Raw genomic sequence first — 55688 nt, forward strand, 5'->3', positions numbered from 1 at the left:
CCGGGGCGCTCAGCCGGCGATGCCCGCCCGCTTGTACGTCCGCATCAGCAGCGCCGTCTCCGCCGACGTGACCCCGTCGAGCCCGGCGAACACCCCGCCCCGCGACCCGGCGCTGCTGGCGGCGTTCATCCGGCTGCGGGTGCTCAACCCCGAGCACACCCGGTGGCGGCGGGGGGCGGAGGCGGCGCGGATCTACGCGGCCGGGGCCGGGGACCTGAAGGTGCCGTTCGCGTACCGGGTTCCGGCGGACCACGAGGAGTGGCCGGCGGCGCTGGCCGGGTTCCCGCTCGGCCAGTGGATCGCGGACGCCCGGCGGACCTACCGGCGGGGGGCGCTGGGCCGGGAGCGGACGCGCGAGCTGGACGAGCTCGGGATGGTGTGGAGCCATTTCGACGTGGCCTTCGACGAGGGGCTCGCGGCGGCCCGCTCCTGGGCCGCCGAGCACGGGCACCTGCTGCCGCCGGTGGACGCCACCTGGCACGGGGTGCCGGTCGGGGTGTGGGTGAAGAACAACCGGGCCGCCGCCCGCCGGGAGGGGCCGGGCGCGCTGCCCCGGGAGCGCCGCGAGGCCCTGGAGGAGATCGACCCGTCCTGGTGCCCGGCCTGGGACATCGGCTGGCAGCGCGGCTTCCGGCTGACCCGGGCCCATCTGGACGCCGGCGGCCGGATCCCGTCCGGGCCGGGGCGGGTGGTGGTGCAGGGCGAGGACCTGGGGCTGTGGGTGCGGGCCCAGCGGCTGGGCTGGGAGCGGCTGGCCTTCGCGCAGCGGTGGCTGCTGGAGCACGCGCTGGGGCTGGACCCGGCCGGGGAGGACGAGCGGCCGCCGCCGCGGCGCAGCCACGCCGACGCCTGGGCCGGGCACCTGGAGGCGGCCCGGCGGTTCCACGCCCGCGAGGGGCACCTGAGGGTGCCGCGCACGCACGTGGAACGGGTCGGCGGGCGGGAGCTGCGGCTGGGCTCGTGGATCTCCAACCAGCGCTCCCGGGCGGCGGCGCTGACCCCGGAGCGGGCGGCCGCCCTGACGGCCCTGGGGATGCGCTGGCCGGCGGCAGGCTGAACCGTCTCCCCAGTGATGGAAGCCCGAGTCAGTGGTGGAAGCCCGAGCGGCTCGGGGTGGCCGGGGCGAGCTGGGGGACGGCGCGCAGGTGGGCCACGGCCCGGCGCAGGTCCTCGACGAGGAGGGCGATCTGGTCGCGGGTGACCCCGTGCCGGATCAGGACGCGCTGGATGACGGTCTCCTCGCGGTCGGCCGGGAGCGGGTACGAGGGCACCTGCCAGCCGCGCATCCGCAGCCGGTCGGACAGGTCGTAGAGGCTGAACCCGGCCCCGCCCGGGTCGGTGAGGGTGTAGGAGACGGCGGGCAGCGCCCCCCGGCCGTCGTAGAGCAGGGTGAAGGGGCCGAGGCCCTCGATCTCGCGGGCCAGGTACTGCGCGGTGTCGGCGCAGGCCTGCTGGACGCGGCGGTAGCCGGCCCGGCCCAGGCGCAGGAAGAGGTAGTACTGGGCGATGACCTCGCCGCCGGGGCGGGAGAAGTTGAGGGCGAAGGTGGGCATGTCCCCGCCGAGGTAGTCCACGTCGAAGACGAGTTCGGCGGGCAGCAGGTCGGCGGTGCGCCACACGATCCAGCCGACGCCGAGCGGCGCGAGCCCGTACTTGTGGCCGGAGGTGTTGACGGAGGCCACGCGCGGCAGCCGGAAGTCCCAGACCACGTCGGGGTGGAGGAAGGGGGCGACGAAGCCCCCGCTGGCGGCGTCGACGTGGACGGGGACGTCCCAGCCGTGCTCCTCCTGGATCCGGTCGAGGGCGGCGGCGAGTTCGGCGACGGGTTCGTAGTCGCAGGTGTAGGTGACGCCGAGGATCGCGACGACGCCGATGGTGTTCTCGTCCACGTGCGCGGCGAGCTGATGGGGGCGCAGGCCGGTGGCGCCGGGCTCCAGGGGGACCTGGCGCAGTTCCACGTCGAAGTAGCGGGCGAACTTCTCCCAGCAGATCTGGACGGGGCCGCAGACCAGGTTGGGGCGGTCGGCGGGCTTGCCCTCGGCCGTGCGGCGGGCCCGCCAGCGCCATTTGAGGGCGAGTCCGCCGAGCATGGCGGCCTCGCTGGAGCCGGTGGTGGAGCAGCCGGTGCCGGTGGTGCCGGGCGGGGCGTTCCAGAGGTCGGCCAGGATGTTGACGCAGCGGGCCTCGATCTCGGCGGTCTGCGGGTACTCGTCCTTGTCGATCATGTTCTTGTCGAGGCACTCGTTCATCAGCCGGTGCACGCCGTCGTCCGACCAGGTGGTGCAGAAGGTGGCGAGGTTCTGGGCGGCGTTGCCGTCGAGGAGGAGCTCGTTGTGGAGGAGCGAGTAGACCACCTCGGAGGACGAGTGGTCTTCCGGCATCCGGTACTTGGGGAGGACCTGGCCGCTCAGGGCGGACGCGAAGACGTCCGTGTCGGCGTCCTCGCCGTGGGTGTCCTTCGTCTGATGAAGAGCCATGTTCGGACTATATGGGGTAGAACGCTTGAAATCGGACTTCAGGGACCCTTGAGGACTGATCGGGAATGGCGGATTCCGGCATTGCTTCCGGCCGACTGCGGAGAGTGACCCCGTCCACATCCATACCGTCGGACCGCAAAACTTACCGTCAGGTAGTATGAACACCGCAGATCTTCCCGTCCGGCCCACTGGAGCCGGTCCGGACGGGAAGATCATTTAATTTGTTCTACATAGAACTTATCGGCCGATGTCCGGATTCCGGCCAACTCCCGTCCGGGCGCTGATAGTTCTTCGGCCATGAACAAGATCACCCGCCGGCAGGCCCTGGGCACCACCGCCGGCGCTCTCACCGTCCTCGGCATCGCAGGCGCCACCGCGCACGCCGCCGCCACCGACTCGCGTGCCGCCACCACCCCGGCCGGCACGGTCGACGAGGTGTACATGGGCCGCCGCATCCAGATAGCCCCCGCCGCGGGCGGCGGTCACCACGGCGGCCACCACGGCGGCGCCGGCCTGCCGACCGTCCGGATAGACGGCCGCGAGCTGCACGTCATGCAGAACGCCGACGGCACCTGGATCAGCGTGGTCAACCACTACGAGACGTACTCCGACCCGGCCTCGCTGGCGCGGGCCGCCGTCCGTGAACTCCAGGGCTCCCAGCTGGCCCCGATGCAGATGGGCGGCATGTGATGACCGTGCGCAAGAACCAGGCCACGCTGACCGCCGAGGAGAAGCGCGCCTTCACCAACGCGCTGCTCGAACTGAAGCGGACCGGCCGCTACGACCGCTTCGTGACGACCCACAACGCGTTCATCATGAGCGACACCGACTCGGGCGAGCGCGTCGGCCACCGCTCCCCCTCCTTCCTCCCGTGGCACCGCCGCTTTCTCCTCGAGTTCGAGGCGGCTCTTCAGGCGGTGGACAAGAGCGTTTCGCTCCCGTACTGGGACTGGACCGCCGACCGCACCGCCCGCTCCTCCCTCTGGGCCGGCGACTTCCTCGGCGGCACCGGGCGGGCCCGCGACGGACAGGTGATGGACGGCCCGTTCGCGTACGCGACGGGCAAGTGGGAGATCTCGGTCCGCGTGGACGGCCGCTCCTACCTGCGCCGCGCGCTCGGCGAGGGCGTCGCCGAGCTGCCGACCCGCGCCGAGGTCGACGCGGTGCTGGCGATGCCGGTCTACGACATGGCCCCCTGGAACAGCTCCTCGAACGGCTTCCGCAACAACCTGGAGGGCTGGCGCGGGGCCAACCTGCACAACCGGGTGCACGTGTGGGTCGGCGGCCAGATGGGCACCGGCGTCTCCCCGAACGACCCCGTGTTCTGGATGCACCACGCCTTCGTGGACAAGCTGTGGGCCGACTGGCAGGCGAAGAACCCGAAGTCGCCGTACCTGCCGGCCGCCGGGACCCCGAACGTCATCGACCTGCGCGACACCATGCGCCCCTGGAACGACGTGACCCCGGCCGACATGCTCGACCACCGGAAGTTCTACACCTTCGACACCGAGCCCGCCTCCGCCGCACGCCAGCGGTAGTGCAGCTCGGGGCGGCCGACCTGGCCGTACCGGGGGGCACGGTCCGCGCGGCCGGTGTCCACCAGGTGCTCCAGGTACCGGCGGGCGGTGATCCGCGAGATCCCGGCCGCCCCGGCCGCCCCCGCCGCGGTGAGCCCCTCGGACGCCGTCCGCAACAGCGCCGCGACCCGGTCCAGGGTCGGGGCGCTGAGCCCTTTGGGCAGCAGTGCGGCGGCGGGCGCGCGCAGGGCGGCGAGCGCCCGGTCGACGTCGTCCTGGCCCACGGCCTCGCCGGCCGCCGCCGCCCGGAACTCGGCGTAGCGCAGCAGCCGTTCGCGCAGGGTGGGGAAGGCGAAGGGCTTCAGCACGTACTGGACGACGCCCAGGGAGACGCTCTCGCGGACCACGGCCAGGTCCCGCGCCGAGGTCACCGCGATCACGTCGGCGGGATGCCCGGCGGCGCGCAGCCCCCGGGCGAAGCGCAGCCCGTTGCCGTCGGGCAGGGTGAGGTCGAGCAGCAGCAGGTCGACGCGGGTGCGCTCCAGCACCCGGGTGGCCTCGGCGAGGGTGTGGACGGCCGCCACGGCGGTGAACCCGGGCACCCGGCCCACGTAGAGGGCGTGGGCGTCGGCGGCGACGGGGTCGTCCTCCACGACCAGGACCCGGACGGGCGCGCTCATGCCGCACCGCCCGCGACGGGCAGCGGCAGCGGCAGGCGGGCCGTGAACGCGGCGCCGCCGGCGGGGGCGTCGCCCGCCTCCACCGCGCCGCCGTGCCGGTGGGCCACCTGGCGGACCAGGGCCAGGCCCAGCCCCCGCCCCTCCCCCTTGCCGGACCAGCCGCGCCGGAAGACGTCCACCCCCTCCGGCAGCCCGGGACCGTTGTCCGCGACCCGCAGCAGCAGCGCGTCGGCGTCCCGGCGCACGGTGACGGCGATCCGGCCGCCCGGTACCCCGGTGAGGGCGTCGAGGGCGTTGTCGACGAGGTTGCCGAGGACGGTGACGAGGTCGCGGGCGGGCGGCAGTCCCGGCCCGGCGTCGATGGCGCCGCTGTCCGGGGTGACGTGCAGTTCGATGCCGCGCTCGTGCGCCTGGGCGGCCTTGCCGAGCAGCAGGGCGACCAGCACCGGCTCGCCGACGGCGGTGACGACCTCGTCGGTCAGGGCCTGGGCCAGCTCCAGTTCGGCCGTCGCGAACTCCACCGCCTCCTCGCTGCGGCCCAGTTCGATGAGGGAGACCACGGTGTGCAGCCGGTTCGCCGCCTCGTGGGCCTGGGAGCGCAGGGCCTGGGTGAAGCCGCGTTCGTGGTCCAGTTCCCCGGTGAGGGCCTGGAGTTCGGTGTGGTCGCGCAGGGTGACCACGGTGCCGCGGCGGCCGCCGCCCGCGACCGGGGCGCTGTTGACGACGAGCACCCGGTCCGCCGTCAGGTGCACCTCGTCGACCCGGGGCCGGTCCGCGAGCAGGGCCCCGGTGAGCGGGGCGGGCAGCCCGAGGGCGTCCGCGCCGGTGCCGGTGACCTCGCCGGACAGGCCCAGGAGTTCCCGGCCCGCGTCGTTGATCAGGGTGATCCTGCGGTGGCCGTCGAGCATCAGCAGCCCCTCCCGGACCCCGTGCAGGGCCGCCTGGTGGTAGTCGTACATCCGGCTCAGCCCGGCCGCGTCCATCCCGTGGGTGTGCCGGCGCAGCCGGGCGTTGACCACGTACGTGCCCGCGCCGCCCAGCGCCAGCGCCCCGGCCGCCACCCAGGCCAGGGCGGTGAGCTGGCGGGCGAGCCGGGCGCTGACCGCGCGGACGGTGATCCCGGCGCTGACCAGGCCGACGACCGCCCCGTCCGGGCCGGCGAGCGGGGTGACCACGCGGATGGACGGGCCGAGGGTGCCGGTGTAGGTCTCGCTGAAGGTCTCGCCGCGCAGGGCCGGGGCGGTGTTGCCGAGGAAGCGCTCGCCGATGCGACGCGGGTCGGGGTGGGTCCAGCGCCGCCCGTCCGGGGCCATGATCGTCACGAAGTCCACGTCCGCGTCCGCCCGCACCCGCTCCGCGTACGGCTGGAGCGCGGCCGAGGGGTCGGTCCCGGAGCGCGCGCCCTCCCGGACGGCCTCGCGCACGGAGGGCGAGTCCGCGACGGCCCGGGCCACCGCCCCGGCCTGGCGCCGGGCGGCGTCCTCGGCCTGGTCGCGGGCGGTCGCGTACGCGAAGACGGCGCAGCCTGCGACGACCAGGGCGACCAGCAGGACCTGCATGGCGAAGAGCTGGCCGGCGAGGCTCCGGGGCGGCCGGGGGAAGCGGAACATGGCGCTCAGTGTGCACCGGGCCGTGAACTCAATGAACGCAAGGGTGACCGGGGTCACAGGGTGGGCGATGGTCTCCCGGAACGCATTCACCACCGGGAGCGAACGTGGCCGCCAGACGCGACAGAACGCACTACCTCTACATCGCGGTGATCGCCGCGGTGCTGCTCGGCATCGCCGTGGGCTTCGCCGCACCCGGCACTGCCGTCGAGCTGAAGCCGCTGGGCACCGGCTTCGTCAACCTGATCAAGATGATGATCTCGCCGGTGATCTTCTGCACGATCGTGCTGGGGATCGGCTCGGTCCGCAAGGCCGCCAAGGTGGGCGCCGTCGGCGGCCTGGCCCTCGGCTACTTCATGGTCATGTCCACGGTCGCGCTGGCCATCGGGCTCGTGGTCGGGAACCTGCTGGAGCCCGGCAGCGGGCTGCACCTGACGGAGGCCGCCCGGCACGCCGGCGAGGCCCAGGCCAAGGCGGGCGGGGCGCAGAGCACGCCGGAGTTCCTGCTCGGGATCATCCCGACCACGCTGGTGTCGGCCTTCACCGGGGGCCAGGTGCTCCAGACGCTGCTGGTGGCGCTGCTGTGCGGGTTCGCGCTCCAGGCGATGGGCCCGGCGGGCGAGCCGGTGCTGCGCGGGATCGGGCACGTGCAGAAGCTGGTGTTCCGGGTCCTGGCGATGATCATGTGGGCGGCGCCGGTGGGCGCGTTCGGGGCGATCGCGGCGGTGGTCGGGGCGACCGGGATCGACGCGCTGAAGTCCCTTGCCGTCATCATGATCGGCTTCTACACCACCTGTCTGATCTTCGTCGTCGTGGTGCTGGGCACGCTGCTGCGGCTGTGCACGGGCGTGAGCGTCTTCGCGCTGCTGCGCTATCTGGGACGGGAGTTCCTGCTGATCCTGTCCACCTCCTCCTCGGAGTCGGCGCTGCCCCGGCTGATCGCGAAGATGGAGCACCTGGGCGTCTCCCGGCCGGTCACCGGGATCACCGTGCCGACCGGCTACTCCTTCAACCTGGACGGCACGGCCATCTACCTGACGATGTCCTCGCTGTTCGTGGCGGAGGCCATGGGCAAGCCGCTGGCCCTGGGCGAGCAGATCTCCCTGCTGCTCTTCATGATCGTGGCCTCCAAGGGCGCGGCCGGGGTCACGGGGGCCGGACTGGCCACCCTGGCCGGGGGGCTCCAGTCGCACCGGCCGGAGCTGGTGGACGGGGTCGGGCTGATCGTGGGCATCGACCGGTTCATGAGCGAGGCGCGGGCGCTGACGAACTTCGCGGGCAACGCGGTGGCGACGGTCCTGATCGGCGCCTGGACCAAGGAGTTCGACCGCGAGCGGGCCGCCGAGGTCCTCGCGGGACGGCTGCCCTTCGACGAGTCCGTCCTCGTGGACGACGGGCACGGCGCGGCCCCCGCCGACCCCCCGGCCCCCCTCCCCGGCCCCTCGGCGGGCCCCAAGGACGGTGTGCCGGTCTGACCGGCCCACCCGCTGAACCCGGCCGGGCAGGGCTCGCCCCCACGGTGCCCAGCCCGGCCGGCCCCGGCCCGGCGCCCGCCCCCTCCTCGCGGCGCCGGGCCGCTCCGTACGCCGTGCGCCCGTACGCCGTGCGTCCGGATGCCGTGCGTCCGGATGCGGGCGCAAGTGCGACGAACGGCCCAGAACGCCCAACACCCTCCGCAGAAGGTCGAGTTTCGGCCAGCCGGTCTCAAGTCGGGGGCGGCAAAAAGGTACTTCCCTCCGGGGCCGCGCGTCTGACATCTTGCGTCCACCACTCGTTTCGTACGACCCGGTAGGTGCCACCAGCACCGCCGCCGGGTCATCGGAGGACGTTTTGATACCCCACATATCCAGTCGACCTCGACGTGCCCTGGTGGTGGCTGCCGCCCTGGGCGCGGCCCTCACCCTCGGAGCCCCCGCCGCACTCGCCGGCACCGCTCCCGTCGGCCCCTCGGGCTCCGCCGTCGCGGTGGCGCCCAAGGCCCCCAAGGCCTCGGCCCCGGCTTCTTCCCAGAGTGCGACCTGGGTTGCCGGCACCCGTGCCTACCTCGTGATCACCGCCCCGGGCGACAGCTCGGCGGTGCGGTCGGCCGTCACCGCCAACGGCGGCACGGTCTTCTCGTACTTCGACCAGATCGGCGTGATCGTCGCCCACTCCTCCTCGGCCTCCTTCGCCGGCGCCCTGCGCGCCGTCAGCGGGGTCCAGCAGGTCGGCGCGACCCGTACCTCGGACGTCCCCGCCGACGCCTACGACCCGGCGCTGCCCGCCAACCCGGCGCAGGCCACCACCCCGGCGGGCGAGCCCGCGCGGGCCGACATGACGCAGATCAAGGCCGACCAGGCCTGGGCCGTCAACCCCGGTTCCGCGTCGGTCAAGGTCGGCATCCTCGACACCGGTGTGGACGACCAGCACCAGGACCTGGCGCCCAACTTCAACGCGGCGGACTCCGTCTCCTGCGCCTACGGCAAGCCCGACACCCGGGCCGGCGCGTGGCGTGACGTCGACACGCACGGCACCCACGTCGCGGGCACCATCGCCGCCGCCAAGAACGGCAAGGGCGTCGTCGGCGTGGCCCCGGGCGTGAAGATCTCCGCCGTCCGCGTCGCGGAGCCGGGCAACTCGTTCTTCTTCGCCGAGAACACCATCTGCGGGTTCGTGTGGGCCGGTGACCACGGCTTCAAGGTCACCAACAACAGCTACTACACCGACCCGTGGCAGTTCAACTGCCCGGACAACATCGACCAGGCCGCCATCATCGAGGGCGTCAAGCGCGCCCAGGAGTACGCCGAGGGCAAGGGCTCGCTCCAGATCGCCGCGGCGGGCAACGAGAACTACGACCTCGCCCACAAGACGACCGACACCGCGAGCCCCAACGACTCGACGCCGGTCACCCGCACCATCACCAACGCCTGCCTGGACATCCCGACCGAGCTCCCGGGCGTGGTCACGGTCGCGGCGAACGGCACCGGCACCACCAAGGCCTCGTTCTCCAACTTCGGCCAGGGCGTCATCGACGTCGCGGCCCCCGGCCAGGACGTCTACTCCACGCTGCCGGGCGGCAAGTACGGCACCAAGAGCGGCACCTCGATGGCCACCCCGCACGTGGTGGGCGTCGCCGCGCTGATCGCCAGCGCCAACCCGGGCATCACCCCGGCGCAGATCCGCGACAAGCTGGCCGCCCAGGCCAACGACATCGCCTGCCCGGCCGACGGCCGCTGCACCGGCACCACGGCCAACAACTCCTTCTTCGGAGAGGGCCAGGTCGACGCCCTGAAGGCGGTCGGCGCCACCCCGCCCGCGGGCAAGTACTTCGAGAACACCGCGGACTTCGCCATCGCCGACAACAGCACGGTGGAGAGCCCCATCACCGTCACCGGCGTCACCGGCAACGCCCCGGCCACCCTCAAGGTCGGCGTGAACATCGTCCACACCTACATCGGTGACCTGAAGGTCGACCTGGTCGCCCCCGACGGCACCGTCTACACGGTCCACAACCGGGCCGGCGGCGGCACGGACAACATCAACCAGACCTACACCGTCAACGCCTCCTCGGAGGTCGCGAACGGCACCTGGAAGCTGCGCGTGAACGACAACGCGGGCGGCGACACCGGCAAGATCGACTCCTGGAACCTGACCTTCTAGTCGGGACCGCGAGCGGGGCCGTCCGGGAGGCAACTCCCGGACGGCCCCTTCGCGCTACCGGGTCCGCAGCACGCAGTCCCCGCACAGCCCGCCACCGGGCACCTTGTAGTAGAGGCAGCAGCTGCGCCGGACGAAGGCCACCCCGAGGCCCTCCTCGTGGACGAACTCGCCCGTGCCCGCCAGGGCCCCGCCCTCGGCCAGCAGACCGGCCGCCAGTTCCACGGCCCGCTGCCCCGGCACCCGGTCGAGCAGCACGCGCAGGGCCCCGACCAGCCCGGAGGCCGCGTTGCCGCGCAGGACCCGCTCGGAGACCCCGTACGCCCGCCGCAGCGCCCCGTCCAGCACGGCCAGGTTGCCCAGCACGGTCTCCCCGAGGTCCTCCGCCGGCAGGACGGCGGCCGGCGCGGGCAGCCACAGCCCCAGCGAGCCGCCGTCGGGCAGCCGCCACCACACCCGGTCGGGGGCCAGGTCCGGCACCCGACCGCCCAGGGCGGCGCAGCCCAGCCCCACCGACCACAGCCGCGAGACGATCCCGAACTGCGCGGTCGAGGCCGCCACCCGGCCCGGCCCGGTGCCGATCCGCCGGCCCACCTCGTCGACGTACGCGCCGAGGCGCTCCCCGTAGAGCTCCGTCAGCGGGCGGAAGCCCGGTCCGGGCGGCTCCTCGCCGCAGGGGACGGTGAAGAAGGGGCCGACGGCCTCCAGCCTGCCCAGTACGTCGTCCAGTTCCATCCCCGCATGATCGCAGGGCCCGTCGCCGCCCCGGCGCGCCGGGAGGGGGTCAGGAGAGCCCGGGCGAGGCCGTCTCGGGACTGACCCGCCCGCCGTCGACCCGGGCCTTCGCCCGCGCCCAGCGGGAGGCCGGGCCCATGGCGTACGAGGCCGCCAGCAGCAGGCCGCCGAGCAGCAGCCAGCCGGGGATCCCCCACATCAGCAGCAGCGCGGTCAGCAGCAGCGGGCCCAGGGTCCGGGCCACCGGGACACCGGTGCCGAAGAAGCCCTGGTACTGCCCGATCCGCTCGGCCGGGGCCAGCGAGAAGCCGATCTGCCAGGACCCGGCCGACTGCCGCATCTCCGCGTCGGCCTGCAGCGCGGCGCCCGCCACCAGCAGGGCGGCCGCCGCCCACCCCGAGGAGGGCAGGGCCGACACGGCGAACACCCCGCAGGACAGGGCCATGACGACGCCGGAGACCCGCAGGGCCCGCCCGGCGCTGTCGAGGTCGGTGACGGGCCGGGCCAGCCGCACCTGGAACAGCATCACGGCGAGGGTGTTCAGCACGAACAGCGCCGACACCAGCCACCCCGGGGCCTGGGTGCGCTCGGCGATCCACAGCGGGATCGCCAGGCTCAGCAGCGGCATCCGCAGCAGCAGGACGGCGTTGAGCAGGGTGACCACGGCGTACGGGCGGTCCCGGAGCACCGCCAGGCGCGGCTCCCCCGCCGCCCGGCCGGGCGCGGGCGCCACCGCGGGCAGCCCGCGCAGCACGGCGGCGCAGACCAGGAAGCTCACCGCGTCCAGGGCGAACACCACGAGGTAGGCCCGCTCGGTGCCGGCGCCGAGGGCCAGCCCGCCCAGGGCCGCGCCCAGGGCCAGCCCGGCGTTGAGGGTGGACTGGAGGTGGGCCAGCACCCCGGTGCGCTCCCCGGGGGCCACCAGGCCCGCGAGCAGGGCCTGCCGGGCGGCCGCGAGCCCGCACTGGGAGACGGCGTAGAGGACGACGGCGCACAGGAACGCCCCGAAGGAGCGGATGAACAGGAACGAGGCCACCGAGGCGGCGGTGGCCAGCGCCAGCACCACCGAGGTGCCGCGCGGCCCGCGCCGGTCGGCGAGGGCCCCCAGCGGTACCCCGGCGACCGAGCCGACCGCCCAGGCGAGGGTCAGGCCGAGGCCGATCTGGGCGGGCGAGAGGCCCACGACGCGGGTGAAGTAGAGAGCGGAGCACACGTAGTAGGCGCCGTCGCCGACGGAGTTGCTCAACTGGGCGGCGGCCAGGCGGCGGGGCGCGCCGGGCGCGGGCAGGAACCGTATCGTCACCGGTCCATTGGATCACCGCGGCGGCCCGCCGGAGTGGGCCGATCGGCAGTCTGTCAGGTGGGCCACTTCACCACCCGCACGACCCCGCGCGGCGGCGGTGCCCCGAGGCTCCCCTCAGAGGCCGCCGAGGAACTCCAGCAGCGCCCGGTTGAACTCCTCCGGCCGCTCCACGCCCGGCAGGTGCCCGGCCCGCTCGATCACCTCCAGCCGCGCGTGCGGCACCAGGGCGCAGAGGGCCTCGGCCTCGGCGACCGGGGTGTAGACGTCGTCGGCGCCCACCAGCACCAGGCAGGGCACCTCCGCGGGCAGGGCGGCGAGCACGGGCCGGTAGTCCGGCCGCTCGGCGCGGCCGCGCAGCGCGGCGGCGGCGCCGCGCGGGTCGGTGGCCCGCATCATGGCGCTGACCCGGGCGGCTGCCTCCGGCTGGCCGGTGACGTTGTAGGGCGCCAGCATCTTGTCAATGACTTCTTCGGCGTACGGACCCATCCCCTCCGCGAGGAGCCGCTCGGCGGTCGCCCGGCGGAACTCTGCGCCCTCGCGGGTCTCCGGAACGGGGGAGGTGTCGGAGAGGACGAGGGCCCTCACGAGCCCCGGGTGGCGCAACCTGGTCTCCATCGCGATCTGCCCGCCCATGGACACTCCCCCGACGACCGCCTGTTCGATATCCAGGTCCCGCAGGAGCCCCGCCAGGTCGTCGGCGAACGCGGCGAGCGGGGTCTTCTCCTCCGTCGCCGGGCTGTCCCCGTATCCCCGCAGGTCAGGGGCGATGACGCGGTAGCCGGCGGCGGCCAGGGCGGCCGCCTGCGGGGCCCACATCGACCGGTTGAACGGGTGTCCGTGGATCAGGATCACGGGCTCGCCGGCCGCCGGTCCAAAGTCATCGAAAACACACTTTGCGCCATTGCCAAATTGGGGGTTCATGAGAGGACCCTAAGGGGCTACATTGAGCCACTCGCGTTCACCTGACAGCCCGTTGCCTTTCACCCGCGTTTTGCGCGGGGGGTGACGTCAGGGACGCAGACTGTGCAACCACCCCACCGCCCAGAAGGACCGAAGGCTCCGTGCCCGTACCCGTACTCCTCGCCGGCCGCTCCGTGCGGCTCGAGCCCCTCGCCCCCCACCACACCGAGGCCCTGGCCGTGGCCGGGGCCGAGGATCGTACGACTTACGCCTTCACTCCCGTGCCGCACGGGTTGCAGGCGTCCCACGAGTACATCGACCGCGCCCTCTCCGATCAGGCAGCGGGTCGATCCCTTGCGTTCGCCGTGGTCAGAGCCTCTGACGGGCGGGTTGTCGGGTCGACCCGGTTCCTGGAACTCGACTACTGGCAGGGGCCGCTCGTCTGGCCCGCCGTGCCCGGCGTCCCCTTCGGGGATCCGGCGACGGCGATCCCCGACGCGGCCGAGATCGGGAACACCTGGCTGTCCCCGGCCGCCCAGGGCACCGGCATCAACACCGAGGCCAAGCTGCTCATGCTGCGCCACGCCTTCGAGACCTGGGGCGTGCGCCGCATCTCGCTGCGGGCGGACGCCCGCAACGGGCGCTCGCGGGCCGCGATGGAACGTCTCGGCTTCACCTGCGAGGGGGTCCGCCGGGCCCATTCGCGGGGGCTGGACGGCGCGGTGCGCAGCACGGCCTTCTACTCGATCCTCGACGAGGAGTGGCCGACGGTCCGCTCGATCATCGAACTGCGCATGTCGGCGGCCGCGCCCCGCCGCCGCCGGCGCAAGACGCTGATTCCGGCGTAACGGTCCTGCGGGCTCCCGCCCGCCCGGATCCGCGTCCCGCCGCGCCCCGCGCGGCGGGACTCCCCGGCCCTCGTTCCCGCCCTCCCCGGCCGCTCAGCCGAGGAAGGCCGGGGCGAGGGCCGAGGCCGTCACCCGGGACGCCGCGCCGCTGCCGTCGGCCGGTACGGAGTACAGGTCGGCGCCGAAGTCCCCGGGCAGCGAGTAGACGACGGTCCCGTCGTCGGTCCACACCACCTGGTCGTCCACGCTGCGCTCCTCGGCGAGCGGGGTCTCCTTCATGGAGGCGAGGTCCAGCACGTAGAGCCGCCAGGGGGCGTCCTCGGGCAGTCCCGGCACCCGCTTCTTGAACACCAGCCGGGTCCCGTCCGGGGAGAGCGAGGGGCACTCCAGGTTGTCGCGCAGGACGGTCACCGTGCGCTCGGTGAGGTCGCCGCGGACCAGGTGGGTGCGGCCGCCGGTGGCCAGCGTCGCGTAGAAGGTCCGCTCGTCGGCGGCGAAGGTGACCCCCCAGAAGTTGACGTCCGCGTTCCGGTAGGTCTTCCCGTCCATGAGGACCGTGAAGTCCTCCAGGGAGGCGTCGTACCTCCCGGTGCGCAGGTCGAGCAGGGAGGTGCGGGTGGAGAAGTTCGTGCCCGCGTACGAGTCCCCGCCGACGAAGACCGTCCAGGCGACCAGGTGCCCGCCCGGCGAGACCCGGGCGCGGGTGGGGATCCCGGCGAGGGGGCGGGAGGCGACCTCCTTGAGGCCGGCGTCGAGGACGACCGCCCGGTAGCTCTCCTGGACCCCGCCCTTGTCCGACCGGAGGCAGATCCCGGTGCCGGCGGCCGCGAAGAAGCGCAGGCACTTGACCCCGGAGGAGGTGCGGGGGCCGTCGGGGGCCGCGGCCGGGACGGAGGCGAGCTCGTCGCGGTGCGGACCCCAGGCCATGTTCCGGAAGACCATCCGCCGGCCCCCGTCGCCCGGGGCGAGGGAGACCGCGCCGGGGGTGATCTGCGGGCCGCCGGGCCGGGCCTGGTCCTTCTCGTCGGCCCGCGACCCGGCCCGGGCCACGGCGATCACGCCGACGGCGGCGAGCAGGACGACGGCGCAGACCAGGATCAGGATCCGGCGCTGGAGGGTCATGTGGGGGCCTTCGGTCTTTCTCGTGTGGGGACGCGGTGGTGCGGGCGGCGGCCGGGGGTCAGGTCCCGTCGGGCCTCAGCCGGGCGCAGCCGGCGACGGCGAGGGCGAGCAGGACGGCGGCCACCGCGAGGGCGGGCCGGGGGCCCCAGACGGTCCAGGCGGCGCCGAAGCCCAGCGAGGCGGCGAACCGGGCGAGGGCCTGGCCGGTCTGGACGAGGGCGAGCCCGCCGCCCCGGTGCTCCTCGGGCACGGCTCCGGCGGCCTCGGCCATCAGCACGCCGTCGGTGGCGGCGTAGAAGGCGCCGTGCAGCAGGAGGACCGCGTACGGCAGGGCCGGGTGGGCGGCGCCGGTGAGGAGCAGTCCGTACGCGAGCAGCAGCGCGACGTGGCCGCCGAGGAAGACCCCGCGGCGGCCGACGCGGTCGGCGAGGCGGCCGAGCGGCATCGCCAGCAGGAAGAAGGCCGCGGCGGTGCCGAGCGGCAGCAGGGCGAACCAGCGGTCGGCGATCCCGGTGGCCTTCTGCAGCAGCAGGAAGACGAAGGCGTCGCTGACGGTGCACAGCCCCAGCAGCAGGGCGCACAGGGCCGTGCGGCGCAGGTCCCGGCGGCGCAGCAGGCCGAGGGAGGCCCGCAGCGAGACGGGGGCGGCGTCGGGTGCGGGGGCCGTGCGGCGGCCGGGGACGAAGAGCACGAGCACCAGTACGCCGAGGGCGGCCACGCAGGCGCTGACGGTGAAGACGGCGTCGTATCCGTCGGCGGCGCCGCGCAGGATCAGGAAGGCCAGGAGCGGTCCGATGAGCGCGCCGGCGGTGTCCATGGCCCGGTGCACGCCGAAGGCCCGGCCGCGCTCCTCGGGGGCGGCGGCCAGGGAGATGAGCGCGTCGCGCGGGGCGGTGCGCAGCCCCTTGCCGGTGCGGTCCAGGGCGAGGACGGCGCCGATGGCGGGGAGGGTGTGGGCGAGCAGCAGCAGCGGCTTGCACAGGGCGGAGAGGCCGTAGCCGATGCCGGCGAGCGCCTTGTGCCGGCCGAGCCGGTCGCCGAGGTGGCCGCCGGTGAGGCGGACCAGGGCGCTGACGCCGTTGTAGACCCCGTCGAGGAGGCCGAAGCCGAGCGGGGTGAGCCCGAGTCCGGCGACGAGGTAGAGCGGGAGCACGGCCGTGACCATCTCCGACGAGACGTCGGTGATCAGGCTGACCGTGCCCAGGGCGAGCACCGTGGGGGCGAGGGCGGCGCGCCGCCCCGGGCTGGTGCCCGGGGCGACGGCCTGCGTCTCGGGGGCCACGGCGGGCGCGGGGGTACCGCGACTGTCCGCGACGTACATGGTCAGGAAGCCCAGATCCCCGTGATGTCCTTGGCGGTGGCGGCGTTCCCGGCGTGGGTGGTCAGCCCGGCCAGGCCCTCCAGGGTCCGCAGCATGTCGTAGTGGTTGTAGGTGGTGGCCGAGGTGGCGCCCGGGGTCACGGGCTGGCCGTAGAGGACGGTCGGGATCTGGTTGCCGGCGAGCCGGTTGTCCTCGTCGAAGGTGACGACGAGGAGGCTGTTGTGGGTCTTGGCCCAGTCCGCGTAGGCCTTGAGGTTGTTCTTGAGCCAGGTGTCGCCGGTGCCGACGGAGCAGTCGTGCATGTCGCTGCAGAGGTTCGGGACGACGAAGGACACCTTGGGCAGGGTGGTGAAGTCCGTCGGGAACTGGGTCATCGTCTTCGCCGTGCCGGTGGGCACGTTGGAGAAGGCGAACCAGGGGTTGTGCTTGCGGGCGTACTTGCCGCTGGAGCAGGTGGTGGAGCCCTGGCTGGGGAGGGTCTCGTTGTAGCTGCCCCAGCTCTTGCCGGCGGCGATCAGCTCGGAGGCGAGGTTGGGCGCGGAGCTGAAGCCGGGGGTGTAACAGCTGTCGTCCGTGACGCCCTGGTTGGAGCCCGAGAAGAGCTGCATGTAGTTGGGCTGGCTGGGGTGGGTGATGCCGAAGGACTGGGTGAGGTTGGCACCCCCGGCCTTCAGGGAGTTGATGTACGGGGCGCTGGAGCTGCCGATGACCTGGTTGTAGGCGTGGTTCTCGAAGACCACGACGACGGTGTGGTCGGGGGCGGGCAGGCCGGCGGCGTGCGCGGGCTGCGCGCTGCCGAGGCCGGCCCACAGGGCGGCGCCCGCGGCGGTGACGCCGAAGGCGGTGGCCAGGGCGGTCTTGCGGCGGGGCCGTGAAATGGTCATGCCAAACACGGAAGGTACCTCCGGGCACATGGGGGAAGTCTTGGGGGCGGCGGCGCGGACGCACCATACCCAGGGGCATGTGCATGAGCCAGGGACGCGCGGGTAACAGCAGGGGAACTCCGTGCGCCGTACAGGCGATGGGCAATGCCCTACCCCCTGGACCGTCAAGAAAAGGAAAAATAGGGAACCCCGAGGCACTATCGTTCATCATTCGAACGGAAGCAGTCGTCACCCCCCGACGGGGCCAGCAACAGCCGGAGAGCCACCGCACATGTCGTACTCACCCGACGGCCAGTACCAGCCGCCGTACCGGCCGGAAGGTCAGAACCCTCCGCCGCGCCCGCCCTACGGCCAGCAGCAGGGAGCCCAGCAGGGCCGGCCGCAGTACGCCCCCCAGGGCGGACGCCCGCAGCCCTACGGCCAGCCCCCGCAGGGCGGGCAGCCCTACGGCGGCCCCCAGCAGGGACGCCCGCAGCAGGGCCGGCCCCCCTACGGGCAGGACCAGTACGACTACGAGGCGCCGACGCAGGCGTACCCCCGCTACGAGCAGCCGGGGTACGGACAGCAGCAGTACGACCAGTACGAGCCTCCCTACGAGGAGCCGCCGCGCCGCAAGTCCAAGGCGAAGAAGTGGATCATCGCGGGCGTCAGCGTGCTGGCCCTGGCCGGCATCGGCGCGGGCGTGATGGCGTACCTCGACATACCGCCGTTCAGCGACAAGGGCGAGGCCGTCTCCTTCGGCAAGCCCGCGGGCGGCGAGGCGGGGGGCAAGCAGGCGGCGAACTCGAAGATGTCGATGCCGACGAACCCCACGGCCCAGTTCAAGAACGCCTCCACCCTCTCGGACGGCACCCACGTGGCGGTCACCGACCTGGACGGCAAGAAGTCCGGGTTCAAGGGCAAGGTGTGGGTCTGGGCTCCGAAGGAGTACAACGACCCCAAGTTCGCCAAGAGCGGCTTCCCGGTCATGATCGCCCTGCCCGGCGGCGCCGGCTACCCGGTCAACTACTGGATGGGCACGGACCTCAAGCTCCAGGCGAGCATCAGCAAGTGGTACTCCGAGGGCAAGAGCAAGCCGTTCATCCTCGCCATGCCCGTGCTGAACCCGGAGCCGGACAAGGGCATCTACTGGGACGGCTCCGACATCCCCAACCAGCCGAAGATGGGCACCTGGCTGACGGACGACGTCCCGGACCTGATGCGGGAGAACTTCCGCACCGTCAAGTCCCGTGACGGCTGGGCCTTCATGGGCTCCTCCACCGGCGGCTTCGCCAGCCTCAAGGCGGTGCTGAAGTACCCGGAGAAGTTCAAGGCCGCCATCTGCTCCGGCCCCGACATCGTGCCCGACTCCCCGCTGTGGAAGGGCTTCGACAAGGAGAAGGCGGAGAACAACCCCGAGGTGCTCGCCAAGCAGCTCATCGACAAGAAGGGTTCTCCGGACGTCTACCTGGCCTTCCAGGTCGGCGACAACGAGAGCAACAAGAAGACCCTTCCCGACGTGCAGAAGTTCGTGGCCACCTACACCAAGGGACCCATCCACACCACGCTCAGAGTGATCCCGGGCGGCGAGCACAACGCCAAGACCTACGTGCCGAACATGGGTGAGGGACCGATCGAGTTCATCAGCAAGGTCATGGAAGGACCAGTGGAGTAACCGCCTCCGCACGCACTGCCTCCGGCTCCGGCCCGTCGAACACCTTCGGCGGGCCGCTGCCGTTCCAGGGCTCCCAGCCCGGGTCCCCGCCGACGGCGTAGCGGACCCAGGCCCCGTGCATCTCGTCCGCCAGGGCCTGCGGCGCGTCCGGCCCGGCCAGCCAGGAGGACTCCGGCCTGTCCAGGGTGTCGAAGACGAAGCCCAGTTCCAGCGCGTGGCAGGCGCCGAGACCGGGCAGGCCGCTGGGCCAGCGGAACTCGTAGAGGTGGCTGGGGGCCGCCCGCCGGGCCCCGGCGATCCGGCGCAGCGGGTCCCGCAGCAGCCGGTCGGTGACCAGCTCCCCGGCGAGGTCGGCCGGGGAGGCCTCCGGCAACGCGGCGCGCAGCGCCCGTACGGCGGCCCGGTCCTTGCCGCCGCGCAGCCGCCCGTACGCCACGGCCAGCGGGCCGAGCCGGTCCAGCAGCCGCATCCCGCCCGTCGGCGCGAGCCACAGCCGGTGCTCCTGGGCGGTCCAGCCCATCAGCAGCGGGACCTCCGAGGCCGCGGCGGCCTCCAGCGGGTCGGCCGGGAGGGTGGCGGGGTCGGTGACGAGCCCGAAGGCGGGGCCGCCGAGCACCGGGGAGGAGCGGCGCATCGCCGCGTCCTGGGCGGCGAGCAGGGCGGGCAGGGGAACCGCCTCGAAGGCCCGCGCGGTGGCCGGCACCCGCAGCCGGGCGGCCATCCGCCGGACCATCGTGCGGACCTGCTCGCGCGGCAGCGCCTCGGGGGCCCCGCTCTGCAGGACGGCCCGGGCGAAGAGCCCGGCGGCCCGGGGCGCGGCGAGCAGGGCTCCGGTGCTGATGGCGCCGGCGGACTCGCCGAAGACGGTGACCCGGCCGGGGTCCCCGCCGAAGGCCGCGATGTTGTCGCGGACCCATTCCAGGGCGGCGATCTGGTCCAGGAGGCCCCGGTTGGCGGGTGCGTCGGGGAAGAGCCCGTAGCCCAGGACCCCGAGCCGGAAGTTCACCGAGACCAGCACGACCCCGTCACGGGCGAAGGCGGAGCCGTCGTAGACGGGCACGGCGGACGAGCCCCGGGTGTGGGCGCCGCCGTGGATCCAGACCATGACCGGCAGCCGGGCCCCGGGGGCCGGGTCCGGGGTCCAGACGTTGAGGTTGAGGCAGTCCTCGCCGGGGATCTCCGGGTCGGACAGCAGGGCGGCGAAGACGGGCGGGTAGGGCACCTTGGGCGCGGTCGGCCCGAAGGCCCCGGCGTCGCGCACGCCGTCCCAGGCGGCCGGGGGCCGCGGGGCGGCGAAGCGCAGGGCGCCCGTGGGCGGGGCGGCGTAGGGGACGCCGCGGAAGACGGCGGTGCCGGCGGCCTCCCAGCGGCCCTCCACGACCCCGTACCCGGTGCCGGCCCGGGGCCGGCGCCCACCGCCCGCTGTGCTCATCCGCGCTCTCCTGGCCGGCCCCGGTCCGCGCCCGGGCCTCGGTAGGGCCCGGTTCCGCTTCCGGGCGTTCCGAGCACGGTCGCACACCCGTCCGACGGGTGACAAGGCGTGACCGGCTCCCGGGCGGGCCGGGTTGGACCGGCATGCGAGCGAACCTCATCCCCCCTGCCGCGGCCGCCCTGGCCCTGGGCGCCCTCCTGGCGGCCGCGGCCGGCCCCGCGCAGGCCGCCGGACCCGGATTCCAGTACGTCGGCCAGGACGACCGCGTCCACGGCGTGACCTCCCCGAACGGCTGCGCGGAGGCGGCGGGCGGCGGCGGCCGCGCGGTCACCAACCACACGGGGCGCACCGCCTCCCTGTACCGCGAACCGCACTGCAAGGGGCGGGTGGTGGCGGTTCTGGGGCCGGATGCGGTCACTCAGGTCCGGCCCTCCTTCGCCTCTGTCCGTTTTTCCGTCCCCGGGTAGCCGCCTGGGCCGTGACCACTCGGCGCTCGCCGCGTTGTATGCCATGTCAAATGCCGCAGAGGATGCGGCGCCCACATCTCACGAGGAGATCTTGATGTCGCGTATCGCGAAGGCATTCGCCATCACCGCTGTCGCCGGTAGCACCGTGGCCGCCGGCGCCGGTCTGGCCGTCGCCGATGCCGGAGCGCACGGTGCGGCGGTCGGCTCCCCCGGTGTCCTGTCGGGCAACGTCGTTCAGGTTCCGGTTCACGTCCCGGTCAACGTCTGCGGCAACACCGTGAACGTGATCGCCCTGCTGAACCCGGCCTTCGGCAACACCTGCGTCAACGCCTCCGGCGGTGGCCACCACACCGAGGGCGGCAGCTACGGCGGCTGACCGCCTCCCCGCCTGACCGGCTGAAGGGCCCCCGCCGTACGGCGGGGGCCCTTTCCGTGCTCCGGGCTCATTCGTAGCGGTAGACGCCCCCGTGGCCGAGCATCTCGCGCGGGGTGACGTTCCAGGGGGGCATCGGCTCGTCGAGGGCGATCACCCGGCCCCGCTGGAGGTCTCCGAGCTCCAGCGGGGCGGCCGGCAGGTAGCCGGAGCCGGGGTGGCGCTGCTGCCAGCGGTCCCAGACCAGGTCCACGAAGGCGTGGTGCAGCCAGAACGCGGGGTCGTTGGGGGAGGTGGCGCCCGTCATGTGGCCGCCGATCCACTGGTGGACCTTGTTGTGGTTGCGCCAGCGCTCGCTCTTGGGCGCGGCCCAGCCCTCCAGCTTGTTGCGGAAGCCCCCGCCCTCGGTCGTGGAGTTCCAGGGCGAGGAGTCGTAGACGGGGTCGTCGATCGCCCACTGGAGTTCGGCGGCGGTCGGCAGGGAGATCGGATTGCCGGGCCGTCCGAGGTTGCGGGTGAGGAAGGGGGCCTCGCTGACGCCGACGGTGATCGTCCAGTTGCCCCGCTGGTGGGCGAAGGGGCCGGTCGTCACCTGGAGGTCGCCCTCCCGGCCGGTGCCGCCGAGGAAGTCCTCGGCCCACAGGGAGGAGACGGGGCTGGAGTCGGCGGTCCAGTCCCAGTACGGGATGGAGATGCGGGGGTCTAGGTCGCGCAGCCGCTTCTCGAATTCCAGCAGGTAGCTGCGGTGCCAGGGGAAGAACGACGGGGACATGTGCCCCACCCGCAGCTTCCGGTCCCGGTCGGGCACGAAGTAGGTGCCGTGGGTGCGCACGAACTCGTCGTAGGTGCCGTTGCGCTTGAGTTCCAGCAGCGCGGACGTGAAGAGCTTCTTCTGCGCGCCGGTGAGGTTCTTCTGGTTCTGCCGGGTGTACACCGCGGGGGTCCTCCTGGTTCCCGGCCGTCAGCCGTGGTGCGGGGCGGCCAAGGCCAGCTGGGTGGTGCCGAGTTCGTCGACGGCGGCGCGGGCCAGCTCCAGCGGGGTGTCGTAGGACTGGAAGTGGTTGACCGCGCTGAGGTAGCTGCCGTCGGCGCGGCGCATGACGTGCAGGGGCCGGCCGTCGATGTGCACCGCCTCGCCGGCCGCGTCCACGCTGATGTGCCGGCCGCGGTAGGTCTCCTCGGCGAGCGGGGCCGGGCCGAGGGTCTGCCGGGGGCGGCGGGTGCGCAGGAGGGGGGTCAGGGCGGCGGCCGTGCCCGCGAGGGCGGCCGCGCCGAACACCGTACGGAGGAAGGCGCGGCGGGTGGCGCCGGCGCTGCGGTTCATGGGTCTCCCTCGGTCGGTGGTCCGCGTACGCGGTCTAACGCCGAGTGGCGGGGAGAGGTCACCTGTGCGTGACGGGTCCGCTGCGCGGGCTGGGTGCTCCGCCCCCGGACCCCCGCGCCTCAAACGCCGGCGGGGCTGATTTTCAGCCCCGCCGGCGGGGAGAGAGCCCCTCCCGCTACGGGGCCGCCAGCTCCGCGAAGTCGGCCACCAGGCCCCGGTGGTGCCCCTCCGTGCCGAGCGCCAGCGAGTCGGCCTTGGCGCGCTTGAGGTAGAGGTGCGCGGGGTGTTCCCAGGTCATGCCGATGCCGCCGTGCAGCTGGACGCACTCCTCCGCCGCCCGGACCGCGACCCCGGAGCAGTACGCCTGGGCGACGGCCACCGTCAGGGGCGCGTCGGGGGCGGCCGTGGCGAGGGCGTCCGCCGCCGCGCGGGCGGCCGCGCGGGCCGAGGCCACGTCCAGCCACAGCCGGGCGAGGCGGTGCTTGAGGGCCTGGAAGGAGCCGACGGGGCGGTTGAACTGGTGGCGGCCTCGCAGGTACGAGACGGTCTCGGTGAGGCACCACTCCGCGATCCCGACCTGTTCCGAGGCGAGCAGCCCGGCCCCGGACAGCAGCGCCCCGGCGACGGCCGCCCGGGCGGTGGCGGGGTCGGCCAGGGGGGTCGCCTCGGCGCCGTCGAGGGTGACGGTGGCCAGCGGGCGGGTCAGGTCCAGCGGGACCGCCGGGGTGAGGACGGCCCGGTCGGCGCGGACGGCGTGCAGCCCCGTGTCGGCGAGGACCAGCAGGACGTCGGCGGCCACCGCGTCGGCGACGGAGGTGACCGTGCCGCTGAGCACCCCGCCCCCGGCGTCGTGGAGCGGCGCCGGCAGGGGCGCCCCGGGGGCCTGGGTCAGGGGGAGGGCGGGGACGCAGACGAGGCGTCCGGCCGCGAGCTCCCCCACCAGCTCCGCCGCCTCGGGGCCGTCACAGGCGCAGGCGAGCAGGATCTCCGTCGCGAGGACGGAGCCGGTCAGGTACGGGACGGGGGCCACGGCGCGGCCCAGCTCCTCCAGGACGACGGCGGCCTCCCGGTGGCCGGCGCCCGCGCCGCCCAGCTTCTCGGGGACGAGCAGTCCGGCGGCGCCGATCCCGGCGGCCAGGGTCCGCCACAGCTCCGGGTCGTGGGGGCGCCCGGTCTCGGCCCGGGCGAGGACGTCGGCGGGCGCGCAGCGGTCGGCGAGCAGTGACCGTACGGCCGCGCGGAGCTCCTCCTCGGTATCGGAGTAGAGCAGGTCGAGGGGGGCGCGGGGGGCCGAGTGGCCCGGCTGCGGCGGGCGTGCGCTCATCGGGCGAGGTCCTTCCAGGGGGTGTCCTTGTCGTCGCGCGGTTCGGCGGGCAGTCCGAGGACGCGTTCGGCGACGATGTTGAGGAGGATCTCGCTGGTGCCGCCCTCGATGCTGTTGCCCTTGGCGCGCAGGTAGCGGTATCCGGCGTCGCGGCCGGTGAAGTCGACGATCTCGGGGCGGCGCATCGTCCAGTCCTCGTACAGGAGGCCCTCCTCGCCGAGGAGTTCCACCTCCAGGCCGCTGATCTCCTGGTTGAGCCGGGCGAAGGTGAGCTTCATCCCGCTGCCCTCGGGGCCCGGCTGGCCGGCCGCGAGCTGCTGGCGCAGCCGCTCGGCGGTGAGGCGGGCCACCTCGGCCTCGACCCACAGGCCGAGCAGCCGCTGGTGCAGGGCGTGGGTGCGCAGCTCGGGGCGTTCGCGCCAGGCCGCGGCGACGGGGGCGATCATGCCGCCCTCGCGCGGGAGGCGCATGCCGCCGATGGAGACGCGTTCGTTCATGAGGGTGGTGCGGGCGACGGCCCAGCCCTCGCCGACGGCACCGAGGCGGTGGGCGTCGGGGATGCGGACGCCGGTGAGGAAGACCTCGTTGAACTCGGCCTCACCGGTGATCTGGCGCAGCGGCCGGACCTCGACGCCCGGGGCGTGCATATCGCACAGGAAGTAGGTGATGCCCCGGTGCTTGGGCAGGGACGGGTCGGTGCGGGCGATGAGGATGGCCCAGCGTGCGGTGTGGGCGCTGGAGGTCCACACCTTCTGCCCGTCGACCACCCACTCCCCGGCCGCCTCGTCGAGGACGGCGCGGGTGCCGAGGGCGGCGAGGTCGGAGCCGGCTCCGGGCTCGCTGAAGAGCTGGCACCAGACCTCCTCCCCCAGCCACAGGGGGCGCAGGAAGCGGCGCTTCTGCTCCTCGGTGCCGTAGGCGAGGATCGTGGGCGCCGCCATGCCGAGGCCGATGCCGATCCGGCGCGGGTCGTTGTCGGGGGCCCCGGCGGCCTCCAGCTCGGCGTCGACGACGGCCTGGAGGGTGCGGGGCGCGCCGAGTCCGCCGAGGCCCTCGGGGTAGTGGACCCAGGCGAGTCCGGCGTCGAAGCGGGCGCGCAGGAAGTCCTCGGGGGCGGCGGCCGCGGGCGGGTGGGCGGCGAGGAGGTCCCGGGTGCGGGTGCGGAGTTCCGCGGCGGTGAGGGTCATCGGGCGCCGCCGGGGAGGGAGGGGACGACGACCAGCCGGCCGGTGGTGGTGCCGTCGGCGACGCGCTGGACGGCGTCGGCGGCTCCGGCGAGCGGGACCCGTTCGCTGACCAGGGGGGTGATCGCACCCTGGTCGGCGAGGCGGGTGAGTTCGGTGTGGCAGGCGAGGACGGCGGCTGGGTCCTTGGCGGCGTACAGCCCCCAGTGCAGGCCGAGGATCGAGTAGTTCTTCACCAGGGCGTGGTTGAGGGCGGGGGCCGGTACGGTGCCGCCGGCGAAGCCGACGACGACGATGCGGCCCTCGAAGGCCACGCACTTGGCGGAGGCCGTGTAGGCGTCGCCGCCGACGGGGTCGAAGACCACGTCGGCGCCCCGTCCGCCGGTGAACTCCTTGACGCGGGCGACCGGGTCCTCGGCGGTGCGGTCGATGACGAGGTCGCAGCCGAGCTCCTCGGCGGTGCGCACCTTGGCCTTGCCGCCGACGACCCCGATGACGGTGGCCCCGGCGGCCTTGCCGAGCTGGACGGCGGCGCTGCCGACCCCGCCGGCGGCGGCGTGCACGAGGAGGGTCTCCCCGCTCTCGATGCGGGCCCTGCGGTGCAGGCCGAACCAGCCGGTCTGGTAGCCGATGTGCAGGGCGGCGGCCTCGGCGTCGTCGAGGGAGCCGGGGGCGGGGAGGAGGGCGCGCGCGGGGGCGGTGACGTACTCGGCGAATCCGCCGTGGGGCAGGCTCGGGTTGGCGATGACGCGCCGGCCGTCCTCGGTCTCGCCGCAGACCTCGACGCCGGGGGTGAAGGGCAGCGGGGGCCGGATCTGGTACTGGCCCCGGGTGAGGAGGGCGTCGGGGAAGTTGACGTTGGCGGCGAGCACCCTGAGTCTGACCTCGCCCTCACCGGGTACCGGTTCGGGGACCTCCTCGAGGCGCATGGCCTCGCGGGGTTCGCCGGTCGTGTGTACTCGCCATGCCTGCATCCGGGGCCTCCAGCCGCCGTCGAGGAACCACGCTCGGCGGCATACTAAGCGGTCGCTTGCAGGCTTGGGAACCCTCGGCGAAAGCGGCCGCGCAGGAGGGAGGCGGGAAATGAGTACCTGGAGATAACATCAACTCGCCGCTTTCAAGGGGCATATGACACATCAGGGGTCCCGTACGCCCGGAGCCGCCCATTCCGGGCGTGGGTCCGGGCCACGGGCACACATGCACACATCACAGGGGGAAGAGAACGATGGACCGCACCCGCACCCGCACGCGCCGCGCCGCCTCGGCGGCGACCGCCGCCCTCGTCCTGGCCGGGATCGTCACCGCGGCCGGACCGGCCGCCGCGGCCCCGGCCTGCACGCCCCGGATCCAGGTCCTCGGCTCCATCGGGTCCGGCGGCTACCAGGTGGGCAACCCGCAGTTCGAGGGGGTCCTCGGCCTCGGCACGGGCAACCTGTCCGTCGGCCGCTCCGGCGGCAAGGCCGTCTACTGGACCGGCACCCGGCTCCACAAGGTCCCGCTGCCCGAGACCACCTTCTCGGGCGCGGTGCTCGCCGTGAACAAGGGCGGGCTGATGGTGGGTGCCGTGTACGGCGCCGAAGGCTACCTCTTCACCTACCGGGCGGGGGACGCCGCGGTCACCCGGCTGCCCGGCAGCGACTTCCAGTCCGACGAGGCCGACGTCAACGACGCCGGGTACGTCGTCTCGCGCAACCGGAGCGGCCTGGGCGTGGTGTGGAAGGACGGCCTGAAGGTCCGCGACCTCCCGGTCCCGGCCGGCGCCGCCCCCGGCACCAGGATCGAGCTGGTCACCGGCATCAACAACAAGGGCGACGTCATCGGCATGGCCCGCGAGGACTACGAGGTGCCGGAGACCGGCCAGCACCTGGAGGGAACCTTCCCCGTGCTCTGGCCCGGCGACGGCGGCCCCGCCCGGGCCCTGGCCGCCACCGGCAACGACAGTCACGTACAGGACCTCGACGAGAGCGGCCGCGTCGTCGGCTACGACTGGAGCGGCATGGCCTACCGGTTCACGCCGGCCACCTGGACCCCGCCGCTGACCGGGCCCGCCTCCTTCCCCGGCACGCTCAAGACCCACCCGTACGGCACCCTGGAGGCGATCAGCCCGACCACCAACGTGTCCGTCGGCACCGCCAAGTTCCACCCGGACGAGCAGACCCTCCCCGACCAGGCGCTGCTGTGGCCGGGCTCGGGCCCGCTGCTCGCCCTGCCCCGGCTGGCCGCGAACCAGGCCAGCACCGCCGCGTCGGCCGCCGACGACGGCCGGGTCGGCGGCGCGGCCGTCAACGCGGCCGGGACGCTGAAGCCGGTGATCTGGACCTGCGCCGCGAAGCAGGCGTACGAACCCAAGTAGAGCCCGGGCAGGCCGGCCCCTCCCTTGGCCGGGGCCCGCGCGGGCATGGCGATCTGAGCGCACACGCGCTATCAGCGGGGGCTCGCCGAGCGGATCCGGCCCGTGCTGGCCTCGCTCGCCGACCCGGCCGTCGGGGCGCCCGCCGAGGGGCCGGGGCGGGACCGGGTGCGGGCCCTGCTGGACGCCGCCGGGACCGTACTCGACGCCGCCGCGCACGCCATCCGCCACGGCGACCCCGTACGGCTGCCCGGCCCGGCCCTGGAGGTGCTGAAGGCCCCCGTCCCGCCGGAGGCGCTCCGGGGGGCGCCGCTGCGGGCCGCGCGCCGGCTGGCCGCGCTGCTGGACGACGTGCTGGAGACGGCCGAGCCGGGCTCCGGGCGCACCGCCGACCCCGGGGAGGCCCGGCTGCGGCCCACCGTGCCCGCCCTGGTGCCGCTGGTGCTGAGGGCCGTACGGGCCGAGCTGCGCCCGGGGTCGCCCGTCCTGCGGCACGCCGTACGGGTGACGGGGGCGGCCTGCGCGGGGTACCTGCTCGGGCAGGTGCTGCCGTTCGGGCACGGCTACTGGGCGCCGATGGCCTCGGTGATGGTGATGCGGCCCGACTTCACGCAGACCTGGTCCCGGGCCGTCGCCCGCTTCGGCGGCACCCTGGTGGGGGTGGGCGCGGCCACCGGGATCGTGCAGCTCGCGCGGCCCGGGATGTACCTGTCGGGGCTGCTCGCCGTGGTCAGTGCCGGGCTGATGTACGCGCTGATGCGCACCGGGTACGCCGTCTCGCAGGTGTTCGTCTCCGCCTACGTCGTATTCCTGCTCGGCATGGGCGGCGTCCGCTGGGACCAGACCGTCCCCGACCGGATCGCCCTCACCCTCGTCGGCGGGCTCCTCGCGATGCTGGCCTACGCCGTGTACCCGGCCTGGGAGACCCCGCGGCTGCGCACCCGCCTCGCCGACTGGCTCGCCGCCGACGGGCGGTACGCGGCCGCCGTCCTCGGGCAGTACGCCGACCCGGCCGGGGCCCGGCGCGCGGACGTGCGGGAGGCCCTCCTCGCGGCGCGCGACGCCCGCATCGCCTGGCTCGAGGCCCTCGAACGGGCGGAGGGGGAGCCGGTGCGCCACCGGGGCCTGTCCCGGGCGGCCGCCGACGGCGCCGGGGAGGCCGTGGCCGCGTTCGGCCGGGGCGCCATGCTGCTGGAGGCCCACCTCCCCGACCGGGCCCAGGAGCCCGTACCGGGGGCCGCCGAACTGGCCGAGGCGCTGCGCGGGGCGACGGGGGAGGGGGCGAAGGCGGTGCGGGAGCGCCGGGTTCCGCAATGGGAGCCGGTACGCGCCCTGCTGGACGGGGGGAACCGCGTGCCCGTGTCGGGCGTCGTACGCCGGGCGGCGGAGCGTCTGCTGGACTCGCTGGACGAGGTCTCGCAGTCCCTTCGCCCCTGACAGTGATCATTGCGGTACCGCGCGTGCACGTGCATCTGCCCATGCATGCGCTGATGAACACAGCTATGATCCGGTGGAGTTGACATCTGCACTATCGGGGGCTTCCTGTGGACCACGCGTACAACGGGACGGCAGCTGCAGAACTCACTTCCTTGTATGAGCTGACCTGGCAGAAGAGCAGACACAGCAACTCGCAGGGATCCTGCGTGGAGTTCGCCAAACTGCCCGGCGGCGACGTCGCCATGCGCAACTCGCGGTTCCCCGACGGTCCGGCGCTCGTCTACACGCCGGCCGAGATAGAGGCGCTGCTGCTGGGCGTCAAGGACGGCGAGTTCGACCATCTGATCGGCTGAACGAACGGGCGCGAAGAATCAGGCCATGCACGTGCACCGGCCGGGACTGATCGCAAGGATCAGGCCCGGCCGGTCGTGCGTGTCGTCGGTGCCCCGGGGCGCGGTCAGCCGGGGAGCAGGAACAGCGCCCAGACCACCTTGCCGGTGAGCCGTCCCGCGAGCGGGTGCCAGCCCCAGCTGTCGCTGTAGGCGTCCACCAGGAACAGTCCGCGCCCCGATTCCAGGTCGCAGTTCTGGTCCGTGCGCTCCGGCGCGAACGAGCCCCCCGGACGGTCCTCGCTCGGGTCCCGCACCGCGCACACCAGCCGCGTGCTCCACCGCATCAGGTGCAGCCGCACCGCCGCCGACTCCGGCTGTTCGCCGCCGCAGGGCCGCGCCTCGTCGGGGAGGGCGTGCCGCAGCGCGTTGGTGACGAGCTCGGAGACCACCAGCGCGACGTCGTCGAAGCGGTCGTCCAGGTCCCACTGGGACAAGGTCGATCTGGTGAAGGAGCGGGCGCCCCGCACCGCTTCGAAGCGGGCCGGCAGGGCGCATGAGGCGGACCCGGAGACGGCCGTGGGATCGACCGGGGGCAGCCCCTGCCGTAACGGCTCGAGCATGACCGATCCAATCGTCCCCATGCGAGGCACTCCCGGGATTCGCGGACGAAGCGGTCGGCTCCGGCCAAAGAGAACTGCGGGGTGGGTCCGGCGCCGGCGCGAAGAGCACGCAGGTGCGCGGCACCATCGTTCCGAATGCGGAAGCCGGATGCAAGGGCAGATGCACGTGCACGCGCCGGACCTGTCCACTCCCGTGACGGTTCTTGCTCATTTCTTCCTACGCATACTTACGGACTTCTTTTCCGGGGCGCCGGATTCCGTTACAGAACGAGTACGGGCCGATGCGTTTTGGTGGCAGACTGCGGCACCGGGGATACGGGGGCCCCGACGAGGCACGCGCACACCACGCGCACACCATTGCGATGGGGAGGGCAGGACTAGTGACCGCAGAAGCCAGCGGTTCTGTGGTGCGCCGCATCCTCCTGGGCTCACAGCTCAGGCGACTCCGAGAATCCCGCGGCATCACCCGTGAGGCGGCCGGCTACTCGATCCGCGCATCCGAATCGAAGATCAGCCGCTTGGAGTTGGGAAGGGTGAGCTTCAAGGCCAGGGACGTCGAAGACCTCCTGACCCTCTACGGCGTCACGGACGGGACCGAGCGGGAGTCCCTGCTGGGACTGGTCCGCGAGGCCAACGCGGCCGGCTGGTGGCACAGCTACGGGGACGTGCTCCCCGGGTGGTTCCAGACCTACGTGGGCCTGGAGGGCGCGGCCTCCCTCATCCGCATCTACGAGGTCCAGTTCGTCCACGGCCTCCTCCAGACCGAGGCCTACGCCCAGGCCGTCGTCAAGCGGGGCATGCCGAACGCCTCCGCCGCCGAGATCGACCGCCGCGTGGCGCTGCGGCTGGAGCGCCAGAAGGTGCTCGTCTCCGAGAACGCGCCCGTCTTCCACGCCGTCCTCGACGAGGCCGCGCTGCGCCGCCCGTACGGCGACCGCGACGTGATGCGCGGCCAGTTGGAACACCTGATCGAGATCAGCCAGCGGCCCAACGTGCAGCTCCAGGTGATGCCCTTCTCCTTCGGCGGCCACGCCGGCGAGAGCGGCGCCTTCACCCTGCTGCGCTTCCCCGAGTCCGATCTGCAGGACATCGTCTACCTGGAGCAGCTCACCAGTGCCCTCTACCTGGACAAGGAAGAGGAAGTGGCCCAGTACGCGCGGGCGATGGCGCGGCTCCAGGCCGACTGCCCCGATCCCGGATCCACCCGGGATCTCCTGCGCGGACTGCTCCAACTGTCTTGAACCGCACGTACTATGACGTCTGATCAGTGCTTGACGAAGAACGATCGGTCTCCGGTGCAGCGCAGGGGTGCGCGCTCGCAGTAAGGGATGGCATGTCCATATTCACCGACCTGGCTCACCAGTACATAGACGGCGAATGGCTGGCCGGCACCGGTTCGTGGGACATCATCGACGTCAACCCCTACAACGGGGAGAAGCTCGCGGCCATCACGGTGGCCACCGTCGAGCAGGTCGACCGGGCCTACCGGGCGGCCGAGCGGTCCCAGCGCGACTGGGCCGCCACCAGCCCCTACGCGAGACGCGCCGTCCTGGAGCGCGCGCTGCGGATCACCGAGGAGCGCCAGAAGGAGCTCGTCGAGGTGATGATCGACGAACTCGGCGGGACCCGTCCCAAGGCCGAGTACGAGGTCCACCTCGCGATGGAGTTCCTGCGCGAGGCGGTCCAGCTCGCCGTCCGCCCCGAGGGCACCATCCTGCCCTCGCCGGTGCCGGGCAAGGAGAACCGCGTCCAGCGCCTGCCCGTCGGCGTCGTCGCCGTGATCAGCCCCTTCAACTTCCCGTTCCTCGTCACCCTGAAGTCCGTCGCCCCGGCGCTGGCCCTCGGCAACGCCGTGGTCATCAAGCCCAACCAGAACGCCCCGGTCTCCGGCGGCGGGATCATCGCCAAGATCTTCGAGGACGCGGGGCTGCCCGCCGGCCTGCTGAACGTGCTGGTCACGGACATCGCCGAGATCGGCGACGCGATCCTCACGCACCCCGTCCCCAAGGTCATCTCCTTCGCCGGCTCCGACCGCACCGGACGGCACGTGGGCGCGGTCGCCGCCCGCCACTTCAAGCGGACCGTCCTGGAGCTCAGCGGGAACAGCGCCCTGGTCGTCCTCGACGACGCCGACGTGGACTACGCGGTGGACGCGGCCGTCTTCAGCCGCTTCGTCTACCAGGGCCAGGTCTGCATGGCCGCCAACCGGATCCTCGTCGACGCCTCCGTCGCGGAGGAGTTCACCGGGAAGTTCACCGCCCGGGTCCGCGCCCTGAAGACCGGCGACCCGCGCGAGGCCGACACCCACATCGGCCCCCTGATCAACCCCTTCCAGGCCGACGCCCTGACCGCCCTCGTGGACCGCGCCGTCGAGTCCGGGGCGCGGGCCCTCGTACGGGGCTCTACGCGCGGCAACCTGGTCGAGCCGACCGTCCTGGCCGGGCTCCCCGAGGACTCCCCGCTGCTGGGCCAGGAGATCTTCGGCCCCGTCGCCCTGCTGGTGGTCTTCGACGGGGAGGAGGAGGCCGTGCGCCTGGCCAACGCCACCCCGTACGGGCTCAGCGGCGCGGTGCACACCCGCGACGTGGAGCGCGGGGTCCGCTTCGCGCAGCGGGTGGAGACCGGGATGATCCACGTCAACGACTCCACCATCGGGGACGAGCCGCTGACCGCCTTCGGCGGGGAGAAGGCCTCGGGGCTGGGCCGGCTGGGCGGGGAGGCCACCGTGGAGGCCTTCACCACCCGGAAGTGGATCTCCATCCAGCACGGCCGGACGACTTTTCCGTTCTAGGGGCCCATCAAGGACAGGGGCTGACCGCAAGGCTTCGTAACGTGGTGGATGTCGGCGGGGGAGCACCCCGCACACCACCACGGCAAAGGCGGTCCGTCATGGCACACCCCACCCAGGAAGTCGCGGGAGACGAGCGCGGCACCCTCCTGCTCTTCGTCGAGGACCAGCGCGAGGCCCTGCGCCGGGCCGCTGCGGGCCTGACGGAGGAACAGGCCGCGAGCCGCCCCACCGCGAGCGAGCTGTCCCTGTCCGGGCTGGTCAAGCACGTGGCGGAGGTCGAGCTGAACTGGCTGCGGCTGGCCCAGCAGAAGCCGAACGAGCACGCGCGCGCGCCCCAGGACTGGCACGAGGGCTTCCGGCTCACCGAGGGGGAGACCCTCGCGTCCGCCCTCGCCTTCTGGGACACGGTCAAGGAGCAGACGACCGGCTTCATCGAGTCGGTCCCCAGCCTGGACGACGACTTCCCGCTCCCGCCGGCCCCCTGGTTCCCCGAGAACGCCACGGTCTCGATGCGCTGGATGCTGCTGCACCTGGTCCGCGAGTTCGCCCGGCACGCCGGCCACGCGGACATCATCCGCGAGACCCTGGACGGCACGAAGGCGATGGGCTGATCCACCGCCCCCCGGCGGCTCCCCCGGAAAAGGGGCTTGCACCTCACGCGGCGTGAGGAACCACAGTGGGGTGCGTACCCAACCGAAGGAGCGGAAAGCGATGGGCTACTCCGTGGGCCAGGTAGCCGGTTTCGCCGGAGTGACGGTGCGGACCCTGCACCACTACGACGAGATCGGCCTGCTCTCCCCGAGCGGCCGCAGCGGCGCGGGCCACCGGCGTTACGACGACGCCGACCTGGACCGGCTGCAGCGGATCCTGTTCTACCGGGAGCTCGGCTTCCCGCTCGACGAGGTCGCGGTCCTGCTGGACGACCCGGAATCGGACCCGAGGGAGCACCTGCGCCGGCAGCACGCCCTCCTCTCCGACCGGATCGCCCGGCTCCAGCAGATGGCCAAGGCCGTGGAGCACGCCATGGAGGCGAAGAAGATGGGCATCAACCTCACGCCCGAGGAGAGGTTCGAGGTGTTCGGGGACAAGGACCCGGAGCAGTACGCGGAGGAGGCCGAGCGCCGCTGGGGCGGCACCGAGGCCTACGCCGAGTCACAGCGCCGGGCGGCCACGTACACCAAGGCCGACTGGCAGCGGATCCAGGACGAGGTCACCGACTGGGGCGAGCGGTACGCGGCCCTGGTGGCGGCCGGCGAGCCGGCCGACGGCGAGGCGGCCATGGACATGGCCGAGGAGCACCGGCGGCACATCTGCGACCGGTACTACGAGTGCGGCTACGAGATGCACGTGTGCCTCGGCGAGATGTACGTGGCCGACGAGCGGTTCAAGGCGTTCTACGACGGCATGGGCGCGGGCGTGGCCGAGCACCTGCGGGACTCGATCACCGCCAACGCCGTGCGCAAGGCGTAGCGGACCCCTCACCCGAACCGCCCCCTCCGGTCCCTGGAACCCGGTGGGGGCGGTGTGCGTTCATAATTGAGACCGCCTGCATCGTCGCGTCCCCCACCGCAGACGTCCCCCTGCTGATCCAGGAGAGCCCGGAAACGTGGAACCCCTCTACACGCTTGCCCTCGGCCCCGAGTGGCTGTCCCCGGATTACCTGATCGGGCAGTTCGGCCTGATCGGCATCCTGGTCATCGTCTTCGCGGAGTCGGGTCTCTTCGCCTTCCTGCCGGGTGACTCCCTGCTGTTCACGGCGGGCCTGTTCACCGCCAGCGGCACCATCAAGGAACCGCTGTGGCTGGTGTGCACGCTGATCGCGGCCTCCGCGATCATCGGCGACCAGGTGGGCTACCTGATCGGCAAGTACTTCGGCCCGAAGCTGTTCAACCGCCCGAACAGCAAGGTCTTCAAGCGGGAGAACCTGGACTCGGCGCACGAGTTCATGGAGAAGCACGGCCCCAAGGCCATCGTGCTCGCCCGCTTCGTGCCCATCATCCGCACCTTCGCCCCGATGGTCGCGGGCGCCGGCGCGATGAAGTACCGGGTCTTCCTCACGTACAACATCATCGGCGGCATCGCGTGGGGCGCGGGCGTCACCGTCCTCGGCTACCAGCTCGGCCGCTTCGAGTTCATCAAGACCAACATCGAGGCGATCTTCATCGTCATCGTGCTGGTCTCCGTGATCCCGGTGATCTTCGAGGTGCTGAAGGCCCGCAAGGCCAAGAAGTCCGCCCCGGCCGCCCCCGCGCAGCCCGGGTACCCGATGGAGGAGCAGCCGCCGGCCCCCGGCCAGCGCGGCCGCCACGCCAAGCGCTGACCCCCCGGGCCGGCAGGGGGCGCGCAGACGCCCCCGCAAGCCCCTGAGGGCCCTCGTGCGCCCCGGAGACGCCCCGTCTCCGGGGCGCACGTGCGTCCGGCGGCTGAGGGCCGTCCGGGCGCCTCCCGGCCCGCAGGGGCCTCAGAAGCCGCGGGTCCGCTTCGCCGCCGCCCGGCGCTTGGCAGCGCTGCGGGCCCCGGGGATCCGCATGAACAGCCGCGAGCCCTCCGAGCCCAGGTTCACTCCGATCGCGATCGCGAGTGCGATCGCGGCGGCGTTGGTGAGCGAGGCCAGCCCCTTGTCGAGCCGGTTCTCGGCGATCGACAGCAGCCCGAAGTACGTCGCCGAGCCCGGCAGCAGCGGGCCGATGGCGGCCGTCACGTACGGCAGTGCCGAGGCGAACCGGTACCGGGAGAAGAGCTGCCCGAACAGGCCGACCAGGCCGGCCGCGACCGCCGTCGAGGGCACCGGCGGCAGCTCGGCGGCGCGCAGGGCGCCGAAGGTGACCCAGGCGACGCCGCCGTTCAGGGTCACGATCCACACGGTGGAGCGCTCCTGCTGGAGCAGGATCGCGAACGTGAACACCAGCACCATCGAGGCCAGGGTCTGCAGCAGCGGCCGGTGCGGGATCTGGAGCACCTCGTCGGGGTTGGGCGAGGCGCCGAACTGGAGGCCCACGTAGATCACGACGAGCACGCCGATGATGATCCCGATGAAGAGGTACATGACCTCCAGGAGCCGGGCCGAGGCGGTGATGTAGAAGCCGGTCAGGCCGTCCTGCACGGCCGCGACCAGGGCCCGTCCGGGCAGCAGCGCGAAGAGGCCGCCGGTGATCACGGCGGAGGCGCGGACGTCGAACTCGGTGAGCTTCAGGGCCACCCCGATCGCGGCCGGGGGCATCGCCGCGACCACGAACTGGTAGAACTCCGGCAGCCCGCGGTCGGCGAAGTACCAGGCCAGCCGGTCGCCGAGGACGGCGCCGAGGGCGGCGCAGAAGAACACCGTCACCCCGCCGCCGACGAGGACGGAGGCGGCCCCGGCGAGCAGCCCGGCGGCGGCGGTGAGCACCCAGGTGGGGTACGGGTGGCGGTTGCGGCGGATCACGGCCAGGCGGCGGTAGGCCTCCTCCAGGGAGGTCCCGGCCTCGGGCGCGCTGATGTCGTCCACCAGCCGGAAGACGGCGGCCAGGCGGGTGTAGTCGGTGCCGCGGCGGCGCACCGTGCGGCTCGCGGAGACCGGGTTGCCGACCAGGGAGGGCTGGTAGGTGATCGACAGCATGGTGAACGTGACGGTCGGCTCGGCGCGGTCGAGCCCGTACGAGCGGGCCACGGCGAACATCGCGGCCTCCACGTCCTCCGCGCCCTCGCCGCCGGCCAGCAGCAGCTCGCCGATGCGCAGGGTGAGGTCGAGGACGCGGCCCACGGGCGGGCCCGCCTCGCTCTGCCGCTGGGCCGCCTCGGGCACCGGGCGGACGTCCACCGGCATGCGCAGCATGGTGCGCATCCGGTCCTGCCAGGGCGAGGCGGCCGGGAAGGCGGGGGCGGGCGCCGGGGTGTAGGCGGGCGGGGACTGCTGGGCGCTGTAGGTGGCCGGGGCGGCGAAGGCGGAGCCCTCGGGCCCGGCGGGGGCGGCCGGCACGCCCTCCGGGCGGGCGAACTCGGAGGTGGTCTGGTCCTCGTCCGGGAGCCCGGGTTCCATCCCGGGCGGAGGGGTGAAGGCGCTGCGCGCCTCGTCGGACTTCGGCTTCCGGTCCTCGGGACCGGGCCCTTCGGCCTCCGCCACGCATCCTCCCACCCTTGATCACCGGCGGTATCAGTATGCGGAACCGTTTCCTCCATGGCGAAACAAGCCGCCGGCGGACCCGGAGACCGGACCAGGAGACCGGACCCGGAGAACGGGACCCGGAAAACGAAGCGGCGGGCGGCACCCCCGGCGTGGGGATGCCGCCCGCCGTCCTCTAGCGCTTACCGAGCGGAGCTCAGTGGTGGCCGCCCTGGGCCTCGAGGCGCTTGTAGGAGGCCTCGATCTCGGCCTCGGCCTCGGTGCGGCCGACCCAGTTGGCGCCCTCGACCGACTTGCCCGGCTCCAGGTCCTTGTAGACCTCGAAGAAGTGCTGGATCTCGAGGCGGTCGAACTCCGAGATGTGGTGGATGTCGCGCAGGTGCTCGACGCGCGGGTCGGAGGCCGGCACGCACAGCAGCTTGGCGTCGCCGCCCGCCTCGTCCGTCATGTTGAACATGCCGATCGCGCGGCACTTGATCAGGCAGCCCGGGAAGGTGGGCTCGTCCAGGATGACCAGCGCGTCCAGCGGGTCGCCGTCCTCGCCGAGGGTGTTCTCGACGAAGCCGTAGTCCGTCGGGTAGCTGGTCGAGGTGAAGAGGCGACGGTCCAGACGGATCCGGCCGGTCTCGTGGTCCACCTCGTACTTGTTCCGCGAACCCTTGGGGATCTCGATGGTGACGTCGAACTCCACGTCCTGCTCCTCCATGATCAGCTCCGGCCCGGTGGCCGGAGCTTGACTGCTCCGAGTGATAGCGCGTCCGGCCCATCCCTGGGGTGGGGTGCCATGCTCGCGGCAAGACGCAGTGGTTAAGTGTCCCTCACGCATATGTGTGATCGCGAAAGGGGCTGGTCCGAGGTGCCATTGGTCAAGACGTGGCAGCTCATCGCGGGGTCGGCCGTCGCCGGCCTCGCCCTGTCGGCGGCGGCCGTGGCCTCCGCGGGCCCCTGGGACTCCGGCCAGCGTAAGGCCGAGCGGGACCGGGCCGCCTCCTGGAGCCGGACGGGTGGCGCAGATCACGCGGCCGGATCCCTCCCGCAGGCCGCCCCGAGCGCTCCCGGGGTGCTCCAGGGCGTCGCCCCGCGCTCCGCCGACGCGTCCTCCGCCGCCCTCGCCGGGGTGCTCGGGCCGCTCCTCGCCGACAACTCGCTCGGGACCGTGCGCGCCGCCGCCGTGGTCGACGCCGTCACCGGCCGGGTGCTGTACGAGTCCGGCGCGGCCGAGGCCATGACCCCCGCCTCCACCGTCAAGATCGCCACCGCCAGCGCCGCGCTGACCGCCCTCGGCCCCGAACACCGCATCCGCACCACCGTCACCCCCGGGAGCGCCCCCGGCCAGATCGTCCTGGTCGGCGGCGGCGACCCCTCCCTGACCGCCAAGAAGAAGAGCCCGGCCGGCTCCGGCGGCAGCCTCGTGGCCCTCGCCGCCGACGCCGCCCAGGCCCTCAAGGCGGCCGGCACCGACACCGTCACCCTCGGCTACGACGACACGCTGTACTCGGGCCCCGCCCGCCACCCCATCGGCCGCAACGACAACCTCGCGCCCGTCACCGCCCTCACCGCCGACGAGGGCCGCCCCGACGACTCCACCGCCGGACCCGTCACCCGCACCGAGGACCCCTCCGGCGACACCGCCCGCGCCTTCGCCGGGCTCCTGCGCGACCGGGGCATCAAGGTCACCGGAGACCCCGCCCCCGCCAAGGCCGCCCCCGACGCCCGCCCGCTGGCCACCACCCTCTCCACCCCGCTCGCCGGGCTGGTCGAGCGGATGCTGACCAACAGCGACAACGACATCGCCGAGGCCCTCGCCCGCCAGACCGCGCTCGCCTCCGGCAAGCCCGCCAGCTTCGAGGGCGGCGAGAAGGCCGTCTCCGAACGCCTCGCCTCCCTCGGCGTCGACCTCACCGGCACCCGCTTCGCCGACGGCAGCGGCCTCAACCGGGCCGACAAGGTCAGCGCCCGCCTCCTGACGGCCCTCCTGGCCAAGGCCGCCGGTCCCGGCCACCCCGAGCTGCGGCCCGTCCTCACCGGACTGCCCGTCGCCGGCTTCACCGGGACCCTGCGCACCCGCAACGCCGGCACCTCCCCGGCCGCCGGGCTGCTCCGGGCCAAGACGGGCACCCTGACCGGCGTGAACTCCCTCGCCGGGACCGTCGTCGACCCGTCCGGGCGGCTCCTGGCCTTCGCCTTCCTGACCGCGAACGCCCCCGACGGGTCCGCCGCCGAGAAGGGCCTCGACAGGCTGGCCGCCGCCGTCGCCTCCACCCCCTGACCCACAGGTCTGCCGCCGGAGGGATCCGCAGCGGCGCCCGTCCACGTACCGTTGACGCATGACGAGCATCGGTGGTGCGGAGATGGTCGACTGGAACCTCGCGGTGGCGACCGCGACCCGGCTCGTACGGCCGGGTCCGGAGGTCAGCCGCGACGAGGCGCGGGCCGTGGTGGCGGAGCTCCGCCGGCACGCGAAGACTTCCGAGGAGCACGTGCGCGCGTTCACCCGGATGATGCCCGAGGGCGCCCCCCTCCCCGACACCCCCGTCCTCGTCGTCGACCGGGCCGGCTGGGTCCGCGCCAACGTCGCCGGCTTCCGCGAACTGCTCGGCCCGCTGCTCGCCCGGATGCAGGACCGCCGGGGCGCCGCCCCCGCCGGAGCCGTCCTCGGAGCCGTCGGCGGCAAGGTCACCGGCGTCGAGCTGGGCATGCTGCTCAGCTTCCTGGCCTCCCGCGTCCTCGGCCAGTACGAGACCTTCGCGCCCGTCGGCACCGACCTGCCCGGCAACCCGGCCACCGGCGGCCGGCTGCTGCTCGTCGCGCCCAACATCGTCCACGTCGAGCGCGAGCTGGAGGTCAGCCCGCACGACTTCCGGCTCTGGGTCTGCCTCCACGAGGAGACGCACCGCACCCAGTTCACCGCCGTCCCCTGGCTGCGCGCCCACCTGGAGGGCGAGATCCAGGCCTTCCTCGGCGCCACCGAGATGGAGCCCGGAGCCCTCCTGGAGCGGCTGCGCGAGGCCGTCCAGTCCTTCGCCGGGGCCCGGCCCGACGGGGAGCGCGGGGAGGAGGCCCACTCCTTCGTCGAACTCGTCCAGACCCCCGAGCAGCGCGAGGTCCTCGGCCGGCTCACCGCCGTCATGTCCCTGCTGGAGGGCCACGCCGACTTCGTCATGGACGGGGTCGGCCCCGAGGTGGTCCCCTCCGTCGCCGAGATCCGCGAGAAGTTCCAGCAGCGCCGGGCCAGCGGCGCCGGCCGCCTGGACGCCGCCCTGCGCAAGCTGCTGGGCCTGGACGCCAAGCTGCGCCAGTACCGCGACGGCGAGCGGTTCGTCCGCGCCGTCGTCGGCGAGGTCGGGATGGACGGCTTCAACCGCGTGTGGACCTCGCCCAACACGCTGCCGACCAAATCGGAGATCGCCCGGCCCTCGGACTGGGTGGCGCGGGTGCACCGGAAGGGGAGCGCGGGACGCGAAGAGGGGTGACGCGTGAGGTGTGAACTTGTCCCACTGGGGGAAGCAGCATCACCCTTCCGAGGGACCGTGGGGCGTCGAAGGGCGTGCGATGCTCGGGAAACGGCTCGCTTCTGTCACCATCAACGCACTCTGAGTGACCAAATCGCGCGCAACACCCCGAAGCCTCCGAGCATCCGAACTCCACGAAGGGCACCGGACATGGGTCCCCATCCTGCGGTCGCGGCGATACGCCTGGCGGTCCGCCGCGTTCTCCACGACGTCCTCACCGACCTCACCGATCTCCCCCGGATCCCGTCCGCGGGTCCCACCGTCGCGCCCCCCCGCAACGCGTCGGGCAACCGGCCGGTCGTCCTCGTCGCCTGCTCCGGCGGCGCCGACTCCATGGCCCTCGCCTCCGCCCTCGCCTTCGAAGCCCCCAAGCTCGGCATCCGGGCCGGCGGCATCACCATCGACCACGGCCTCCAGCCCGGCTCCGACCTGCGCGCCGCGGAGGTCGTCAGCCGCATGACCGCGCTCCGCCTCGACCCGGTGGAGTCCGTCGCCGTGCGCGTCGGCCGCGACGGCGGACCCGAGGCCGCCGCCCGCGACGCCCGCTACGCCGCCCTGGACGAGGCCGCCGACCGGCTCGGCGCCGCCGCCGTGCTGCTCGGCCACACCCGCGACGACCAGGCCGAAACCGTCCTGCTGGGCCTCGCCCGCGGCTCCGGCATCCGCTCCCTGTCCGGCATGGCCGAGGTCTCCGGAGGCCCCGGCCGCACCAAGCGCTACCGCCGCCCCTTCCTCCACATCGACCGGCAGACCGCCCGCAAGGCCTGCATGGTCCAGTCCCTCCCCGTCTGGGACGACCCGCACAACATCGACCCCGCCTACACCCGCTCCCGGCTGCGCCACGAGGGGCTGCCCGCCCTGGAGAAGGCGCTCGGCAAGGGGGTCGTGGAGGCGCTCGCCCGCACCGCCCAGCTCTCCCGCGACGACGCCGACGCCCTCGACGCCTGGGCCGCCGACGCCGAGGCCGGCGTACGCGACGAGGACGGCCGCCTGGAGTGCGCCAAGCTGTACGCCCTGCCGCCCGCCGTACGCCGCCGGGTGCTGCGCCGCGCCGTGGTCGCGGCGGGTTCCCCGGCCGGCTCCCTCTTCGCCCGCCACATCGAGGAAGTCGACCGGCTCATCACCGGATGGCGCGGTCAGGGGGCCATCAACCTGCCCGGCCGCGTCGAGGCCCAGCGGCAGGGTGGCAGACTTGTCATCCGGCAGGGCTGATTGGTGCTGAGACACGGCTGAGTCCTCCGGGGACGCCCTCCGGAGCCCCGGCCGACAACGAAAGTGATGCGGGTGGACGAGAAGGACATGGGCAGCGACCTCCAGTCGGTGCTCATCACCAAGGAAGAGATCGACGCGAAGCTGGCCGAGCTGGCCGCGAAGATCGACGCGGAGTACGCGGGCAAGGACCTGCTCATCGTCGGTGTGCTCAAGGGCGCCGTGATGGTGATGGCGGACCTGGCGCGCGCCTTGTCCACCCCGCTCACCATGGACTGGATGGCGGTGTCCTCGTACGGCGCCGGAACCCAGTCCTCCGGCGTGGTGCGGATCCTCAAGGACCTGGACACCGACATCAAGGACAAGCACGTCCTGATCGTCGAGGACATCATCGACTCGGGCCTGACCCTGTCCTGGCTGCTGTCGAACCTCGGCTCCCGCCAGCCGGCCTCCCTCAAGGTGGTCACGCTGCTGCGCAAGCCCGAGGCCGCCAAGGTCGCCATCGACGTCGAGTGGGTGGGCTTCGACATCCCCAACGAGTTCGTCGTCGGCTACGGCCTCGACTACGCGGAGAAGTACCGCAACCTGCCGTTCGTCGGGACGCTCGCCCCGCACGTGTACGGCGGCTGAACCCCCGTCGTCACCGCGATCGCCCCCGGGGGAACCCGGGGGCGATTCCCGCCGTTGGAGGAGAAGGCGGGTCTGTCAGCCGTCCCACGGGGCGGCGGGTGACAATACAGGGGTACATTCCGAAGAACAGTCTTTACTCACAGCGGCATTTACCTACGGGCAGGAGGGACGGGGTGCCCGGCACCCCGTATGGATGGACGTGAAGCGATACTTCCGTGGGCCGGTCATGTGGATCGTGCTGGCCGTCCTCGCCGTGGTCGTGTTGATGAACGTCGTCGGCTCCGGCGGCGGCTACAAGTCGGTGGAGACCAGCGAGGTCATCAAGGCGATCAACAGTGGCCAGGTCGAGAGCGCCAAGCTGACCACCGGCGACAGCCAGATGATCAAGATCGAGCTGAAGAAGGGCCAGAAGCTCGACAACAACAGCGGCACCAAGTTCCAGGCCAACTACATCGGGGACCAGGGCGTCCAGCTCGCCCAGAACCTCCAGACCAAGTACGAAGCCGGTCAGATCCCGGACGGGTACTCCGTCACGCCGGACAAGACCAGCCCGTTCCTGAGCGTGCTGCTCTCGCTCCTGCCCTTCGTCCTCATCGTCGTCGTCTTCCTGTTCCTGATGAATCAGATGCAGGGCGGCGGCTCCCGGGTCATGAACTTCGGCAAGTCCAAGGCGAAGCTCATCACCAAGGACACCCCGAAGACGACGTTCGCCGACGTCGCGGGCTCGGACGAGGCCGTCGAGGAACTCCACGAGATCAAGGAGTTCCTGCAGGAGCCGGCGAAGTTCCAGGCCGTCGGCGCCAAGATCCCCAAGGGTGTGCTGCTCTACGGCCCGCCCGGCACCGGCAAGACCCTGCTCGCGCGCGCCGTCGCGGGCGAGGCCGGGGTCCCGTTCTACTCGATCTCCGGTTCCGACTTCGTCGAGATGTTCGTCGGCGTCGGCGCCTCCCGCGTCCGCGACCTCTTCGAGCAGGCCAAGGCGAACGCCCCGGCGATCGTCTTCGTCGACGAGATCGACGCCGTCGGCCGGCACCGCGGTGCGGGCCTCGGCGGCGGGCACGACGAGCGCGAGCAGACCCTCAACCAGCTGCTCGTCGAGATGGACGGCTTCGACGTGAAGGGCGGCGTCATCCTGATCGCCGCCACGAACCGGCCCGACATCCTCGACCCGGCGCTGCTGCGCCCGGGCCGCTTCGACCGGCAGATCGCGGTCGACCGGCCGGACATGCAGGGCCGTCTGGAGATCCTCAAGGTCCACCAGAAGGGCAAGCCGGTCGCACCGGACGTCGACCTCTCGGCCGTCGCCCGCCGCACCCCCGGCTTCACGGGTGCCGATCTGTCGAACGTCCTGAACGAGGCCGCGCTCCTCACGGCCCGCTCGGACAAGAAGCTGATCGACAACTCGATGCTGGACGAGGCGATCGACCGCGTCGTGGCGGGCCCGCAGAAGCGGACCCGGATCATGTCCGACAAGGAGAAGAAGATCACCGCGTACCACGAGGGCGGACACGCCCTGGTCGCGGCGGCCTCCCCGAACTCCGACCCGGTACACAAGATCACGATCCTGTCCCGCGGCCGGGCCCTGGGTTACACCATGGTCCTGCCCGACGAGGACAAGTACTCGACCACCCGCAACGAGATGCTCGACCAGCTCGCGTACATGCTGGGCGGCCGCGCGGCCGAGGAGCTGGTCTTCCACGACCCGACCACGGGCGCCGCGAACGACATCGAGAAGGCCACGGCGACGGCCCGCGCGATGGTGACCCAGTACGGCATGACCGAGCGCCTCGGCGCGATCAAGTTCGGCGGGGACAACACCGAGCCGTTCCTGGGCCGCGAGATGTCGCACCCGCGGGACTACTCGGAAGAGGTCGCGGCGCTGGTCGACGAAGAGGTCAAGAAGCTCATCGAGACCGCGCACAACGAGGCCTGGGAGATCCTGGTCGAGAACCGGGACGTCCTGGACAACCTCGTCCTCGCACTCCTGGAGAAGGAGACGCTGGGCAAGGAGGAGATCGCCGAGGTCTTCTCCACGATCGTGAAGCGCCCGGCCCGTCCGGCGTGGACCGGCTCGGCCCGGCGCACCCCCTCCACTCGTCCGCCGGTGCTCTCTCCCAAGGAGCTCCAGCTGACGAACGCCGCCAACGGCACCTCGGCCTCGGCCCAGACCGCCGTGTCGGTGGAGAAGGCCCCGGAGCCCTCCCCGGAGGAGCGTCCGGAGGCCTGATCAGGTCCGGAATGGATGCCGCGCCCCCCAGGTTCTAGCCTGGGGGGCGCGGCACTTTCGTATGCCGTCCGTGCAGACAGGAACGAGGATGAGATGACCGACCCAGTGACCCTGACCGGTGGCGAGGGCACGATCGGCGAGTTCGACGAGAAGCGCGCCGAGGCGGCCGTCCGAGAGCTCCTGATCGCGGTCGGCGAGGACCCGGACCGCGAGGGCCTCCTGGAGACCCCGGCGCGCGTGGCGCGGGCGTACAAGGAGATATTCGCCGGCCTCTACCAGAAGCCCGAGGACGTCCTGACGACGACGTTCGACCTCGGTCACGACGAGATGGTCCTGGTGAAGGACATCGAGGTCATGTCGAGCTGTGAGCACCATCTGGTCCCGTTCCACGGCGTGGCCCACGTCGGCTACATCCCGTCCACCGACGGCAAGATCACCGGCCTGTCGAAGCTGGCCCGCCTGGTCGACGTCTTCGCCCGCCGCCCCCAGGTGCAGGAGCGGCTGACCACGCAGATCGCCGACTCCCTGATGGAGATCCTGGACCCGCGCGGCTGCATCGTGGTCATCGAGTGCGAGCACATGTGCATGACGATGCGCGGTGTCCGCAAGCCGGGCGCGAAGACCATCACCTCGGCGGTCCGCGGCCAGCTCCGCGACCCCGCGACCCGCAACGAGGCCATGAGCCTGATCATGGCGCGCTGAGCCGATGACCGTGCCGGGGCCGGAGACGAAGCCGGAGCCGGCCGTGGAGGCCGCGGAGGCCGCCCCGACGGGCCCGGAGGGGGGCCCGGCACCGGGCCGGCCCCTACGCCGCCGCGTGGGCCTTGTGGGGGTCCTCGTCGTCCGGGAGTTTCAGGACGTGTTCCAGGAAGAGGGCGGCCGCGATGACCGCGGCGCCCGCCAGGACCGAGCCGCCCGCGTACCAGGTCTGGTCGCGGCGGGCCGGGACGTCCAGGGAGTCCGTCAGGAGGAAGACGCCGACCCCGCCGTACATGCCGGCGACCAGGGCCGCGACCAGGGCGCTCGCCTGCCCGAAGACCACCGCGCGGGCCGCCATCAGCGGCTCCACGCCCTTGGCCCCCGGACGGCGCTCGCGCTGGGCCTTCAGGCGGCCCCGCAGTGACAGGGCCGTGGCGAACAGCACCACGGCGATGACCGCCAGCACGATCGGCGCGGCCAGCGGGACGCCCGGCAGGGTGCCGTAGGCGTTCCACAGGCGGGCGCCGGCCCAGGACAGCACCCCGGCGATCACGAAGATGCCCGCCAGGACCGCCGGCCTCAGTTGCTTCACGTTGCCCGTCCCCTGCTCAGTGCTGTCGGCTACCTGAACACGCTAACGGCTATTCCGGGAGACGGAGTTCCAGGTCCGTCCGTGCCGTGACCCCGCTCATGCCGATTGCCGCCAGCAGGCCGGCCACCGGGCCGCGGCCGGGGAGCTGGGCCTCGGGGTCGATATCGTTCCAGGGGGCCAGGACGAAGGCCCGCAGGTGCGCCCGCGGGTGCGGGAGGGTGAGGACGGGGTCGTCGGAGAGCACGTCGGCGTACGCGACGATGTCCACGTCGATCGTGCGCGGCCCCCAGCGCTCCTCGCGGACCCGGTCGAAGGCCTCCTCGACGGCGTGCGCCCGCTCCAGGAGCGAGGACGGCGGCAGGGTGGTCTTCAGCGCGATGACCGCGTTGAGGTACGAGGGCTGCGAGCCGGGCTCGACGCCCCACGGCTCGGTCTCGTAGACCGGGGAGACGGCCTTGACGCGCAGCCCGGGGGTGTCGCCGAGGGCGTCGATGGCGCCCTGGAGGGTCTCCAGCCGGTTGCCGAGGTTCGCGCCGAGCGCGATCACGGCCCATTTGGGGTTGGACAGCGTGACGTCGGCCGCGTCGACCGCCTCGACGACGGACGCGGGGACGGGCTGGACCGTGGGGTCGCTCTGGGCGTTCTGTCCGTTGTTCACACGCGGCTCCGGGTGATCGTGATGGTCACGTCGTCGAAGGGGACGGTGATCGGCGCGTCCGGCTTGTGGACGACGACCTCCACCTGCGCCACGGCCTCGTGCTTGAGGCACTGCTGGGCGATCCGCTCGGCCAGGGTCTCGATCAGGTCCACGGGCTCGCCCTGGACGACGTCGACGACCTCCTCGGCCACGACCCCGTAGTGCACGGTCTTGGCCAGGTCGTCACCGGCCGCCGCCGGGCGGGTGTCCAGGTGCAGCACGAGGTCGACGATGAAGGTCTGGCCCTCTTCGCGTTCCCGGGGGAAGACGCCGTGGTGCCCGCGAGCCTTGAGGCCGCGCAGCGCGACACGATCCACGCGAATCACTCCTGCTTTCGTAGGTGCTTCCGGTCCCGGGACTCCCCGGGCCCTTGGGCCTACGCCGAGTGCGGTCGGCGTCGTCCGCCTTCGAATTTACCTGCGATAAACCTTCGCCCCGGCCCTTGGGGTCAGTCGGAGGCCTCTTCTTCCTCGTCATCGGAGTCCGTGAGGACCGGAGAACCGTGGTGGGACCAGAGGCGCCAGCCCTCCGGTGTGCGTCGGAACACATTCGTGGCGACCACCAGCTGGCCGACGAGCGGACCGAGTTCCCCGGCCTCCTCGGCGGGTCCGCCGCTGAGGATGTTCTCGGTGCAGGTGACCAGGGCGGTGTCGCCTATGAGGGCCACCTTGGTGTCGGTGAGGAAGAACTGGATGTACTCGGTGTGCGACATGATCAGCGCGTACGAGCGCAGCACCTCGCCCCGCCCGGAGAGCACCGGCCAGCCGGGGTGGACGCAGGAGATCTCGTCGTCGAGCCAGAGCGCCGACAGGGTGTCGAAGTCCCCCCGCTCCATGGCCTCGTAGAAGGCCGCGTTGACCTCTTCGACGGCTTCGATGTCGGTACGGCTCACCGTTCCCCTTCCCTGTGCGTCCGGTCGGGCCGGTCGGTCCGGCGGGTCACAGAGCCCCTTCCACGGCACGGGCCACCCGAACCGCGTCCGCGGTCGCCCGTACCTCGTGCACCCGTACGGCCCAGGCGCCCTGGTGGGCGGCGATGGCCGAGACGGCGGCCGTGGCGGCGTCCCGCTCGCGGGCGGGCGGCGGGGCGGCGTCGGCGGCGCCGGCCAGGACCCGGCCGAGGAAGCGCTTGCGGGAGGCGGCGACGAGGAGCGGGAAGCCGAGGGCGCGCAGCTCGGGGAGGCGGGCGACGAGGGCCAGGTCGTGCTCGGCGTTCTTGGCGAAGCCGAGGCCCGGGTCGACGACGATCCGCTCGGGGGCGATGCCGCCGGTGACGACGGCGTCGATGCGGGCGCGGAGCTCGGCGGCGACCTCGCCGAGGACGTCGTCGTAGACGGCGAGGGCGTTCATGCCGTCGCTGAAGCCGCGCCAGTGCATGACGACGAAGGGCACGTCGGTGGCGGCGACGGCGGGGATCATGCGGGGGTCGGCGAGGCCGCCGCTGACGTCGTTGACGAGGCGGGCGCCGGCGGCGACGGCCTGTTCGGCGACGGTGGCGCGCATGGTGTCGACGGAGACGGCCACGCCCTCGGAGGCGAGGCCCCGGACGACGGGGACGACCCGGCGCAGCTCTTCCTCGGCGTCGACGCGGGTGGCGCCGGGGCGGGTGGACTCGCCGCCGACGTCGACGAGGTCGGCGCCCTGGGCGACGAGGTCGAGCCCGCGCTTGACGGCGGCGGTGGTGTCGAACCAGCGGCCGCCGTCGGAGAAGGAGTCGGGGGTGACGTTGACGACGCCCATGACCGCGCAGCGGTCCCAGTCGGGGAGCCCGGCCACTTGGCCCCGGGGGGCGGGGCCGCGGGTGGTGTTCATGGGGTCCAGGGTAGATCCCGTACAGCGGAACGCCCCCGGGCCCTGGCGGGCACGGGGGCGTCGGGAGCGGTGGCGGTTACGCGGCCTGGACCTCGCGGTCCTGCTGGGCCGGGATCGCCGTCTCGTGGTGGGCGCAGGGACGGTCCTGCTTGGGGCGGCGGCGGCTCTCGAAGAGGCGGGGGAGGGCGAGCGTCACGAAGCCCTCGGCCTGCATCACGGCGAAGCCGATGCGGGGCAGGTCGCGGTGGTGGCGGTAGACCATGAAGCGCGGCTCCCAGCGGGGGCGGAACTTCTCGTTGAACTTGTACAGCGACTCGATCTGGAACCAGCGCGAGAGGAAGACGAGCAGGCTGCGCCAGGCGCGCAGGACCGGGCCGGCGCCGATCTTCTCGCCGCGGGCGAGGGCCGCGCGGAACATGGCGAAGTTCAGCGAGACCTTCTCGATCTTCAGGTCGGGGGCCTGCTGGAGGGCGGCGACGATGAGCAGCTCGTTCATGCCGGGGTCGGCGCCGCGGTCGCGGCGCATCATCTCCAGCGACATGCCGTCCTTGCCCCACGGCACGAAGTGCTGGATGGCCTTCAGGTCGCCGAAGGGGCTGCTGTCGCCCTCCTCCACGCGGTGGGCGGTGGCGATGATGCAGTCGCCGTCGCCCGGGTCGCCGATGCGGCCCAGGGCCATGGAGAAGCCGCGCTCGGTGTCGGTGCCGCGCCAGGCCTCGGCCGCACCGCGCACCTGGGAGAGCTCGAACTCGTTCAGCTCGCTGACCCGGCGGACCCGGGTGGTGTAGCCGTTGCGCTCGATGCGCTTCACCATCTGGCGGACGTTGCGCATGGGGCGTCCGGCGAGGGAGAAGTCTTTGACGTCGACGATGGCCTCGTCGCCGAGTTCCAGGGCGTCCAGGCCCGTCTCGCGGGTCCAGACCTCGCCGCCGGTCTCGCTGCAGCCCACGACGGCCGGGGTCCAGGAGTGGGCCTTGGCCTCCTCCATGAACCGCTCGATGGCGCCGGGCCAGGCCTCGACGTCGCCGACCGGGTCGCCGGAGGCGAGCATGACGCCGGAGACCACGCGGTAGGTGACGGCGGCCTTGCCGCTGGGGGAGAAGACGACGGCCTTGTCGCGGCGCAGCGCGAAGTGGCCGAGCGAGTCGCGGCCGCCGTGCCGGGCGAGCAGCTCGCGCAGCTTCTCCTCGTCGTCCGCGGTGAGCCGGGCGGCCGGGTGCTCGGGGCGGAAGGCCAGGTAGATCGTGGTGACGGCGGTCAGCATGCCGAGGGCGCCGAGGGAGTAGCCGACGGTCCAGCTCACCCGGCCGGCGTAGTCGACGGGGCCCTCGAAGCCGAAGAGGCCGTAGACCACGTGGGTGATCTGCTCGTAGAGGCTGGGGTGGCCGACCACCTTGTTCGGGTGGACGTTGACGATGACCAGGCCCAGGCCGATGGAGCCGGCGCTCATCAGGACGAAGTTCGCGAGCGCCTTCCAGCGGCTGCGCGGGTCCGGGAGGGCCTTGAATTCACTCTGGTGGCGTACGAGCAGTGCGAGGAGCACCGCCGAGATGACCACGCTGATGAACGAGTGCCGGTAGGCGAACTGCGCGACGGCGCCGGCGGGCAGCAGGATGACCGAGGCCCTCCAGGCACGCCGCTTGCGCCGCTTGAGTCCGTGCGCGAGCAGCAGGATCAGGACGCCCGCGCTGATGGAGAGGGCCGCGGCGAAGGGGCCCAGGGAGCCGGGCAGCACCTCGGTGACCGCGTGGAACCGGCTGTGGCGGAATCGCGGGAAGACGCCCGCCGCGATGTCCAGAAGGCCGACGATCATGACGGCCGTACCTACGAGGCCGGGCACCGACTCCGGCTTGGGTCCGCGGAAGATTCGCCGGACCTTACTCGGAACCTGCCCCGACTTATCGCCATCTATCCTGCTAGACATCGCTTCCCGTTGCTCCGCGAGAGATCATGTGGCCGAAGGCCGCGACAGCCTCCGGGGTGTGGTGCGTCCACTAGGACGACACAGAGGAGGAGCGGGTTCACTCTTCCTTCGGAAAAATCCAGTCCTGCCATCAGAAAGTCGACTGACTGCTCATGGGTCTCACCAGTAATGCCGTTCTGGTCCTGGCCATCATCGCGGGTGTAGCGCTGTTCGCGGTGACGGTCTGGCTCTGGCCGAAGCTTTCGGGCCGCTCCTGGCGGTCGGTCCTCGGCCGGGTCGGCCTCCTGCTCGCGACCCAGCTGGCGCTGTTCTCGGCAGTCGGTCTCGCCGCCAACAAGTCGTTCCTCTTCTACGGTTCCTGGGCCGACCTGTTCGGTCAGCAGACGGCGATCGGCAAGGTCGTCGACCACTCGATGAGCAGCAAGGACATCAAGGTCCTCGACAAGCAGAAGCTGGACGTGCCCGGCGGCGGCCAGCCCCAGGTCGGCGGCCAGATACTGAAGGTCGCCATCACCGGGGAGAAGTCGAAGATAACGAGTCCGGGCTACGTCTGGCTCCCGCCGGAGTACTTCCAGCCGCAGCACAAGGACAAGAACTTTCCGGCCTCCATCGTCCTGACGGGCTACCCCGGTACGGCGGAAAACCTGATCAAAGGGCTGAACTACCCCATGACGGCCTTCAAGCAGGCCAAGCAGGGCAAGATGAAGCCGATGATCCTGGTCATGCTGCGCCCGACCATCGCGCCGCCGCGCGACACCGAGTGCGTGGACATACCGGGCGGCCCGCAGACGGAGACCTTCTTCGCGCAGGACCTGCCGCAGGCCATCCAGGGCACCTTCCGGGTCGGCAAGAAGCCGCAGAACATGGGCTTCATCGGCAACTCCACGGGCGGCTACTGCGCCCTGAAGATCGCCGCGCACCACCCGCAGACCTTCGGTGCCGCCGCCGGTCTGTCCGCGTACTACAAGGCCGCGGACGACCCGACGACCGGTGACCTCTTCCGCGGGGACGAGAAGCTGAAGAAGGCCGCCGACGTGCTGTGGAGCCTTGAGCACAAGAAGCCCACCGGCACCTCCTTCCTCGTCACCACGAGCGAGAAGGGCGAGGACAACCTGAACGACACCAAGAAGTTCATCAAGCTGGTCAAGGGTCCGGACCGGGTCTCCTCGATCATCCTCGACAGCGGCGGCCACAACTTCAACACCTGGCGCCGCGAGATCCCGCCGATGCTGGTGTGGATGAGCAGCCGGATGCAGGCCTGAGGTCAGGCGGCTGGGGTGAAGTAGTGCAGTACCGAGCGGTCCGTCCGCTCGCGCGTGGTCAGGGCCCGACGGGAGTCGGGCCCTTCGTCATGCCGCGGGCGGTTCGGCCCGGCGCAGCGCCCGGTGGACGCCCTCCGGGGTCAGTACGCCGACCAGCGCGCCGGACTCCGGGTCCGTGACCCCGATCCGCCCCGCGTCCTCCTGGAGCAGGGCGGAGAGGGCCTCGCGCAGCGACGCCCCGAGCGCCACGGAGCCGGCCGGGGCCTCGCCGTCCCGGGCGGCCGTGAGGTCGGCCTCGCCGACCGGGGTGACCGCGAGCCGCTTCAGGCCCCGGTCGGCGCCGACGAAGGAGGCCACGTAGTCGGTGGCGGGGGCGCCGAGGACCGCCGCCGGGCGGGCGAGCTGCTCGATGGTGCCCTCCCCGTAGACCGCGATCCGGTCGCCGAGCCGGACGGCCTCCTCCAGGTCGTGGGTGACCAGCAGGATCGTCTTGCGGACCGTCCTCTGGAGGCTGAGGAACTCGTTCTGGAGCCGCTCGCGCACCACCGGGTCCACCGCGCCGAACGGCTCGTCCATCAGCAGCACCGGCGGGTCGGCCGCCAGCGCACGGGCGACCCCGACGCGCTGGCGCTGCCCGCCCGACAGCTGCTCCGGGTAGCGGCCGCCGAACACGGCCGGATCCAGGCCGACGAGTTCGAGCAGCTCGGCCGCCCGGGCGCGGGCCTTGGCCTTGGGGGTGCCGGTCAGCTGCGGCACGGTGGCCGTGTTCTCCAGCACCGTCTTGTGCGGGAAGAGCCCGACCTGCTGGATGACGTACCCGATGCGGCGGCGCAGCTCGACCGGGTCGGCGGCGGCGATGTCCTCGCCGTTCAGCAGGATCCGGCCCGAGGTGGGCTCGATGAGCCGGTTGACCATCTTCATCGTGGTCGTCTTGCCGCAGCCGGACGGGCCCACCAGCGTGACCAGCTCGCCCTCCGCCACCTCGAACGACAGGTCCTCGACGGCCGTCGTCCCGTCGGGGTAGCGCTTGGTCACATGCTCGAATCGGATCACCCCGCCATCCTCTCCCACCGGTGCGCACGGATGGGCGAAGGCTTTGTCAGGGGAGTGTTGCATGTGTGCGAATGAATCCGGCCAGGGCGGGCACCTGGGGTTATGGTCGCACTGGCCGGGTCTTCCGGCACGCGTGTGCGAGGAGAGAGGGAGGTGAGCGGTGTGGCCGTACGGAACTGCCTGGTGGCGAACGACTGGATCTGCTGGGACTACGTCACCTCCCGCGCCCCCGAACTCGCCGACGCCACGCTCGAACACGTCTGGATCACGGCGGTCTCGGTGCTCATCGGGGTGGCCGTCGCCGTCCCCCTCGCACTCCTGGCCCGCCGGGGCCGCCACTGGGCGGCCCCCGTCCTCGGTCTGACCACCCTCCTCTACACGATCCCCTCGCTCGCCATGTTCTCCCTGCTGCTGCCCTTCTTCGGGCTCTCGGCGGCGCTCGTGGTGACCGGTCTGGTGCTGTACTCGCTGACCATCCTGGTCCGCAACGTGCTGGCCGGGCTGGAGGCCGTCCCCGAGGAGGTGCGGGAGGCCGCGCGCGGCATGGGCTACGGCCCGGCCCGGCTGCTGTGGCAGGTCGAACTGCCGCTGGCGCTGCCCGCGCTGCTCGCCGGGGTGCGGATCGCGACCGTCTCCACCGTGGCGCTGACCACCGTCGGCTCCATCGTCGGCAAGGGCGGGCTGGGCAACCTGATCGCCCCGGCCGTCAACAGCTCCTTCAAGGCCCAGGTGCTCACCGCCTCCGTGCTGTGCGTGCTGCTGGCGCTGGTCGCGGACCTGCTGCTGCTCGGCCTCCAGCGGCTGCTGACCCCGTGGACCCGCGCCGGGCGTCCCGCGCGGGCGAAGGGGGTCTGAGGCCGTGGGAGTCATGGGGAAGGCCTTCGGCTGGCTCGCCGACGGGGCCAACTGGTCCGGTGAGAACGGCGTCTGGCACCGGCTCGCCGAGCACCTGCTGGTCAGCGGGATCGCCCTCGGCGTCGCCTGCGCGGTGGCGCTCCCGGTGGGGCTGTGGCTCGGCCACGTCGGCCGGGGCGGGGCGCTCGCGGTCAACGTCTCCAACGTGGGGCGGGCCGTACCGGTGTTCGCCGTGCTCGCCCTGTTCATGGTCTCGCCGCTGCGCACCGCCGGCTACCTGCCGACCGTCGTCGCGCTGGTGCTGTTCGCCGTCCCGCCGCTGCTGACCAACGCGTACGTCGGCATGCGCGAGGTGGACCGCTCGGTGGTCGAGGCGGCCCGGGGCATGGGCATGTCCGGCCGGCAGCTGTTCTGGCGGGTGGAACTGCCGCTGGCCCGGGGGCTGGTGATGACCGGGCTGCGCTCGGGCGCCGTGCAGGTCATCGCCACCGCCACGATCGCCGCGATGGTCGGCCAGGGCGGCCTGGGCCGGATCATCACGGCCGGGTTCAACACGTACAACACCCCGCAGGTGGTGGCGGGCGCCCTGCTGGTCGCGCTGCTGGCCCTGCTGGTGGAGGGCCTGCTGGTGGCGGCCGACCGGCTGCTGCCGCGCCGCGGCCGCCCGGCGCCGCGCTGAGCGCGCCCCCTCCTCACCCGTTCCGCTTCTCCTCTTTTCCCCTGATCTCCAAGGAGCATGATGAGCAAGTCCACGCGCATCCTCGGCGCGACCCTGGGCGCGGTGGCCCTGACCGTTTCGCTCAGCGCGTGCGGGGGCGACAGCCTGGAGAAGGCCAAGGACGGCGGCTCCTCCTCGTCCTCCTCTTCCTCCGGCGGCAAGGGCAAGCTGGTGGTCGGCGCGGCCGGGTTCACCGAGTCCAACGTGCTCGCCAAGCTGTACGCGCGGCTCCTCGCGGACGCCGGCTACGACACCTCCATCACCACGGTCAACAACCGCGAGCTGTACGAGCCTTCGCTGGAGAAGGGCGAGATCGACGTCGTCCCGGAGTACGCGGCCACCCTCGCGGAGTTCCTCAACGCCAAGGTGAACGGCCCGGACGCGCCGAAGGAGAAGCCCGTCGCCTCCAGCGACGCGGCCGCCACCGTCGCGGCGCTGGAGAAGCTCGCGGCGCCGCTCGGACTGAAGGCGCTCCCGGCGGGTGCGGCCGTCGACCAGAACGCCTTCGCGGTGAGCAGGGAATTCGCGCAGAAGAACAACCTCAAGACCCTTTCCGATCTTGGAAAGTCGGGTCAGAAGGTGAAGATCGCGGCGGGTGACGAATGCTCCGTCCGGCCCTTCTGCGCACCGGGGTTGGAGAAGACGTACGGAATCCAGGTTTCCGGTATCGACCCCAAGGGCGTCGGCACCCCGCAGGCCAAGCAGGCCGTCAAGGACGGGGTGGACCAACTCGTGCTGACCACCACCACCGACGCCACTCTCGACAGCTTCGGTCTGGTCCTGCTGGAGGACGACAAGAAGCTCCAGAACGCCGACAACGTGCTCCCGGTCGTCAACGCCAAGGACGCCGGGGCCCCGGAGGTCGCGGCCGCGCTGGAGCGGCTCACCAAGGTGCTCACGACCGCCGACCTCGCTGAACTGAACCGCAAGGTGGACGCCGAGCGGGCCAAGCCGGCGGACGTCGCGAAGGCCTATCTGGAGGCGAAGGGCCTGCTGAAGAAGTAGGGGTTACACGGTTGATGGCCAAATGTGGGGTAACCGCGCGGGAAGAGATTGCCGGGCTGGTATCCCACGCGAGGTCCACGCCCTGTAAATTTCAGGCCATGCCCCGTGGACGTCACCGCAATCCCGAGCCCCTGCACCGACTTCTCACGCCGACGGCCGTCGGCGGGGTTTCCGTCGCCAGCGCCGGCGCGGCCTGGCTCCTCGCGGAACCCCTCGCGCTGCGCCTGCTCGTGGCCCTCACGGCGGCCGCGGGCATCGGCGGCGCCGTCCTGATGCGCTCCTGGGACCGGGCGGCCGGCCGCCGGGTGGCGGAGCTGGCCCGCGAGCGGGTCAAGGACGAGTGGAAGACGGACGAGCGGATAGCCGAGCTCGAATCCGATCTGGAGGAGGCCCGCGTCCTGCGCGTCAAGCTGGACGCGAAGCTGCGCGCCAAGCGCGTCGAACTCGCGGGCCTGCGCGGGGAGCACGCGGCGCTGCTGCGCCGGTACGCCACCGCCGAGACCGAGCGGGCCAGCGCGCTGGAGAAGCGGCGGCTGCTGGCGCTGGAGAACGCGGGCACCCCGAAGGAGCTGCCGGCGGTCTCGGAGGAGCGCACCTCCAGCGGGGCGCCGACCGCGGTCGGTTACGCGCGGGCCAACGCGGCGATGGCCGCGCTGCTGAGGAAGTCCGAGGCCCGGGCGGCCGCCGCCGCGGCGCCGAAGGAGCTGGCCCCGGCGGCGGGCCCCGCGCACACCCGTGCGGACGCCCCCGCGGCCCTCACGGCCCCCGCAGCTCCCACCACCCCTTCCGCTCCCAACGCCCCGGCTCCCGCCGCCCCCGCTCCGGCGGTCCCGGCGCGGCGGCAGGCGGCCGCGGTGGCGCCGTACGCGGCCCAGCGGCGCTCCGCCTCGCGCGTCGAGGGGGGCTTCGACTTCTTCGGCACGAAGAACACGGCGCAGGCGCGTGCCGCGATCGAGTCCGTGCAGAACGAGGACCTGGCGGACGTGGTCGGGGCCGAGGCGCTCGCCGCGCACAAGGCGGAGTCCGCGTCGGACGACGCCGAACCGGAGTTCAAGCCGGCGACGGAGGAGCAGC

General features: G+C 72.8%; 51 protein-coding genes and 2 pseudogenes (1 of these 53 running past the window's edge). 28 read left to right on the forward strand and 25 right to left on the reverse strand.

Annotation, left to right across the window (positions count from 1 at the left end; genetic code table 11):
* Window positions 1-1057: helicase associated domain-containing protein (locus tag AB0O29_RS11735; RefSeq protein WP_365149831.1), on the forward strand; the 1057-nt coding region annotated here is incomplete at its 5' end.
* A gap of 28 nt (window positions 1058-1085) precedes the next feature.
* On the opposite strand, the gene AB0O29_RS11740 is transcribed toward AB0O29_RS11735, so the two are convergent.
* Window positions 1086-2477 (reverse strand): glutamate decarboxylase, encoded by a 1392-nt coding sequence (locus AB0O29_RS11740; protein WP_365149834.1) that lies wholly within the window; start codon window positions 2475-2477, stop codon window positions 1086-1088.
* A gap of 297 nt (window positions 2478-2774) precedes the next feature.
* Here AB0O29_RS11740 and AB0O29_RS11745 point away from each other — a divergent pair, with 297 nt between their 5' ends.
* The gene (locus tag AB0O29_RS11745) at window positions 2775-3167 is read left to right on the forward strand and encodes a tyrosinase family oxidase copper chaperone (RefSeq protein WP_365149837.1); all 393 of its coding nucleotides are present in this window, start codon (window positions 2775-2777) and stop codon (window positions 3165-3167) included.
* Entirely contained in the window at window positions 3167-4015 is an 849-nt protein-coding gene (locus AB0O29_RS11750; RefSeq protein ID WP_365149839.1) for a tyrosinase family protein, read from the forward strand. Before AB0O29_RS11745 ends, AB0O29_RS11750 begins: the two co-directional genes overlap by 1 nt.
* Here AB0O29_RS11750 and AB0O29_RS11755 read toward each other — a convergent pair.
* Together AB0O29_RS11755 and AB0O29_RS11760 are read right to left on the reverse strand one after the other, a co-directional pair.
* A complete protein-coding gene (locus AB0O29_RS11755) occupies window positions 3970-4674 on the reverse strand; it encodes a response regulator (RefSeq protein ID WP_365149842.1) in 705 nt (234 codons plus the stop codon). The genes AB0O29_RS11750 and AB0O29_RS11755 overlap by 46 nt on opposite strands.
* Window positions 4671-6284: a sensor histidine kinase gene (locus tag AB0O29_RS11760; RefSeq protein ID WP_365149845.1), complete on the reverse strand. Its 1614-nt coding sequence runs from the start codon at window positions 6282-6284 to the stop codon at window positions 4671-4673. Before AB0O29_RS11760 ends, AB0O29_RS11755 begins: the two co-directional genes overlap by 4 nt.
* A gap of 104 nt (window positions 6285-6388) precedes the next feature.
* Here AB0O29_RS11760 and AB0O29_RS11765 point away from each other — a divergent pair, with 104 nt between their 5' ends.
* Together AB0O29_RS11765 and AB0O29_RS11770 are read left to right on the forward strand one after the other, a co-directional pair.
* A complete protein-coding gene (locus tag AB0O29_RS11765; RefSeq protein ID WP_365149848.1) occupies window positions 6389-7756 on the forward strand; it encodes a cation:dicarboxylase symporter family transporter in 1368 nt (455 codons plus the stop codon).
* A gap of 394 nt (window positions 7757-8150) precedes the next feature.
* A complete protein-coding gene (locus AB0O29_RS11770; protein ID WP_365149851.1) occupies window positions 8151-9920 on the forward strand; it encodes a S8 family serine peptidase in 1770 nt (589 codons plus the stop codon).
* A 54-nt stretch (window positions 9921-9974) separates the two neighbouring features.
* On the opposite strand, the gene AB0O29_RS11775 is transcribed toward AB0O29_RS11770, so the two are convergent.
* The 3 genes from AB0O29_RS11775 to AB0O29_RS11785 all read right to left on the reverse strand — a co-directional run bounded on the left by AB0O29_RS11775 (window position 9975) and on the right by AB0O29_RS11785 (window position 12876).
* Window positions 9975-10652 carry a (2Fe-2S)-binding protein gene (locus AB0O29_RS11775; protein WP_365149854.1) on the reverse strand — a complete coding sequence of 226 codons (678 nt, stop codon included), beginning with the start codon at window positions 10650-10652 and terminating at the stop codon, window positions 9975-9977.
* A gap of 49 nt (window positions 10653-10701) precedes the next feature.
* Window positions 10702-11955 (reverse strand): MFS transporter, encoded by a 1254-nt coding sequence (locus AB0O29_RS11780; RefSeq protein WP_365149857.1) that lies wholly within the window; start codon window positions 11953-11955, stop codon window positions 10702-10704.
* 114 nt (window positions 11956-12069) lie between these two features.
* Complete coding sequence (locus tag AB0O29_RS11785; RefSeq protein ID WP_365149860.1) at window positions 12070-12876, reverse strand: alpha/beta hydrolase; 807 nt, start codon at window positions 12874-12876, stop codon at window positions 12070-12072.
* A gap of 140 nt (window positions 12877-13016) precedes the next feature.
* Between AB0O29_RS11785 and AB0O29_RS11790 the strand changes: the two genes are divergently transcribed.
* Window positions 13017-13703, forward strand: a complete 687-nt coding sequence (locus AB0O29_RS11790; protein ID WP_358893244.1) for a GNAT family protein — start codon at window positions 13017-13019, stop codon at window positions 13701-13703.
* A gap of 93 nt (window positions 13704-13796) precedes the next feature.
* Here the strand turns inward: AB0O29_RS11790 and AB0O29_RS11795 are convergent, their stop codons facing one another.
* The 3 genes from AB0O29_RS11795 to AB0O29_RS11805 are packed head-to-tail and all read right to left on the reverse strand — an operon-like array spanning window position 13797 to window position 17030.
* Window positions 13797-14825 carry a hypothetical protein gene (locus AB0O29_RS11795; RefSeq protein WP_365149863.1) on the reverse strand — a complete coding sequence of 343 codons (1029 nt, stop codon included), beginning with the start codon at window positions 14823-14825 and terminating at the stop codon, window positions 13797-13799.
* Window positions 14826-14883: 58 nt separating this feature from the next.
* Window positions 14884-16146, reverse strand: a complete 1263-nt coding sequence (locus AB0O29_RS11800; RefSeq protein WP_365149866.1) for an MFS transporter — start codon at window positions 16144-16146, stop codon at window positions 14884-14886.
* A gap of 2 nt (window positions 16147-16148) precedes the next feature.
* Window positions 16149-17030 carry an alkaline phosphatase family protein gene (locus AB0O29_RS11805; protein WP_365149869.1) on the reverse strand — a complete coding sequence of 294 codons (882 nt, stop codon included), beginning with the start codon at window positions 17028-17030 and terminating at the stop codon, window positions 16149-16151.
* A gap of 271 nt (window positions 17031-17301) precedes the next feature.
* Here AB0O29_RS11805 and AB0O29_RS11810 point away from each other — a divergent pair, with 271 nt between their 5' ends.
* Window positions 17302-18684, forward strand: a complete 1383-nt coding sequence (locus AB0O29_RS11810) for an alpha/beta hydrolase-fold protein (protein WP_365149872.1) — start codon at window positions 17302-17304, stop codon at window positions 18682-18684.
* Here the strand turns inward: AB0O29_RS11810 and AB0O29_RS11815 are convergent.
* Window positions 18662-20116, reverse strand: coding sequence for a carboxylesterase family protein (locus AB0O29_RS11815; protein WP_365149875.1), 1455 nt, complete (start codon window positions 20114-20116; stop codon window positions 18662-18664). The genes AB0O29_RS11810 and AB0O29_RS11815 overlap by 23 nt on opposite strands.
* A gap of 143 nt (window positions 20117-20259) precedes the next feature.
* Between AB0O29_RS11815 and AB0O29_RS11820 the strand changes: the two genes are divergently transcribed.
* The gene (locus AB0O29_RS11820; RefSeq protein ID WP_365149878.1) at window positions 20260-20583 is read left to right on the forward strand and encodes a hypothetical protein; all 324 of its coding nucleotides are present in this window, start codon (window positions 20260-20262) and stop codon (window positions 20581-20583) included.
* Between the two features lie 94 nt (window positions 20584-20677).
* A complete protein-coding gene (locus tag AB0O29_RS11825; RefSeq protein ID WP_365149881.1) occupies window positions 20678-20959 on the forward strand; it encodes a chaplin in 282 nt (93 codons plus the stop codon).
* 67 nt (window positions 20960-21026) lie between these two features.
* On the opposite strand, the gene AB0O29_RS11830 is transcribed toward AB0O29_RS11825, so the two are convergent.
* The 5 genes from AB0O29_RS11830 to AB0O29_RS11850 form a co-directional block, all read right to left on the reverse strand.
* Entirely contained in the window at window positions 21027-21890 is an 864-nt protein-coding gene (locus AB0O29_RS11830) for a tyrosinase family protein (protein WP_365149884.1), read from the reverse strand.
* A gap of 27 nt (window positions 21891-21917) precedes the next feature.
* Window positions 21918-22280: a tyrosinase family oxidase copper chaperone gene (locus tag AB0O29_RS11835; RefSeq protein ID WP_365149887.1), complete on the reverse strand. Its 363-nt coding sequence runs from the start codon at window positions 22278-22280 to the stop codon at window positions 21918-21920.
* Window positions 22281-22455: 175 nt separating this feature from the next.
* The gene (locus tag AB0O29_RS11840) at window positions 22456-23604 is read right to left on the reverse strand and encodes an acyl-CoA dehydrogenase family protein (protein ID WP_365149890.1); all 1149 of its coding nucleotides are present in this window, start codon (window positions 23602-23604) and stop codon (window positions 22456-22458) included.
* Window positions 23601-24791: an acyl-CoA dehydrogenase family protein gene (locus AB0O29_RS11845; protein WP_365149893.1), complete on the reverse strand. Its 1191-nt coding sequence runs from the start codon at window positions 24789-24791 to the stop codon at window positions 23601-23603. Before AB0O29_RS11845 ends, AB0O29_RS11840 begins: the two co-directional genes overlap by 4 nt.
* Window positions 24788-25762, reverse strand: a complete 975-nt coding sequence (locus AB0O29_RS11850) for an NADPH:quinone oxidoreductase family protein (protein WP_365149896.1) — start codon at window positions 25760-25762, stop codon at window positions 24788-24790. Before AB0O29_RS11850 ends, AB0O29_RS11845 begins: the two co-directional genes overlap by 4 nt.
* Window positions 25763-26013: 251 nt before the next feature.
* On the opposite strand from AB0O29_RS11850, the gene AB0O29_RS11855 reads away from it, so the two are divergent.
* The 3 genes and pseudogenes from AB0O29_RS11855 (at window position 26014) to AB0O29_RS11865 (ending at window position 28928) form a co-directional block, all read left to right on the forward strand.
* A complete protein-coding gene (locus AB0O29_RS11855; RefSeq protein ID WP_365149989.1) occupies window positions 26014-27141 on the forward strand; it encodes a hypothetical protein in 1128 nt (375 codons plus the stop codon).
* Window positions 27127-28575: pseudogene (locus tag AB0O29_RS11860) on the forward strand (FUSC family protein); the annotation flags it as partial. The gene AB0O29_RS11855 and the pseudogene AB0O29_RS11860, both read left to right, overlap by 15 nt.
* 107 nt (window positions 28576-28682) lie before the next feature.
* Complete coding sequence (locus tag AB0O29_RS11865) at window positions 28683-28928, forward strand: DUF397 domain-containing protein (RefSeq protein ID WP_045946130.1); 246 nt, start codon at window positions 28683-28685, stop codon at window positions 28926-28928.
* Between the two features lie 104 nt (window positions 28929-29032).
* Here AB0O29_RS11865 and AB0O29_RS11870 read toward each other — a convergent pair whose 3' ends face one another.
* On the reverse strand, window positions 29033-29527 hold the full coding sequence (locus AB0O29_RS11870; protein WP_365149899.1) for an ATP-binding protein: 495 nt from the start codon (window positions 29525-29527) through the stop codon (window positions 29033-29035).
* A 362-nt stretch (window positions 29528-29889) separates the two neighbouring features.
* Here AB0O29_RS11870 and AB0O29_RS11875 point away from each other — a divergent pair, with 362 nt between their 5' ends.
* The 5 genes and pseudogenes from AB0O29_RS11875 to AB0O29_RS11895 all read left to right on the forward strand — a co-directional run.
* A complete protein-coding gene (locus AB0O29_RS11875; RefSeq protein ID WP_365149902.1) occupies window positions 29890-30768 on the forward strand; it encodes a helix-turn-helix transcriptional regulator in 879 nt (292 codons plus the stop codon).
* 92 nt (window positions 30769-30860) lie between these two features.
* Window positions 30861-32318, forward strand: a complete 1458-nt coding sequence (locus AB0O29_RS11880) for an aldehyde dehydrogenase family protein (protein ID WP_365149905.1) — start codon at window positions 30861-30863, stop codon at window positions 32316-32318.
* Between the two features lie 98 nt (window positions 32319-32416).
* Window positions 32417-32929 carry a DinB family protein gene (locus AB0O29_RS11885; RefSeq protein WP_365149908.1) on the forward strand — a complete coding sequence of 171 codons (513 nt, stop codon included), beginning with the start codon at window positions 32417-32419 and terminating at the stop codon, window positions 32927-32929.
* Between the two features lie 100 nt (window positions 32930-33029).
* Window positions 33030-33788 carry a MerR family transcriptional regulator gene (locus tag AB0O29_RS11890; protein WP_365149911.1) on the forward strand — a complete coding sequence of 253 codons (759 nt, stop codon included), beginning with the start codon at window positions 33030-33032 and terminating at the stop codon, window positions 33786-33788.
* A 136-nt stretch (window positions 33789-33924) separates the two neighbouring features.
* Window positions 33925-34563: pseudogene (locus AB0O29_RS11895) on the forward strand (VTT domain-containing protein); the annotation flags it as partial.
* Between the two features lie 216 nt (window positions 34564-34779).
* Here the strand turns inward: AB0O29_RS11895 and AB0O29_RS11900 are convergent.
* Window positions 34780-36420 carry a threonine/serine exporter family protein gene (locus AB0O29_RS11900; protein WP_365149915.1) on the reverse strand — a complete coding sequence of 547 codons (1641 nt, stop codon included), beginning with the start codon at window positions 36418-36420 and terminating at the stop codon, window positions 34780-34782.
* A gap of 196 nt (window positions 36421-36616) precedes the next feature.
* Complete coding sequence (locus AB0O29_RS11905; protein WP_365149980.1) at window positions 36617-37111, reverse strand: inorganic diphosphatase; 495 nt, start codon at window positions 37109-37111, stop codon at window positions 36617-36619.
* Window positions 37112-37246: 135 nt separating this feature from the next.
* Here AB0O29_RS11905 and dacB point away from each other — a divergent pair, with 135 nt between their 5' ends.
* From dacB to folE, 6 genes are all read left to right on the forward strand, one after another.
* Window positions 37247-38689, forward strand: coding sequence for a D-alanyl-D-alanine carboxypeptidase/D-alanyl-D-alanine-endopeptidase (dacB, locus tag AB0O29_RS11910; RefSeq protein WP_365149918.1), 1443 nt, complete (start codon window positions 37247-37249; stop codon window positions 38687-38689).
* A gap of 58 nt (window positions 38690-38747) precedes the next feature.
* The gene (locus AB0O29_RS11915) at window positions 38748-39893 is read left to right on the forward strand and encodes a zinc-dependent metalloprotease (protein ID WP_365149921.1); all 1146 of its coding nucleotides are present in this window, start codon (window positions 38748-38750) and stop codon (window positions 39891-39893) included.
* 189 nt (window positions 39894-40082) lie between these two features.
* Window positions 40083-41144, forward strand: coding sequence for a tRNA lysidine(34) synthetase TilS (gene tilS, locus AB0O29_RS11920; RefSeq protein WP_365149923.1), 1062 nt, complete (start codon window positions 40083-40085; stop codon window positions 41142-41144).
* A 66-nt stretch (window positions 41145-41210) separates the two neighbouring features.
* The gene (hpt, locus tag AB0O29_RS11925; protein ID WP_267034220.1) at window positions 41211-41771 is read left to right on the forward strand and encodes a hypoxanthine phosphoribosyltransferase; all 561 of its coding nucleotides are present in this window, start codon (window positions 41211-41213) and stop codon (window positions 41769-41771) included.
* Between the two features lie 193 nt (window positions 41772-41964).
* Complete coding sequence (gene ftsH, locus AB0O29_RS11930; RefSeq protein WP_365149926.1) at window positions 41965-43998, forward strand: ATP-dependent zinc metalloprotease FtsH; 2034 nt, start codon at window positions 41965-41967, stop codon at window positions 43996-43998.
* Between the two features lie 93 nt (window positions 43999-44091).
* On the forward strand, window positions 44092-44700 hold the full coding sequence (gene folE / locus AB0O29_RS11935) for a GTP cyclohydrolase I FolE (RefSeq protein ID WP_365149929.1): 609 nt from the start codon (window positions 44092-44094) through the stop codon (window positions 44698-44700).
* Window positions 44701-44803: 103 nt separating this feature from the next.
* Here folE and AB0O29_RS11940 read toward each other — a convergent pair whose 3' ends face one another.
* From AB0O29_RS11940 to AB0O29_RS11965, 6 genes are all read right to left on the reverse strand, one after another.
* The gene (locus AB0O29_RS11940; protein ID WP_365149932.1) at window positions 44804-45289 is read right to left on the reverse strand and encodes a DUF3180 domain-containing protein; all 486 of its coding nucleotides are present in this window, start codon (window positions 45287-45289) and stop codon (window positions 44804-44806) included.
* A 49-nt stretch (window positions 45290-45338) separates the two neighbouring features.
* Window positions 45339-45947 carry a 2-amino-4-hydroxy-6-hydroxymethyldihydropteridine diphosphokinase gene (gene folK, locus AB0O29_RS11945; RefSeq protein ID WP_365149935.1) on the reverse strand — a complete coding sequence of 203 codons (609 nt, stop codon included), beginning with the start codon at window positions 45945-45947 and terminating at the stop codon, window positions 45339-45341.
* On the reverse strand, window positions 45944-46303 hold the full coding sequence (folB, locus tag AB0O29_RS11950; protein WP_042809414.1) for a dihydroneopterin aldolase: 360 nt from the start codon (window positions 46301-46303) through the stop codon (window positions 45944-45946). Before folB ends, folK begins: the two co-directional genes overlap by 4 nt.
* Before the next feature lie 131 nt (window positions 46304-46434).
* The gene (locus AB0O29_RS11955; RefSeq protein WP_344169683.1) at window positions 46435-46878 is read right to left on the reverse strand and encodes a nuclear transport factor 2 family protein; all 444 of its coding nucleotides are present in this window, start codon (window positions 46876-46878) and stop codon (window positions 46435-46437) included.
* Window positions 46879-46924: 46 nt separating this feature from the next.
* The gene (folP, locus tag AB0O29_RS11960; protein WP_365149939.1) at window positions 46925-47797 is read right to left on the reverse strand and encodes a dihydropteroate synthase; all 873 of its coding nucleotides are present in this window, start codon (window positions 47795-47797) and stop codon (window positions 46925-46927) included.
* Window positions 47798-47873: 76 nt separating this feature from the next.
* Window positions 47874-49721, reverse strand: coding sequence for a phosphatidylglycerol lysyltransferase domain-containing protein (locus tag AB0O29_RS11965; RefSeq protein ID WP_365149942.1), 1848 nt, complete (start codon window positions 49719-49721; stop codon window positions 47874-47876).
* 152 nt (window positions 49722-49873) lie between these two features.
* On the opposite strand from AB0O29_RS11965, the gene AB0O29_RS11970 reads away from it, so the two are divergent.
* Window positions 49874-50983, forward strand: a complete 1110-nt coding sequence (locus AB0O29_RS11970; RefSeq protein WP_365149945.1) for an alpha/beta hydrolase-fold protein — start codon at window positions 49874-49876, stop codon at window positions 50981-50983.
* 87 nt (window positions 50984-51070) lie between these two features.
* Here AB0O29_RS11970 and AB0O29_RS11975 read toward each other — a convergent pair whose 3' ends face one another.
* On the reverse strand, window positions 51071-52036 hold the full coding sequence (locus tag AB0O29_RS11975) for an ATP-binding cassette domain-containing protein (RefSeq protein ID WP_365149947.1): 966 nt from the start codon (window positions 52034-52036) through the stop codon (window positions 51071-51073).
* 162 nt (window positions 52037-52198) lie between these two features.
* Between AB0O29_RS11975 and AB0O29_RS11980 the strand changes: the two genes are divergently transcribed.
* From AB0O29_RS11980 to AB0O29_RS11995, 4 genes are all read left to right on the forward strand, one after another.
* Window positions 52199-52891, forward strand: a complete 693-nt coding sequence (locus AB0O29_RS11980; protein WP_365149983.1) for an ABC transporter permease — start codon at window positions 52199-52201, stop codon at window positions 52889-52891.
* A gap of 4 nt (window positions 52892-52895) precedes the next feature.
* A complete protein-coding gene (locus tag AB0O29_RS11985; protein WP_365149950.1) occupies window positions 52896-53570 on the forward strand; it encodes an ABC transporter permease in 675 nt (224 codons plus the stop codon).
* 60 nt (window positions 53571-53630) lie between these two features.
* Entirely contained in the window at window positions 53631-54614 is a 984-nt protein-coding gene (locus tag AB0O29_RS11990) for an ABC transporter substrate-binding protein (RefSeq protein WP_365149953.1), read from the forward strand.
* A gap of 98 nt (window positions 54615-54712) precedes the next feature.
* Window positions 54713-55688 carry the 5' portion of a hypothetical protein gene (locus AB0O29_RS11995; RefSeq protein ID WP_365149955.1) on the forward strand. 86 nt of this gene lie beyond the right edge of the window, so 976 of the gene's 1062 nt are visible here — the first part of the coding sequence; its start codon is at window positions 54713-54715; the stop codon falls past the right edge of the window.

Source organism: Streptomyces sp. NPDC089915, from assembly GCF_040684675.1.
Taxonomy (GTDB): Bacteria; Actinomycetota; Actinomycetes; order Streptomycetales; family Streptomycetaceae; genus Streptomyces.

Bases quoted from the DNA above. Each gene is read 5' to 3' on its own strand.
- AB0O29_RS11740 (WP_365149834.1), bottom strand. From the start codon at position 2,477: ATGGCTCTTCATCAGACGAAGGACACCCACGGCGAGGACGCCGACACG.
- AB0O29_RS11745 (WP_365149837.1), top strand. From the start codon at position 2,775: ATGAACAAGATCACCCGCCGGCAGGCCCTGGGCACCACCGCCGGCGCT.
- AB0O29_RS11750 (WP_365149839.1), top strand. From the start codon at position 3,167: ATGACCGTGCGCAAGAACCAGGCCACGCTGACCGCCGAGGAGAAGCGC.
- AB0O29_RS11755 (WP_365149842.1), bottom strand. From the start codon at position 4,674: ATGAGCGCGCCCGTCCGGGTCCTGGTCGTGGAGGACGACCCCGTCGCC.
- AB0O29_RS11760 (WP_365149845.1), bottom strand. From the start codon at position 6,284: ATGTTCCGCTTCCCCCGGCCGCCCCGGAGCCTCGCCGGCCAGCTCTTC.
- AB0O29_RS11775 (WP_365149854.1), bottom strand. From the start codon at position 10,652: ATGGAACTGGACGACGTACTGGGCAGGCTGGAGGCCGTCGGCCCCTTC.
- AB0O29_RS11785 (WP_365149860.1), bottom strand. From the start codon at position 12,876: ATGAACCCCCAATTTGGCAATGGCGCAAAGTGTGTTTTCGATGACTTT.
- AB0O29_RS11795 (WP_365149863.1), bottom strand. From the start codon at position 14,825: ATGACCCTCCAGCGCCGGATCCTGATCCTGGTCTGCGCCGTCGTCCTG.
- AB0O29_RS11800 (WP_365149866.1), bottom strand. From the start codon at position 16,146: ATGTACGTCGCGGACAGTCGCGGTACCCCCGCGCCCGCCGTGGCCCCC.
- AB0O29_RS11805 (WP_365149869.1), bottom strand. From the start codon at position 17,030: ATGACCATTTCACGGCCCCGCCGCAAGACCGCCCTGGCCACCGCCTTC.
- AB0O29_RS11810 (WP_365149872.1), top strand. From the start codon at position 17,302: ATGTCGTACTCACCCGACGGCCAGTACCAGCCGCCGTACCGGCCGGAA.
- AB0O29_RS11815 (WP_365149875.1), bottom strand. From the start codon at position 20,116: ATGAGCACAGCGGGCGGTGGGCGCCGGCCCCGGGCCGGCACCGGGTAC.
- AB0O29_RS11820 (WP_365149878.1), top strand. From the start codon at position 20,260: ATGCGAGCGAACCTCATCCCCCCTGCCGCGGCCGCCCTGGCCCTGGGC.
- AB0O29_RS11825 (WP_365149881.1), top strand. From the start codon at position 20,678: ATGTCGCGTATCGCGAAGGCATTCGCCATCACCGCTGTCGCCGGTAGC.
- AB0O29_RS11835 (WP_365149887.1), bottom strand. From the start codon at position 22,280: ATGAACCGCAGCGCCGGCGCCACCCGCCGCGCCTTCCTCCGTACGGTG.
- AB0O29_RS11840 (WP_365149890.1), bottom strand. From the start codon at position 23,604: ATGAGCGCACGCCCGCCGCAGCCGGGCCACTCGGCCCCCCGCGCCCCC.
- AB0O29_RS11845 (WP_365149893.1), bottom strand. From the start codon at position 24,791: ATGACCCTCACCGCCGCGGAACTCCGCACCCGCACCCGGGACCTCCTC.
- AB0O29_RS11850 (WP_365149896.1), bottom strand. From the start codon at position 25,762: ATGCAGGCATGGCGAGTACACACGACCGGCGAACCCCGCGAGGCCATG.
- AB0O29_RS11855 (WP_365149989.1), top strand. From the start codon at position 26,014: ATGGACCGCACCCGCACCCGCACGCGCCGCGCCGCCTCGGCGGCGACC.
- AB0O29_RS11870 (WP_365149899.1), bottom strand. From the start codon at position 29,527: ATGCTCGAGCCGTTACGGCAGGGGCTGCCCCCGGTCGATCCCACGGCC.
- AB0O29_RS11875 (WP_365149902.1), top strand. From the start codon at position 29,890: ATGGGGAGGGCAGGACTAGTGACCGCAGAAGCCAGCGGTTCTGTGGTG.
- AB0O29_RS11880 (WP_365149905.1), top strand. From the start codon at position 30,861: ATGTCCATATTCACCGACCTGGCTCACCAGTACATAGACGGCGAATGG.
- AB0O29_RS11885 (WP_365149908.1), top strand. From the start codon at position 32,417: ATGGCACACCCCACCCAGGAAGTCGCGGGAGACGAGCGCGGCACCCTC.
- AB0O29_RS11890 (WP_365149911.1), top strand. From the start codon at position 33,030: ATGGGCTACTCCGTGGGCCAGGTAGCCGGTTTCGCCGGAGTGACGGTG.
- dacB (WP_365149918.1), top strand. From the start codon at position 37,247: ATGTGTGATCGCGAAAGGGGCTGGTCCGAGGTGCCATTGGTCAAGACG.
- AB0O29_RS11915 (WP_365149921.1), top strand. From the start codon at position 38,748: ATGACGAGCATCGGTGGTGCGGAGATGGTCGACTGGAACCTCGCGGTG.
- tilS (WP_365149923.1), top strand. From the start codon at position 40,083: ATGGGTCCCCATCCTGCGGTCGCGGCGATACGCCTGGCGGTCCGCCGC.
- hpt (WP_267034220.1), top strand. From the start codon at position 41,211: ATGCGGGTGGACGAGAAGGACATGGGCAGCGACCTCCAGTCGGTGCTC.
- ftsH (WP_365149926.1), top strand. From the start codon at position 41,965: ATGGACGTGAAGCGATACTTCCGTGGGCCGGTCATGTGGATCGTGCTG.
- folE (WP_365149929.1), top strand. From the start codon at position 44,092: ATGACCGACCCAGTGACCCTGACCGGTGGCGAGGGCACGATCGGCGAG.
- folP (WP_365149939.1), bottom strand. From the start codon at position 47,797: ATGAACACCACCCGCGGCCCCGCCCCCCGGGGCCAAGTGGCCGGGCTC.
- AB0O29_RS11965 (WP_365149942.1), bottom strand. From the start codon at position 49,721: ATGTCTAGCAGGATAGATGGCGATAAGTCGGGGCAGGTTCCGAGTAAG.
- AB0O29_RS11970 (WP_365149945.1), top strand. From the start codon at position 49,874: ATGGGTCTCACCAGTAATGCCGTTCTGGTCCTGGCCATCATCGCGGGT.
- AB0O29_RS11990 (WP_365149953.1), top strand. From the start codon at position 53,631: ATGAGCAAGTCCACGCGCATCCTCGGCGCGACCCTGGGCGCGGTGGCC.